Source organism: Streptomyces sp. NPDC059454 (assembly GCF_042749965.1).
Classification (GTDB): domain Bacteria; phylum Actinomycetota; class Actinomycetes; order Streptomycetales; family Streptomycetaceae; genus Streptomyces.
Genome location: NZ_JBHYVC010000047.1, coordinates 1 through 57288 on the forward strand (window position 1 = coordinate 1; position 57288 = coordinate 57288).

Annotated in this window: 49 protein-coding genes (1 of these 49 only partly in view); 27 read left to right on the forward strand and 22 right to left on the reverse strand. The window is 71.9% G+C overall.

Features of this window, described 5'->3' with window-relative positions:
- Positions 1–91: 91 nt before the first annotated feature.
- On the reverse strand, positions 92–400 hold the full coding sequence (locus ACFXAE_RS26110) for a hypothetical protein (protein ID WP_384719046.1): 309 nt from the start codon (positions 398–400) through the stop codon (positions 92–94).
- A 579-nt stretch (positions 401–979) separates the two neighbouring features.
- Here ACFXAE_RS26110 and ACFXAE_RS26115 point away from each other — a divergent pair.
- From ACFXAE_RS26115 to ACFXAE_RS26130, 4 genes are all read left to right on the forward strand, one after another.
- The gene (locus tag ACFXAE_RS26115; RefSeq protein ID WP_384719048.1) at positions 980–1603 is read left to right on the forward strand and encodes a GntR family transcriptional regulator; all 624 of its coding nucleotides are present in this window, start codon (positions 980–982) and stop codon (positions 1601–1603) included.
- A 277-nt stretch (positions 1604–1880) separates the two neighbouring features.
- Positions 1881–4583: a pyruvate dehydrogenase (acetyl-transferring), homodimeric type gene (gene aceE / locus ACFXAE_RS26120; RefSeq protein WP_384719050.1), complete on the forward strand. Its 2703-nt coding sequence runs from the start codon at positions 1881–1883 to the stop codon at positions 4581–4583.
- A gap of 61 nt (positions 4584–4644) precedes the next feature.
- Positions 4645–5619, forward strand: a complete 975-nt coding sequence (locus ACFXAE_RS26125) for a helix-turn-helix transcriptional regulator (RefSeq protein WP_384719052.1) — start codon at positions 4645–4647, stop codon at positions 5617–5619.
- Between the two features lie 189 nt (positions 5620–5808).
- Positions 5809–6327 (forward strand): DUF4240 domain-containing protein, encoded by a 519-nt coding sequence (locus tag ACFXAE_RS26130; RefSeq protein WP_384719142.1) that lies wholly within the window; start codon positions 5809–5811, stop codon positions 6325–6327.
- A gap of 13 nt (positions 6328–6340) precedes the next feature.
- Here the strand turns inward: ACFXAE_RS26130 and ACFXAE_RS26135 are convergent, their stop codons facing one another.
- Together ACFXAE_RS26135 and ACFXAE_RS26140 are read right to left on the reverse strand one after the other, a co-directional pair.
- A complete protein-coding gene (locus ACFXAE_RS26135) occupies positions 6341–6517 on the reverse strand; it encodes a hypothetical protein (protein WP_217136717.1) in 177 nt (58 codons plus the stop codon).
- Positions 6514–7341 carry a peptidoglycan recognition protein gene (locus tag ACFXAE_RS26140; protein WP_384719144.1) on the reverse strand — a complete coding sequence of 276 codons (828 nt, stop codon included), beginning with the start codon at positions 7339–7341 and terminating at the stop codon, positions 6514–6516. Before ACFXAE_RS26140 ends, ACFXAE_RS26135 begins: the two co-directional genes overlap by 4 nt.
- Before the next feature lie 399 nt (positions 7342–7740).
- Between ACFXAE_RS26140 and ACFXAE_RS26145 the strand changes: the two genes are divergently transcribed.
- Positions 7741–8925, forward strand: coding sequence for a MarP family serine protease (locus tag ACFXAE_RS26145; protein WP_384719054.1), 1185 nt, complete (start codon positions 7741–7743; stop codon positions 8923–8925).
- A gap of 51 nt (positions 8926–8976) precedes the next feature.
- Here the strand turns inward: ACFXAE_RS26145 and ACFXAE_RS26150 are convergent, their stop codons facing one another.
- On the reverse strand, positions 8977–9462 hold the full coding sequence (locus ACFXAE_RS26150; RefSeq protein WP_384719056.1) for a GNAT family N-acetyltransferase: 486 nt from the start codon (positions 9460–9462) through the stop codon (positions 8977–8979).
- A gap of 72 nt (positions 9463–9534) precedes the next feature.
- On the opposite strand from ACFXAE_RS26150, the gene ACFXAE_RS26155 reads away from it, so the two are divergent.
- Together ACFXAE_RS26155 and ACFXAE_RS26160 are read left to right on the forward strand one after the other, a co-directional pair.
- Complete coding sequence (locus tag ACFXAE_RS26155; RefSeq protein WP_384719058.1) at positions 9535–10437, forward strand: TIGR01777 family oxidoreductase; 903 nt, start codon at positions 9535–9537, stop codon at positions 10435–10437.
- Between the two features lie 230 nt (positions 10438–10667).
- Complete coding sequence (locus ACFXAE_RS26160) at positions 10668–12071, forward strand: NAD(P)/FAD-dependent oxidoreductase (protein ID WP_384719060.1); 1404 nt, start codon at positions 10668–10670, stop codon at positions 12069–12071.
- Between the two features lie 320 nt (positions 12072–12391).
- On the opposite strand, the gene ACFXAE_RS26165 is transcribed toward ACFXAE_RS26160, so the two are convergent.
- On the reverse strand, positions 12392–13849 hold the full coding sequence (locus ACFXAE_RS26165; protein WP_384719062.1) for a regulator: 1458 nt from the start codon (positions 13847–13849) through the stop codon (positions 12392–12394).
- A gap of 267 nt (positions 13850–14116) precedes the next feature.
- Here ACFXAE_RS26165 and lipB point away from each other — a divergent pair, with 267 nt between their 5' ends.
- The 4 genes from lipB (at position 14117) to ACFXAE_RS26185 (ending at position 17277) form a co-directional block, all read left to right on the forward strand.
- Positions 14117–14917, forward strand: a complete 801-nt coding sequence (gene lipB / locus ACFXAE_RS26170; RefSeq protein WP_384719064.1) for a lipoyl(octanoyl) transferase LipB — start codon at positions 14117–14119, stop codon at positions 14915–14917.
- Between the two features lie 152 nt (positions 14918–15069).
- Positions 15070–16035, forward strand: a complete 966-nt coding sequence (gene lipA, locus ACFXAE_RS26175) for a lipoyl synthase (RefSeq protein ID WP_384719066.1) — start codon at positions 15070–15072, stop codon at positions 16033–16035.
- 254 nt (positions 16036–16289) lie between these two features.
- A complete protein-coding gene (locus ACFXAE_RS26180; RefSeq protein WP_384719068.1) occupies positions 16290–16535 on the forward strand; it encodes a hypothetical protein in 246 nt (81 codons plus the stop codon).
- A 37-nt stretch (positions 16536–16572) separates the two neighbouring features.
- Entirely contained in the window at positions 16573–17277 is a 705-nt protein-coding gene (locus ACFXAE_RS26185; protein ID WP_384719070.1) for a DUF4191 domain-containing protein, read from the forward strand.
- Between the two features lie 108 nt (positions 17278–17385).
- Here ACFXAE_RS26185 and ACFXAE_RS26190 read toward each other — a convergent pair whose 3' ends face one another.
- Positions 17386–17856 (reverse strand): RDD family protein, encoded by a 471-nt coding sequence (locus tag ACFXAE_RS26190; RefSeq protein WP_384719072.1) that lies wholly within the window; start codon positions 17854–17856, stop codon positions 17386–17388.
- Between the two features lie 210 nt (positions 17857–18066).
- Here ACFXAE_RS26190 and glnA point away from each other — a divergent pair, with 210 nt between their 5' ends.
- Positions 18067–19476 carry a type I glutamate--ammonia ligase gene (glnA, locus tag ACFXAE_RS26195; RefSeq protein WP_384719074.1) on the forward strand — a complete coding sequence of 470 codons (1410 nt, stop codon included), beginning with the start codon at positions 18067–18069 and terminating at the stop codon, positions 19474–19476.
- A gap of 131 nt (positions 19477–19607) precedes the next feature.
- Positions 19608–19865, forward strand: a complete 258-nt coding sequence (locus ACFXAE_RS26200) for a hypothetical protein (protein ID WP_384719076.1) — start codon at positions 19608–19610, stop codon at positions 19863–19865.
- A 6-nt stretch (positions 19866–19871) separates the two neighbouring features.
- On the opposite strand, the gene ACFXAE_RS26205 is transcribed toward ACFXAE_RS26200, so the two are convergent.
- The 6 genes from ACFXAE_RS26205 to ACFXAE_RS26230 all read right to left on the reverse strand — a co-directional run bounded on the left by ACFXAE_RS26205 (position 19872) and on the right by ACFXAE_RS26230 (position 26262).
- Positions 19872–22376 carry an FtsX-like permease family protein gene (locus ACFXAE_RS26205; protein WP_384719078.1) on the reverse strand — a complete coding sequence of 835 codons (2505 nt, stop codon included), beginning with the start codon at positions 22374–22376 and terminating at the stop codon, positions 19872–19874.
- Between the two features lie 68 nt (positions 22377–22444).
- Positions 22445–23167: an ABC transporter ATP-binding protein gene (locus ACFXAE_RS26210; protein WP_384719146.1), complete on the reverse strand. Its 723-nt coding sequence runs from the start codon at positions 23165–23167 to the stop codon at positions 22445–22447.
- A gap of 86 nt (positions 23168–23253) precedes the next feature.
- On the reverse strand, positions 23254–23685 hold the full coding sequence (locus tag ACFXAE_RS26215; protein WP_384719080.1) for a hypothetical protein: 432 nt from the start codon (positions 23683–23685) through the stop codon (positions 23254–23256).
- A 170-nt stretch (positions 23686–23855) separates the two neighbouring features.
- Complete coding sequence (locus tag ACFXAE_RS26220) at positions 23856–24530, reverse strand: response regulator (protein ID WP_384719082.1); 675 nt, start codon at positions 24528–24530, stop codon at positions 23856–23858.
- On the reverse strand, positions 24527–25768 hold the full coding sequence (locus ACFXAE_RS26225; protein WP_384719084.1) for a sensor histidine kinase: 1242 nt from the start codon (positions 25766–25768) through the stop codon (positions 24527–24529). Before ACFXAE_RS26225 ends, ACFXAE_RS26220 begins: the two co-directional genes overlap by 4 nt.
- Before the next feature lie 179 nt (positions 25769–25947).
- A complete protein-coding gene (locus tag ACFXAE_RS26230) occupies positions 25948–26262 on the reverse strand; it encodes a hypothetical protein (RefSeq protein ID WP_384719086.1) in 315 nt (104 codons plus the stop codon).
- 232 nt (positions 26263–26494) lie between these two features.
- Here ACFXAE_RS26230 and ACFXAE_RS26235 point away from each other — a divergent pair, with 232 nt between their 5' ends.
- From ACFXAE_RS26235 to ACFXAE_RS26270, 8 genes are all read left to right on the forward strand, one after another.
- Positions 26495–26854, forward strand: a complete 360-nt coding sequence (locus tag ACFXAE_RS26235; protein ID WP_384719088.1) for an arsenate reductase family protein — start codon at positions 26495–26497, stop codon at positions 26852–26854.
- A gap of 109 nt (positions 26855–26963) precedes the next feature.
- The gene (locus ACFXAE_RS26240; RefSeq protein ID WP_384719090.1) at positions 26964–27629 is read left to right on the forward strand and encodes a hypothetical protein; all 666 of its coding nucleotides are present in this window, start codon (positions 26964–26966) and stop codon (positions 27627–27629) included.
- A gap of 274 nt (positions 27630–27903) precedes the next feature.
- Entirely contained in the window at positions 27904–28932 is a 1029-nt protein-coding gene (gene glnII / locus ACFXAE_RS26245; RefSeq protein WP_384719092.1) for a glutamine synthetase, read from the forward strand.
- A 316-nt stretch (positions 28933–29248) separates the two neighbouring features.
- Entirely contained in the window at positions 29249–29800 is a 552-nt protein-coding gene (locus ACFXAE_RS26250) for a winged helix-turn-helix domain-containing protein (protein WP_384719094.1), read from the forward strand.
- Positions 29801–29872: 72 nt separating this feature from the next.
- Positions 29873–30883 (forward strand): SDR family oxidoreductase, encoded by a 1011-nt coding sequence (locus ACFXAE_RS26255; RefSeq protein WP_384719096.1) that lies wholly within the window; start codon positions 29873–29875, stop codon positions 30881–30883.
- A gap of 68 nt (positions 30884–30951) precedes the next feature.
- Positions 30952–32217, forward strand: a complete 1266-nt coding sequence (locus ACFXAE_RS26260) for a sensor histidine kinase (RefSeq protein ID WP_384719098.1) — start codon at positions 30952–30954, stop codon at positions 32215–32217.
- The gene (locus ACFXAE_RS26265) at positions 32202–32855 is read left to right on the forward strand and encodes a LuxR C-terminal-related transcriptional regulator (protein WP_384719100.1); all 654 of its coding nucleotides are present in this window, start codon (positions 32202–32204) and stop codon (positions 32853–32855) included. Before ACFXAE_RS26260 ends, ACFXAE_RS26265 begins: the two co-directional genes overlap by 16 nt.
- A gap of 216 nt (positions 32856–33071) precedes the next feature.
- On the forward strand, positions 33072–34598 hold the full coding sequence (locus ACFXAE_RS26270; RefSeq protein WP_384719102.1) for a DUF1996 domain-containing protein: 1527 nt from the start codon (positions 33072–33074) through the stop codon (positions 34596–34598).
- 86 nt (positions 34599–34684) lie between these two features.
- Here ACFXAE_RS26270 and ACFXAE_RS26275 read toward each other — a convergent pair whose 3' ends face one another.
- A complete protein-coding gene (locus tag ACFXAE_RS26275) occupies positions 34685–35116 on the reverse strand; it encodes a hypothetical protein (RefSeq protein ID WP_384719104.1) in 432 nt (143 codons plus the stop codon).
- 156 nt (positions 35117–35272) lie between these two features.
- Here ACFXAE_RS26275 and ACFXAE_RS26280 point away from each other — a divergent pair, with 156 nt between their 5' ends.
- Complete coding sequence (locus ACFXAE_RS26280) at positions 35273–37153, forward strand: hypothetical protein (protein ID WP_384719106.1); 1881 nt, start codon at positions 35273–35275, stop codon at positions 37151–37153.
- Positions 37154–37217: 64 nt separating this feature from the next.
- Positions 37218–37913 (forward strand): TetR/AcrR family transcriptional regulator, encoded by a 696-nt coding sequence (locus ACFXAE_RS26285; RefSeq protein ID WP_384719108.1) that lies wholly within the window; start codon positions 37218–37220, stop codon positions 37911–37913.
- Positions 37914–37927: 14 nt separating this feature from the next.
- Here the strand turns inward: ACFXAE_RS26285 and ACFXAE_RS26290 are convergent, their stop codons facing one another.
- From ACFXAE_RS26290 to ACFXAE_RS26320, 7 genes are all read right to left on the reverse strand, one after another.
- Complete coding sequence (locus tag ACFXAE_RS26290) at positions 37928–38284, reverse strand: 5-carboxymethyl-2-hydroxymuconate Delta-isomerase (RefSeq protein ID WP_384719110.1); 357 nt, start codon at positions 38282–38284, stop codon at positions 37928–37930.
- Between the two features lie 56 nt (positions 38285–38340).
- The gene (pulA, locus tag ACFXAE_RS26295) at positions 38341–43752 is read right to left on the reverse strand and encodes a pullulanase-type alpha-1,6-glucosidase (protein WP_384719112.1); all 5412 of its coding nucleotides are present in this window, start codon (positions 43750–43752) and stop codon (positions 38341–38343) included.
- Positions 43753–43957: 205 nt separating this feature from the next.
- Positions 43958–45331, reverse strand: a complete 1374-nt coding sequence (locus ACFXAE_RS26300; protein ID WP_384719114.1) for an alpha-amylase family protein — start codon at positions 45329–45331, stop codon at positions 43958–43960.
- Positions 45332–45497: 166 nt separating this feature from the next.
- The gene (locus tag ACFXAE_RS26305; RefSeq protein WP_384719116.1) at positions 45498–47192 is read right to left on the reverse strand and encodes a glycoside hydrolase family 13 protein; all 1695 of its coding nucleotides are present in this window, start codon (positions 47190–47192) and stop codon (positions 45498–45500) included.
- Positions 47193–47325: 133 nt separating this feature from the next.
- A complete protein-coding gene (locus ACFXAE_RS26310) occupies positions 47326–48237 on the reverse strand; it encodes a sugar ABC transporter permease (protein ID WP_384719118.1) in 912 nt (303 codons plus the stop codon).
- Positions 48238–48250: 13 nt separating this feature from the next.
- Positions 48251–49255 (reverse strand): carbohydrate ABC transporter permease, encoded by a 1005-nt coding sequence (locus ACFXAE_RS26315; RefSeq protein WP_384719120.1) that lies wholly within the window; start codon positions 49253–49255, stop codon positions 48251–48253.
- 97 nt (positions 49256–49352) lie between these two features.
- Positions 49353–50624: an extracellular solute-binding protein gene (locus ACFXAE_RS26320; protein WP_384719122.1), complete on the reverse strand. Its 1272-nt coding sequence runs from the start codon at positions 50622–50624 to the stop codon at positions 49353–49355.
- A 430-nt stretch (positions 50625–51054) separates the two neighbouring features.
- On the opposite strand from ACFXAE_RS26320, the gene ACFXAE_RS26325 reads away from it, so the two are divergent.
- Both ACFXAE_RS26325 and ACFXAE_RS26330 read left to right on the forward strand, forming a co-directional pair.
- Positions 51055–52101 (forward strand): LacI family DNA-binding transcriptional regulator, encoded by a 1047-nt coding sequence (locus ACFXAE_RS26325; protein ID WP_384719124.1) that lies wholly within the window; start codon positions 51055–51057, stop codon positions 52099–52101.
- 118 nt (positions 52102–52219) lie between these two features.
- Positions 52220–53089 carry a phosphatase PAP2 family protein gene (locus tag ACFXAE_RS26330; protein WP_384719126.1) on the forward strand — a complete coding sequence of 290 codons (870 nt, stop codon included), beginning with the start codon at positions 52220–52222 and terminating at the stop codon, positions 53087–53089.
- 8 nt (positions 53090–53097) lie between these two features.
- On the opposite strand, the gene ACFXAE_RS26335 is transcribed toward ACFXAE_RS26330, so the two are convergent.
- A complete protein-coding gene (locus ACFXAE_RS26335) occupies positions 53098–56097 on the reverse strand; it encodes a bifunctional [glutamine synthetase] adenylyltransferase/[glutamine synthetase]-adenylyl-L-tyrosine phosphorylase (RefSeq protein ID WP_384719128.1) in 3000 nt (999 codons plus the stop codon).
- A gap of 154 nt (positions 56098–56251) precedes the next feature.
- On the opposite strand from ACFXAE_RS26335, the gene ACFXAE_RS26340 reads away from it, so the two are divergent.
- Both ACFXAE_RS26340 and ACFXAE_RS26345 read left to right on the forward strand, forming a co-directional pair.
- Positions 56252–56761 (forward strand): pyridoxamine 5'-phosphate oxidase family protein, encoded by a 510-nt coding sequence (locus ACFXAE_RS26340; RefSeq protein ID WP_384719130.1) that lies wholly within the window; start codon positions 56252–56254, stop codon positions 56759–56761.
- Between the two features lie 36 nt (positions 56762–56797).
- Positions 56798–57238, forward strand: coding sequence for a VOC family protein (locus tag ACFXAE_RS26345; protein ID WP_384719132.1), 441 nt, complete (start codon positions 56798–56800; stop codon positions 57236–57238).
- Positions 57239–57245: 7 nt separating this feature from the next.
- Here ACFXAE_RS26345 and ACFXAE_RS26350 read toward each other — a convergent pair whose 3' ends face one another.
- On the reverse strand, positions 57246–57288 hold the final stretch of the coding sequence (locus ACFXAE_RS26350; protein WP_384719134.1) for a hypothetical protein. The gene runs 158 nt beyond the window's last position; only the last 43 of its 201 coding nucleotides appear in the window; its start codon lies off the right edge, out of view; its stop codon occupies positions 57246–57248.

The window sequence follows — 57288 nt, forward strand, 5'->3', positions numbered from 1 at the left end:
GCCTCCCCCGACTCCGTGGGGGCCCCCGCCCGGAGACTCCGGGCGGGGGCACCGACGTATGCGGCAGAGGACCGCGTCGGTCAGCGGGGGATCACGCCGGCGGCTGCGGGTTGACCGCAGTCCACGGGGACGTGCACACCAGCTGGTTCCCGGGGACGCTGCAGAACGTCTCGACCACCGTGCCGGTGGTGGTGATCACCTGGACGTTCAGCGTGTTCCCCTGTTCGCTCACCGTGACGGTGCAGCCGTTCGTCGGGGCGTTCTGGTTGTCCGACAGGTTCGACCACGTGTACGCGCCCGGGCCCGGCTGGAGGTTCCGCGTGCCGACCGAGATCTCTCGGTCGGGGTTGATGACGCCGGTGTACTGCTGCGAGCCGCGGTTGTAGCTGTCGATGCTCACGCACGGCCCGGCGGGCCCGGGAGGACCGGAAGGTCCGGGGGGCCCGGGAGGACCGGAAGGTCCGGGGGGCCCGGGAGGACCGGAAGGTCCGGGGGGCCCGGGGGGCCCGGGAGGCCCGGGCGGACCAGGGGGCCCCTGCTCGCCCTTGCAGAGGTGGTGATGGCTGTAGTCGCACTTGCCGGGGTCGTAGGCGTCCCGGCTGGGGCCGGGTGTCGCCGAGACCCCGGACGGCGAGACGCCGACCAGTGTCGTGGCGAAAACCATCGCGCCACCCAGTCGAAGAGCATGCCGTCGGGCGAAGGCCCGGGGGCGCGAGGGTCTGGACCGTTTGACTCGCATCATCGTCGCTTGTGTCCCGTCTGACTCAAGGGAAGTTGCACGATCATTTTGATACGGACAAATCACCCACAGCACAGGAGATACGCCATCTGATCCGAAAATCGCATGAAACCACCCGCCCGGCGCAGAGAGAGCGGCGTGTAAGTCTTGTCTCACCTGCGCGAAAGCATCAGCGAGCGCCCCTCAACCACGGCGGACCGGCCTTATTGTCTAAGCGTCAAACGCCTCTAAGGAGCCCTCATGACAGCGCCCGTCGTCCACTCGCTGCGCGAACAGATCCGCGAGCACATCCTCGAGGGGATCATCAGTGGACGCTGGCAGCCGGGCGAGCGGATCGTGGAGCGGCGGATCGCGACCGAGCTGGAGGTCAGCCAGACGCCGGTGCGGGAGGCGCTGCGCGAGCTGGAGTCGCTGCGCCTGATCGAGTCGGCGCCGAACAAGGGCGTACGGGTGCGCAACCTGACGGCCGCCGACCTGGAGGAGAGCTACCCGGTCCGGGCCGGCCTGGAGGCGATCGCGGCGGAGCTGGCGGCGGAGCGGCTGGCACGGGACTGCTCGGCACTGGAGCCGCACGTCGCCGCCCTGTACGAGGCCGACCGCACGGTCGACGGAACGGGTCAGGTGCGGCACACGGTCGCCTTCCACCGCGAGCTGGTCCGCGCGGCCGGCAACTCGGTGCTGCTGCACACCTGGGAGGGTCTGGGCATCGAGGTCTTCACCGCGCTGTCCATCCGCTGGCTGGGCACGGTCCAGCAGTCGTACGCCGAGGAGCACGAGGAACTGGTAGCCGCGTTCCACAGGCGGGACCCGCGCATCGCGGAGCTCGTGAAGGCGCACGTCCTGGGGTGCGCGCCGCGGCCCTGACCCGGCTCCCACCCGAGCGGACCCTCGCTCACACACCCGCCCACCTGGAAAAACGCGGCGAAGAAGCGTCACCGAGTGCCACTCTCCAAGGCACCGCGTGCCTACTTTCTCGTTATCAAGAGATTATCGCTCTCAACCCTTTGATCGATCATCGATCAGGGGGTTACAGTCACCCGGGGCTCGCACCCGAGCCCTCCGCCCTGTCCTGCCAAAGACCAAGGGCACCCCCGAACCCTTACCGATGAGGGAACCCCCTTCGACTGAGGAAGGCGGCGACATGACCGACCCCAACGCCATCCAGCCGAGCGAGCTCGACCAGCTCCCGGACCGCGACCCCGAGGAGACCGCCGAGTGGCAGGCCTCCCTGGACGCCGTCACCGAGGCGGCCGGGCCGCACCGTGCCGCGTACCTGATGCGCCGCACGCTGGAGCGTGCCGAGGGAGCCGGCCTCGCGCTGCCGAAGCTCCTCGAGACGGACTACGTCAACACCATCCCCACCGCCGCCGAGCCCGCCGTGGACGGCGACGAGGCGCTGGAGCAGCGCATCACCGCCTGGAACCGCTGGAACGCGGCGGCCATGGTGACCCGCGGCAGCAAGTACGGCGTCGGCGGCCACATCGCCACCTTCGCCTCCGCGGCCTGGCTCTACGAGACCGGCTTCAACCACTTCTTCCACGGCAAGGAGCGTGACGGCTCCGGCGACCAGCTCTACATCCAGGGCCACGCCTCCCCCGGCATCTACGCCCGTGCCTTCCTCGACGGCCGGATCAGCGAGCAGCAGCTCGACAACTTCCGCCGTGAGGCGGGCGGCAACGGCCTGCCGTCGTACCCGCACCCGCGCCGTCTGCCCTGGCTGTGGGAGTTCCCCACCGTCTCCATGGGCCTCGGCCCGATCTCCGCGATCTACCAGGCGCGCTTCAACCGCTACCTGACCAGCCGCGGCATCAAGGACGTCTCCGACTCCCACGTGTGGGCGTTCCTCGGCGACGGCGAGATGGACGAGCCCGAGTCGACGACCGCGCTCACCCTCGCCTCCCGCGAGCAGCTGGACAACCTGACCTTCGTCGTCAACTGCAACCTGCAGCGCCTCGACGGTCCGGTCCGCGCCAACTTCAAGATCGTGCAGGAGCTGGAGGCCCAGTTCCGCGGCGCCGGCTGGAACGTCATCAAGACCCTGTGGGGCACGGCGTGGGACGAGCTGTTCCGGCTCGACACCACCGGCGCGCTGGTCCGCCGGCTCCGCGAGGTGCCGGACGCGCAGGTGCAGACGTACCAGACGCGGAACGCCGCCTACATCCGCGAGGACTTCTTCGGCAAGGACCCGGCGCTCGCCGAGATGGCGAAGCTGCTGAGCGACGACAAGATCCTCGAGTGCTTCCACCTCTCGCGCGGCGGCCACGAGTCCCGCAAGGTGTACGCCGCCTACAAGGCCGCGCTCGCCCACAAGGGCGCGCCGACCGTGATCCTGGCGCAGACCGTCAAGGGCCACACCCTCGGTGAGGGCTTCGCCTCCAAGAACGCCAACCACCAGATGAAGAAGCTGACGGTGGACGAGTTCAAGGCGATGCGCGACCGGCTGGAGCTGCCGGTCTCGGACGCGCAGTTCGTCGACGGTGTGGTTCCCTACGTCCACCCGGGCGCCGACTCCCCCGAGGTCCGCTACCTCCAGGAGCGCCGCGCGGCGCTCGGCGGTCCGGCCCCGGCCCGCCGCGTCCACCCGGTGGCGCCGCTGCCGCAGCCCGCCGACAAGGCGTTCGCCGCCTTCGACAAGGGCTCAGGATCGCAGAACGTGGCCACCACCATGGCCTTCGTCCGCCTGGTCAAGGACCTGGTCCGCGACAAGGAGACCGGTAAGCGCTGGGTGCCGATCGTCCCCGACGAGGCGCGCACCTTCGGCATGGAGAGCCTCTTCCCGTCCCTCGGCATCTACTCGCCGATGGGCCAGACGTACGAGCCGGTCGACCGCGACCAGCTGATGTACTACAAGGAAGCCAAGAACGGGCAGATCTTCAACGAGGGCATCACCGAGGCCGGCGCCATGGCCGAGTTCGTCGCCGCCTCGACGTCGTACGCGACGCACGGCGAGACGATGATCCCGTTCTACATCTACTACTCGATGTTCGGCTGGCAGCGCACCGGCGACCAGATGTGGCAGCTCGGCGACCAGATGGGCCGCGGCTTCCTGGTCGGCGCCACGGCGGGCCGTACGACGCTGACGGGCGAGGGCCTGCAGCACGCCGACGGCCACTCCCCGGTCATCGCGGCGACCAACCCGGCGGCGCTGACGTACGACCCGGCGTTCGCGTACGAGATCGGCGTCATCGTCAAGGAGGGTCTGCGCCGGATGTTCGGCGAGGCCCTGCCCGACGAGGACCAGGACGTCTTCTACTACCTGACGGTCTACAACGAGCCGCTGCCGCAGCCCGCCAAGCCGTCGGCCGCCGGCATCGACGAGGGCATCGTCAAGGGCCTGTACCGCTTCAACACGGCGGAGTCCGCGGGCCTGTCCCCGGCCGCGAACGCGCCGCGCATCCAGCTGCTCGGCTCCGGTACGGCGATCCACTGGGCGCTGAAGGCGCAGCAGCTGCTCTCCGAGGAGTGGGGTGTCGCGGCCGACGTGTGGTCCGCCACCTCGTGGACCGAGCTGCGCCGGGACGCCATGGAGGCGGACGAGGCGCTGCTGCGGGGCGAGGAGCGGGTGCCGTTCGTCCGGCAGGCGCTGCAGGGCGCCGAGGGCCCGGTGCTGGCGGTCTCCGACTACATGCGCCAGGTCCCGGACCAGATCGCGCAGTGGGTCGAGCAGGACTACTCGTCGCTGGGCGCCGACGGCTTCGGTCTGTCGGACACCCGTGACGCGGCCCGCCGCCACTTCGGCGTGGACGCCGAGTCCATCGTCGTCGCGGCCCTGGCCCAGCTCGCCCGGCGCGGCGAGGTCCAGGCGACGGCCGTGAAGGAAGCCCGCGAGAAGTACGGCCTGTAAGGCTCGGATCACGACAGGAGGCCCCCGCCCACTCGGCGGGGGCTTCTTGCATGATGGGCCCATGCGTGCTGCCCGGTTGATCAAGATGGTGCTGCTGCTCCAGTCCCGGCCTTCCATGACCGCCGCAGAGCTGGCGCGGGAGCTGGAGGTGTCGGAGCGGACGGTCACCCGGGACGCGCAGGCGCTGTCGGAGGCCGGGGTGCCGGTGTACGCGGACCGGGGGAGGGTCGGGGGCTACCGGCTGGTCGGCGGGTACCGGACGCGGCTGACGGGGCTGGCGCGCGGCGAGGCGGAGGCGCTGTTCCTGTCCGGGGTGCCGGGGGCGCTGCGTGAGATGGGCCTGGAGGACGCGGCCTCGGCGGCCCGGCTGAAGGTGTCGGCCGCCCTGCTGCCCTCCCTCCGGGACGCCTCCCGCACGGCGGCGCAGCGCTTCCATCTGGACGCCCCGAACTGGTTCCGCGAGCCGGTCACGCCCGAGCTGCTGCCGGCGGTCGCGGACGCGGTGTGGGACGACCGGCGGATCGCCGCCCGCTACCGGCGCGGCGAGAACGATGTGGAACGGGAGCTGGAGCCGTACGGGCTCGTCCTCAAGGCGGGCGTCTGGTACCTGTGCGCGCGGGTCTCCGCGCACGGGTCCTTCCGGGTGTACCGGATCGACCGGTTCACGGCGGTGGAGGCGGGCGGGGAACGCTTCGAGCGCTCGGCGGACTTCGATCTGCCCGCGTTCTGGGAGGAGCGGGCGGAGCAGTTCGCACGCTCGATCCTGCGCGCGGAGGTCGTGGTGCGGCTGTCGGCGGAGGGCGCGCGCCGGCTGCCGCACACCGTGGACCCGCCGACCGCGCGGGAGGCGCTGGCGCGGGCGGGCGAGCCGGACGACGAGGGGCGGGTGACGGTGACCCTGCCGGTGGAGTCCGAGGAGGTCGCCCGTACGCAGCTGACGGCGCTGGGGGCGGAGGTGGAGGTGCTGGCGCCCGCGACCCTGCGGGAGCGGTTCGCGGCGGAGGCCGTGCGGCTGGCGGAGCTGTACCGGCGGTGAAAGGCGAGGCCCCTTCCGCCCCCTGTGCTCTTTTCGCCCCCGCGGCCCCTTCCCGTCCCGTCCCCGGGGGCTTCGCCCCCGGACCCCCTTCGCGCGGTTCCCCGCGCCCCTGCGGGACGCGCCCCTTCCCGGCCGGTGCGCGTACTGCGGGTGCGTCCGCGGACCGCAGGGCCGATGCTTGACCTCGTGATGGACGAGACGGAGTTCTGGGAGTTGGTGGACGCCGCCCGTGAGGACGCCGGGGGTGATCCGGAGGAGCAGGCCGACCTGCTGGTGGAGCGGCTGCTGCGGCTGGACCCGGAGGCGGTCCTGGACTTCGCCCGTCACTTCGAGTCCCGCTACCACCGCGCCTACCACTGGGATCTGTGGGGCGCCGCGTGGCTGCTGCTGGGCGGGGCGAGCGACGACGCCTTCGACTACTTCCGGTGCTGGCTGATCGGCCAGGGCCGGGAGGTGTTCGAGGGGGCGCTGCACGACCCCGACGCGCTGGCCGGTCTGCTGGACGACTTCGACGAGGAGATCGACGGCGACGGCGAGGAGCTCGGCTACGCGGCGGACGAGGCGTACGAGCAGCTCACCGGCACGGTGGCGCCCGACCTCGAGCTGCCTTCGGCCCCCGCGGAGCCGGAGGGCACGCCGCTCGACTTCGAGAACGAGGCCCTGCTCGCCGAACGCTACCCGCGGCTGTGGGAGCGGTTCGGGAGCTGAGCGCCCTGCCGGTTCAAAGGCGCCGGTGGGGAGTCGGCGCGTGCCGCAGGGGGGCGGCGTTGGCCTGCATGAGGGCGGAGGCGGTGTGGGCCGCCGGGCCCAGGACGACGGCGGCGGCGGCGCACAGGGCCGTCCAGGGGCGGCGCAGCGCGTCCGCCCAGGTGGTACTTCGGTCGGGCGTGTCGTTCATGGGACCTGCTCTTCGTTCCGTGTGTCGTTGTTGTTCCGTACAGCGGTCCGGGTGTCGTCGGGCACGGTGTCCTCGGGCACGGTGTCCTCGGGCACGGTGTCCTCGGTCTCGCGTCCCTGGAGCCGGGCCGCCAGGGTCCTGATCTCCGGGAGGCGGGCCCTGAGGGCGGCGCCCGGGCAGTCGGTCATGTAGCCGTCGCTGTGGCCGGCGACCGCGGGCAGGGTGGCGGTGGTGCCGGCCGCGTAGCGGCTGCCGCCGTTGCTGGAGACCAGCCGGACGTCGGCGCGCGGGTCGGTGCCGGACGTGCCGAGTTTCCAGGCGGTCACGGCGGCGATCGCGCGCAGCATCTCCGGCGGCACCGGAACGCCCTCGGTGAAGGTGCCCAGGGCGGCGACCCCGGTGGTGCGGTGGTTGAAGCCCTGGGTGTGGGCGCCGGTGACGGGGCGGTCGGTGCCGCCCGCGCGGCCCTCGTAGACGGTGCCGCAGCGGTCGACGACGAAGTTGTAGCCGAGGTCGTCCCAGTCGCGGGCGCCGGTCTGGCCGTCGTACAGGCCCCGGATGATGCCGGGGGCGTCCGCGCAGTCGTAGTCGTTGGGCGAGTCGGTGTGGTGGACGAAGACGGCGACGACCTCGTCGTCGTAGCGCGGCGGCGGCTGTTCCCGCGCGGTGTCGCCCAGCCAGGCGGAGCGGGGTACGACGGTCGGCGCCGGCGCCTGATGGGCGGCCGTGACCCGCGCGGCGGCCCGGGCGGCGGAGTCCTCGGCGGCGTGCTCGACGCCGTAGGCGCACAGCACCAGGGCGACGGCGGCGGCCACGCCCGGCAGGCAGCCGAGCGGCGCCGTGACGGCCCGTGGCAGGCGCGGGGCGCCGGGCCCGCCGGGTATCCGGGGCCGGGGGGGGCCCCCGCCGGCCCGCCCGCGGGGGGCGGCGGTGAGGGCCGGGGGCTGGGGGGGGGCGCGGGCCCCCCGGGGTAGCCGGGGGGCCCGGCGCCTCCGCGCTCCGCGCGGTCTCCTGGGGACACGCATGGTCCCACTGTGGGCCGGTCCGCCCGGGTCCGCGATCCGTGCTGCTCCACCCGGTGGAACCATCGCCTCGGTCCGCGGCGTTTTCCCCGGTACACGCGCGCGTGGCCGCATTCCCGCGGCCGTCGCGCGCGGGGCTGATCACCGGGCCCCTCCCCCACGTATTGGTGGGCCGGTGGTCCCGAGAGAAAGGCGGCGCGCGTGGACCTGCTCGACATCCTGCTGTTGCTGGTCGTCCTGGCCTACGCGGCGTCCGGTTACCGGCGCGGGCTGCTGGCGGGCTGTGTCTCGCTGGCCGGTTTCGTGGGCGGTGCGGTCGTCGGCGTGTGGATCCTGCCGTGGGTGATGGACCTGGTGACGCCGGGGACGACCCGGGCGACGGTGACGGCCGTGTTCACGGTGCTGCTGCCGGCCGTGACGGGCCACGAGCTGGCGGGGCGGCTGGCGCTCAGGCTGCGGCGGGAGCTGGACCGGGGCCCGCTGCGGGTGGCGGACGGGGCCGGCGGGGCGGTGGCCAACTCGGTGGCCGTGCTGATCGTGGCGTGGGTGGTGGCGAGCGTGCTGGGCGCGTCCTCCTCCCCGCTGGTGACGTCGGCGATCCGGGACTCGCGGCTGCTGGGCGCGGTGCAGGACACCATGCCGGACACCACCCCGGGCTGGTTCTCGCGGGCCACGTCGGCGCTGACCGAGGCGGGTTTCCCGCAGGTCTTCAACCCGTTCGAGAACGAGTCGACCGCCGAGGTCGCCGCGCCCACCGGCGACAGCGTCACCGCGGCCGCCACCCGGGCCGCGCAGCGCGGCACGGTGAAGGTCGAGGGCGTCGCGGGCACCCAGGGCCGCGAGGGCAGCGGCTTCGTGTACGCGACGGAGCACGTGATGACCAACGCCCATGTGGTGGCCGGCATCGACGAGCCGACCGTGCGCGTGGGCGGGGTGGGACGGGCGTACGAGGCGCGGGTGGTGCTCTTCGACCCGCAGAAGGACGTGGCCGTGCTGTACGTGCCGGAGCTGCGGGCGCCCGTCCTGGAGTTCGACGACGACGCCGGGCGGGGTGACGCGGCGGTCGTCGCGGGCTACCCGCAGGACGGCGACCTCAACCTGCAGGCGGCGACGGTCGCCGGCCGGCTCCAGGCCCGGGGACAGAACATCTACAACGACGCGGCGGTCACCCGCGAGATCTACTCGATCCGTTCGACCGTCCGCCCCGGCAACTCCGGCGGCCCGCTGCTGACCACGGACGGCCGGGTGTACGGCGTGGTGTTCGCGCGTTCCACCTCGGACGCGGAGACCGGCTACGTGCTGACGGCGGACGAGGTGGCGGACGACGCCGGGCGCGCGGCGGACGCGACGGCGCCGGTGGACACCGGGGAGCCGGTGACGTCGTAGGCCTCGTGAGTCCCGTAGGCCTCGTATGCCCCGTGGACCTCACAGGCCTCGTCAGACCAGCGACCGCCCCATCATGACGTCGTCGACGTACTCGCCCCCGACGAAGAACTCCTCCGGCTGCACGCCCTCCACGACGAAGCCCTCGGACTCGTACAGCGTGCGGGCGGCGGTGTTGTGGCCGAGCACGCGCAGGGTGATCCGGCGGGCGCCGCGCTCCCGTGCCTCCGCGACGGCGGCCCGCACCAGGGCCCGGCCCACGCCCAGGCCACGTGCCTCCTCGGCGACGGCGAGGCCGCGGATCTGCCGTACGTGCGCGTTGGCGGCGAGTTCGGTGGCGAAGCCGAGGCGGACGTACCCCACGATCCGGCCCCCGTACTCGGCGACGAGGTGCTCCCGGGGCCCGGACCGCTCGCCGAAGAACGAGTCGTGCGCCGGCCGCGGGACGACGGCGTGCACGGTGGACCAGGTCTCCCGGTCGAGGCGGGCCAGCTCCTCCTCGTCACCGGAACGGGCGATGCGTATGGACGGCTCGGGCATGAGGACCACTGTACGGCCGGGTCCTGGCGCCCCGGCCGTGCGTTTCGAGCCGTACGGGGCAGGATGGACGCCATGGAACGTTCCCGAATCGCGGTGGCCGGTGCGTCCGGGCTCATCGGTGGCGCGCTGGCTCGGTCCCTGGCGGCGGACGGGCACGAGGTGGTCCGGCTGGTGCGGGGCACGCCCCGGGCGGCGGACGAGGTCCGGTGGGACCCGGAGCGCGGGTCGGTGGACGCGGCCGGCCTCGCCGGGTGCGACGCGGTGGTCAATCTGGCCGGGGCCGGGGTCGGCGCCCGGCGCTGGACGGCGGCCTACAAGGCACGGATCAGGACCAGCCGGGTCGGTGGCACCACCGCGCTCGCCGAGGCCGTCGCCGGGCTGCCCGAGGACGTACGGCCCCGGGTGTTCCTCAACGGCAGCGCGATCGGCTACTACGGCGAGACCGGTGACCGGACGGTGGACGAGAGCGCGCCGCCGGGCGAGGGCTTCCTGCCGGAGCTGTGCGTCGAGTGGGAGGCGGCCGCGGCGCCGGCGCGGGAGGCGGGCGTGCGGACGGTGTTCGCGCGCACCGGTCTTGTGGTGGCGCGCGGGGGCGGGGCGTGGGGCAGGCTCTTCCCGCTGTTCCGGGCCGGGCTGGGCGGGCGGCTGGGTGACGGGCGCCAGTACTGGTCGTTCGTCGCGCTGCACGACGAGGTGGCCGCGCTGCGCCATCTGCTGGACGCCGACGGGCTGTCCGGGCCGTTCAACCTGACCGCCCCGCACCCGGTGACCAACCGTGAGATCACCGGGGCGATGGCGCGCGTGCTGCACCGGCCGGCGGTGTTCGCGGTGCCGGCACCGGTGCTGCGGACGGTGCTCGGGGAGATGGCCGGGGACGTCCTCGGCAGCGCCCGGGTGCTGCCGGCGCGGCTGCTGGAGTCCGGCTTCCGGTTCGCGTTCCCCCGGATCGAGGGGGCGGTCCGGGCGGCGCTGTGAGCGCGCCCGTGCGACCGCGGCCCGCCCGGAACCGGTCCGGCTCCGATCCCTCTGCGACCACAACGCGCCCGTCCGGCGTGCGCATGCGACCGTCGTGCGCCCGTGCTCTGTCCATGCGCGACTGACCAGGTGCCCGGCCACGGCCCTAACCTCGACCCGAACTCGGGTATCCCTGGGGCCTGTTGAGGGCATGACGTCTCCAGCGCCCGCGCAACCTCGAGGAGGGGCACGTGCTTGAGCCCACGTACCAGGCGGACGTCGTCGTCGTGGGAGCCGGGGTCGCCGGACTCTCCGCGGCGCGACGACTGACCAGCGCAGGAGTCACCACCCTGGTCCTGGAGGCCGCCCATGAGGTGGGCGGCCGGATGGCGACCGAGAAGGTCGACGGCTTCCGGCTCGACCGGATCGGACGGCTGCTGTCCACGGCGTATCCCGAACTACGGCCGGCCGCGGGCCTCGACGGGCTGGTGCTGCGGCCCTTCGCGCCCGGCGTCCTGCTGCACAGCGACGGACGGCACCATCGTGCGGGCGTGCAGCCGGGCGCGAAGGGGGCGCGGAGCGCGAGAGGCGCACTCCATGCCGTGCGCGCCCTGGCGAGCGCCCCACGGCCGGGAGGCGGGCCCAGGAGGCCGGTGGCGGTGCCCGGTCGGCAGGTGTCCGTGCCCCGCAGCCGCACCGGCGCCCCACTGGGCACGGCGGTCGACCAGGCCCGTCTGGGCGCCGCGTTCAGCAGGCTCGCGGGCACGCCGGTGGAACGGCTGCTGGCCCGGCCCGAGACCACGGCGGCCGAGGCGCTGCCGGCCCGGGGCCTGCCCGCCCGGACCATCGACGGCTTTCTGCGCCCCCTGCTCGCCGCCCTGCTGTGCGATCCGGATCTCACCACGTCCAGCCGGTGCGCGGATCTGGCGCTGCGGGCGTTCGCGAGCGGGCGGCTGTGTGTGCCGGAGGGCGGTGCCGAGGCGCTGCCGCGGCAGCTGGCGCGGACGCTGCCGCCGGGCACGGTGCACACGGGGGTGCGGGTCACCTCCGTGTCGACGACCTCGGTGACCACCGCGGAACACGGGGAGTTCCGGTGCGGCGCGGTGCTGATCGCGACCGGGGCGCGGGCCGCCGCCGAGCTGCTGCCCGGACTGCGGGTGCCGGACTTCCACCCCGTGACGGTGGTGCACCACAGCACCGACGAGGCCCCGGGGACCGGTGCCTCGCTGCTGCTCGACGCCGAGCGGGGCGGGCCGGTGGCGCACACGGCGGTCGTCAGCCACGTCGACCCGTCCCGGGCCCCGGCCGGACGCACGCTGGTCGGCTCGACGGTCCTGGGGCCGCCCGCACCGGGGATCGACACGGCCGTACGCATGCACCTGGCCCGGCTGTACGGCGTGTCGACGGCGCGCTGGGAGACGCTGGGCGTGCACCACACCGCGGAAGCGGTGCCGGCGATGCGGCCGCCGCACGATCTGCGGCGGCCGGTGCGGTTGCTGGCGGGGCTGTACGTGTGCGGCGACCACCGGGACACCGGGACGGTGCAGGGGGCGCTGCACTCGGCGCACCGGGCGGCGGCGGCGATCCTGACGGATCTGGGGGCGAACCGTCCCCTGCACGCGGCGGAGCCCGCGCCCACGGCTCGGGTGGCCTGAGGCTCGCGCCGGAGTGAGCCGGGGGTGGGCCTGCGCCCCGGCGCCGTACCGGTGCCCCGTGCTGGAGTGGGCCGGGGGGTGGTTGCGCGGCCCGGCGCTTGCGGGGTGCCGTCGCGCCCACCCGTGCCGCCCAGCGGCACGACTGCCCGCGGGCACACGGACACGCGGGTACGTGAACACGCGTGGCACACGGACGCGCGGGTACGTGGACACGCGTGGCACACGGACGCGCGGGTACGTGGACACGCGTGGCACGCGGACACGCGTGGCACGCGGGCACACGGGGCAGCACGAGGCACGCGGGCTCGGGCCCCGGGGCGTCAGCCGTATGCCGCGATCCTGTCGCGGTACGTGCGCACCGGAGCCGCGTCCCGGTACGGCTCCAGCCTCCGTTCGAAGTCCCGGACGTACTCGACGGCCCGCACCGACCGCATCTCCGCCGCCTGACCGGCCGCCTCGGCGGCCAGCTGGCACGCCTGGTCCAGCTCCCCCAGGCCGAGCCGGGCGGTCGCCAGCACCATCCGGCAGAAGAGCCGGCTCCGGGCGTACCCCGGCGCCCGCAGCTGCAGCGACCGCTCCGCGTGCTGCGCGGCGGCCCGGAACTGCTGCAGATCCCGGTGGCAGTGCCCGAACTCGTCGGCGAGCTGCGCCTCGTCGAAGAAGCGTGCCCAGTACGGAACCTCGTCACCGGGCCGCGCGCCCTCCAGCGCCCGCTCCGCGCGCACCAGCGCCGCCGTACAGGCCCGCACCTCCCCCAGCACCCCGTGCCCCCGTGCCTCGGCCGCGTGCAGCAGCGCCTGCACCACCGAAGGCCCTGACCCACCCGCCCCCTGCTGGGCGACCCGCGCCAGCTGCACGGCCTCCCGCCCGTGCCCGAGGTAGACGGCCTGCCGGCTCATGGTGACCAGGACGTACGCACCGTAGGACCGGTCCCCGGCCGCCTGTGCCAGCCGGAGCGCCTGCACGAAGTACCGCTGGGCGAGCCCGTGCGCGGCGATGTCGTACGACGTCCAGCCGGCCAGCCGGGTCAGATCCGCGGCGGCCGCGAACAGCCGGCGGCCGGTCTGCTCGCCGTACGTGCCGCGCAGCATCGGCTCGCACTCGTGCTCCAGGTACCGCACGAGAGCCTGGCGGGCGTGCCCTCCGCCGTACGCGTCGTCGAGCGTGCGGAACAGCTCACCGACCGAACGCAGCGCCGCGATGTCACCGCCGGTGACCCGGTGCCCCGGACCTCGTTCGGCCGCGGTCCGGCGGCGCGCGAGCAGTTCGGCCGGCCGGACCGGCGGCCGGCCGCCCTGTGCCGGAACCCGTACCGGCGGCTCCGCCCGGGCCACCCTCTCGTCGGCGCGTCCGATCAGCCAGTCCCGGCTCGGCACGACCAGCCCCGCCGAGGTGAAGGCGATCTTCCGCAGCTCGGCGTGGCTGCCGGAGTCCTTGCGCCACAGCCCGCTGACGATGTCGACGGCCTCTTCGGGGGTGGCGGCGAACTCCAGCCCCGCGTAGACCGGCGCGCAGGCGTCCAGTCCCAGGTCCTGCGCGGTCAGGCGGCGGCCCAGACGCCGGGTGAAGACCTCGGCGATCAGCGCCGGTGTGGTGCCCCTCGGCTGCTGCCCGCGCAGCCAGCGGGTGACGGACGTCTTGTCGTATCTCAGGTCGAGCCCGTGTTCGAGACCGAGCTGGTCCACGCGACGGGCGAGTCCCGCGTTGGAGAACCCCGCTTCTGCGATGAGCGCGGCGAGCTGTCGGTTGGGGGTGCGCTGCGCGGGTCGTTCCGTCATCTGTGGTGCGGTCTCCTGCCTTCCGGCTGAGCGAGGTGCCCGGATCGCCTGTGAGCAGCCCTTATGGCCACACGGACGGCGTGAATGTAGCGGAGAGTGAACACCCGATCGCGGGCTTCGCCCGGCATTCATCCGATCGTGTGAGGATTGCCCGGAAGCTGACGACCGCCCCCCGGCCGGACGGCTGCCGATCGGCACCCGCTCGAACGGTCGTACAGTGGCGTGGGCGCGTTTCGTGCCTGACGACCTTCTAGGGAGGCGCTTGCCGTGAGCGAGTTGCGGTTCGTGCGGATGGGCTTCGGGGCCGAGGCCGTGGACTACCGGCTGGCCTGGGACGAACAGCGCCGGGTGCACGCGGCACGGTTCGCCGACGAGGTGCCCGACACCGTGATCCTCCTGGAACACCCCCCGGTCTACACGGCCGGCCGCCGCACCGAGGACAGTGAGCGCCCCCTCGACGGCACCCCGGTCATCGACGTGGACCGCGGCGGCAAGATCACCTGGCACGGCCCCGGCCAGCTCGTGGGCTACCCGATCCAGAAGCTGCCCCGCCCGGTGGACGTGGTCGCGCACGTCCGCCGCCTGGAGGAGGCCCTGATCCGCACCTGCGCGGAGTTCGGCCTGGAGACCACCCGGGTCGAGGGCCGCAGCGGGGTGTGGGTGCTGGGCGACCCGGTGGAACAGCGCCCCGCGCTCGGCGGGCTCTCCCTGGACTTCGACCCGAGGCTGGACGACGACGAGTTCGACCCCCGCCTCGACGGCCCGGAGTACGCGCCCTCCAACGCCGGCCAGCGCCGCGAGGACCGCAAGATCGCCGCGATCGGCATCCGCGTGGCCAAGGGCGTCACGATGCACGGCTTCGCGCTGAACGTGAACCCCGACAACAAGTGGTTCGACAGGATCATCCCGTGCGGCATCCGCGACGCGGGCGTCGCCTCCCTGGCGAACGAGCTGGGCCGCGACATCACGATCGACGAGGTGCTCCCCGTCGTGGAGCGCCACCTCCGGGACATCCTGGAGAACGCGGAACCGAAGCCCCGGGTGATCGAGAAGGCACCAGTGGCATAAAACCGCCGCGTCCGGCGTTCCGAGTCACGGCGGCTCAGGCCGGATCGGGGGTTGCGGACGACAGCCGTCAGCAGGCGGACACCCCGCCGGGCATTCAAATCAACGGGCGTACGCTTGAGCACGCCGAAGAATCAATCGCTAGGGAGCCGGTCGTGTCCGCAGTCGCACCCGACGGACGCAAGATGCTGCGCCTGGAGGTCCGCAACAGCCAGACCCCCATCGAGCGCAAGCCCGAGTGGATCAAGACCCGGGCGAAAATGGGCCCCGAGTACTCCAAGATGCAGAACCTCGTCAAGAGCGAGGGGCTGCACACGGTCTGCCAGGAAGCCGGCTGTCCGAACATCTACGAGTGCTGGGAGGACCGCGAGGCGACCTTCCTGATCGGCGGCGACCAGTGCACCCGGCGCTGCGACTTCTGCCAGATCGACACCGGCAGGCCCGAGGCCCTGGACCGTGACGAGCCGCGCCGCGTGGGCGAGTCGGTCGTCACCATGGACCTGAACTACGCCACCATCACCGGCGTCGCCCGCGACGACCTGGAGGACGGCGGCGCCTGGCTGTACGCCGAGACCGTGCGCCAGATCCACGCGCAGACGGCGGGCCGCGCGGACGGCCGCACCAAGGTCGAGCTGCTGGCACCCGACTTCAACGCGGTCCCCGAGCAGCTGGCGGAGGTCTTCTCCTCCCGCCCCGAGGTGTTCGCGCACAACGTCGAGACGGTGCCCCGGATCTTCAAGCGGATCCGCCCCGGCTTCCGCTACGACCGTTCCCTGAAGGTCATCACCGACGCCCGCGACTACGGCCTGGTGACCAAGTCCAACCTGATCCTCGGCATGGGCGAGACCCGCGAGGAGGTCAGCGAGGCGCTGAAGCAGCTGCACGACGCCGGCTGCGAGCTGGTCACCATCACGCAGTACCTGCGGCCCTCCGTGCGCCACCACCCCGTGGAGCGCTGGGTGAAGCCGCACGAGTTCGTGGAGCTGAAGGAGGAGGCCGAGCAGATCGGCTTCTCCGGTGTGATGTCCGGCCCGCTGGTCCGTTCCTCGTACCGCGCCGGCCGCCTTTACCGGATGGCCGTCGAGAAGCGCGGCGCCTACGTGGCCTCGCAGGCCGTCTGAGCCCCGCAGCAGCCCGGACCGAGCGCGTGTGAATTCACGCACAAGGCCCTACCCACCAGTAGTGGCCGAGACGACGCGGTCCCGACCGTCCTCGCAGATGAGGGCACAGGTCGGGGCCGCGTCGGCGTTCCGGACCCCCCACCGAGGCTTCATGCCTGTTTGACCGGTCGGTCACGTCCTGGTAACACCAGTCAGTGAGCCTGGAATCACAGCACGTACACCCCTGTCCGCCGGTACCGAGGGAGACCTCCGCCATGCAGGCCGCGCCCGTCCGCGCCACCGCCATCCCGTCCTTCACCACCGCACTGCGCGCCGTCGAGTCGCTGCTGATGAGCGGCGGCCAGCGCACCGCCCGCCGCAACGCCTGGACCTCGGTACTGGAGGACCGCCGCCGCGCCAAGGACCGGGTCGAGGCAGAGCGCGTCCTCGACCAGACCCCGGGCACCCCGCCCCTGAGCACCCTTCCGTTGAGCACTCCGTCCCTGACGACCCGCCCCTGACCGATCGCCCCCGGCGGGGACACGTAGACTTCATGGCATGGCGAGGAAGGAAACCGCAGCGGACGCTGCGAACCCCGGGCGACTGAAGCAGATCGCCCTGACCTACAAGATGACCCGCAGGGCCGACAAGAAGATCGGTCTTGTACTCGCGGCTGTCGGAATCATCACCTTCGGTGTCTTCCTCGCGATCGGTTTCTTGCTCGGGTACCCCATCTATCTAGGCATCCTGGGCCTCCTGTTCGCCTTCCTCGCGACGGCGATCGTCTTCGGGCGCCGGGCCGAGCGGGCCGCCTTCGGGCAGATGGAGGGACAGCCGGGCGCCGCCGCGGCCGTGCTCGACAACATCGGCCGGGGCTGGACGACGACCCCCGCGGTGGCGATGAACCGCAGCCAGGACGTGGTGCACCGCGCGGTCGGCAAGGCCGGCATCGTGCTGGTCGCCGAGGGCAACCCGAACCGGGTGAAGAGCCTGCTGGCCGCCGAGAAGAAGAAGATGAACCGCATCGTCGCGGACGTCCCGGTGCACGACCTGATCGTGGGCACCGGCGAGGGTCAGGTGGAGCTGAAGAAGGTCCGCACGACCATGCTCAAGCTGCCCCGCGTGCTCACCGGCCCGCAGGTCACCGCGACCAACGACCGGCTGCGCGCCCTGGGCGACCTGATGAGCAACATGCCGCTGCCGAAGGGCCCGATGCCCAAGGGCATGAGACTGCCGAAGGGCGGCGGACCGAGGGGCCGCTGACCCACCCTTTCCTCCACGACGACGGGGCGCCGGAATCACTTCCGGCGCCCCGTCGTCGTATCCCGCCGTACCTCGTCGTATCCCGCCGTGGCCCGTCGGGAGCGGGTGTCAGATCCGCACCTCGACCGTGCGGGCCAGCCGGTCGTGCAGGCCGCGGCCGTCGCGGTCCCAGACGAGCGCGGGGACGGCGAGGCACAGCAGCGCTGAGCGCACCAGCCCGCGCAGCGGCTGGATCCGGCCGGTGCCGAGGGCGACCACCCGCAGCCCGAACAGGCGCTTGCCGGGCGTGAAGCCGACCGTGCCGACGGTGAGGACGCTCAGCACGAGGAACACCAGCAGCGCCCAGTTGCCGGTCGCCTGTCCGTCGTAGCCGTCGGTGATCAGACCGTATGCGATCAGGACGCACAGGCCCCAGTCCACGGCGAGGGCGCCGAGCCTGCGGCCGGGGCGTGCGATCGAGCCCGGTCCGTCCTCCGGCAGCCCCAGCTGCTCACCCCGGTAGCCGAACTCGGCACCGGCGTCCTCCAGGGCCGCGCGGGGCCCGGAGAGCCATGATCCGATTGCTTGCCTGTTGTCCACCCGTCCACGGTACTGCGCCCGGATATGACCACAGGACGGCGGGGTGCGCCGGGGCTACCGTGGGAGAGGAGCCGGTTAACTTGTGCGAAACAAATGGGTCACGCCCGAGAAATGACCCGTCCCTAGGGTCGAGGGGAGCGTGTGCCGGTCGCACCGGCCACACGAACGATCTACCACCCCGGCGGGACGGTCGGGAGTAGGAGGAGCTGGATGTTCCAGAACGCCGACGACGCCAAGAAGTACCTCGCGGACGAGGACGTCAAGTTCATCGACGTCCGGTTCTGCGACCTCCCGGGTGTGATGCAGCACGTCACGATCCCTGCCGAGGCGTTCGACCCGGACGAGGAGCTGGCGTTCGACGGATCGTCGATCCGCGGCTTCCAGGCCATCCACGAGTCCGACATGTCGCTGCGCGCGGACCTGTCGACCGCCCGGGTCGACCCGTTCCGCCGCGACAAGACGCTGAACATCAACTTCTTCATCCACGACCCGATCACGGGCGAGCAGTACTCCCGCGACCCGCGCAACGTGGCCAAGAAGGCCGAGGCGTACCTGGCCTCCACCGGGATCGCGGACACCGCGTACTTCGGCCCCGAGGCCGAGTTCTACGTCTTCGACAGCGTGCGTTTCAAGACGTCCGAGAACGAGTCCTTCTACCACATCGACTCCGAGGCGGGCGCCTGGAACACCGGTGCGCTGGAGGACAACCGCGGTTACAAGGTCCGCTACAAGGGCGGCTACTTCCCGGTCCCGCCGGTCGACCACTTCGCCGACCTGCGCGCCGAGATGTCCCTGGAGCTGGCCAAGGCCGGCCTGAAGGTCGAGCGCCAGCACCACGAGGTGGGCACCGCCGGCCAGGCCGAGATCAACTACAGGTTCAACACGCTGCTCGCCGCCGCGGACGACCTGCAGCTCTTCAAGTACATCGTGAAGAACGTCGCCTGGCGCAACGGCAAGACCGCGACCTTCATGCCGAAGCCGATCTTCGGTGACAACGGCTCGGGCATGCACGTCCACCAGTCGCTGTGGGCGGGCGGCGAGCCGCTCTTCTACGACGAGCAGGGCTACGCCGGCCTGTCGGACACCGCCCGCTACTACATCGGCGGCATCCTCAAGCACGCGCCGTCGCTGCTGGCCTTCACCAACCCGACGGTGAACTCGTACCACCGTCTGGTACCGGGCTTCGAGGCCCCGGTGAACCTGGTGTACTCGCAGCGCAACCGCTCCGCCGCGATGCGCATCCCGATCACCGGCTCCAACCCGAAGGCCAAGCGCGTCGAGTTCCGCGCCCCGGACGCCTCCGGCAACCCGTACCTGGCCTTCTCGGCCCTGCTGCTCGCGGGTCTGGACGGCATCAAGAACAAGATCGAGCCGGCCGAGCCGATCGACAAGGACCTCTACGAGCTGGCCCCCGAGGAGCACGCGGGCGTGGCCCAGGTCCCGACCTCCCTCGGCGCGGTCCTCGACCGCCTCGAGGCCGACCACGAGTTCCTCCTCCAGGGCGACGTCTTCACGCCGGACCTGATCGAGACGTGGATCGACTTCAAGCGCACCAACGAGATCGCCCCGCTCCAGCTCCGCCCGCACCCGCACGAGTTCGAGCTCTACTTCGACGTGTGACCGGCCCACGGCGCCCCCGCCCCTGGTTCCTCCAGGGGCGGGGGCGCCGTCGTGTGTCCGGAAAGCTTTCCTCTCCGTACGCGGAGAGGGATCCTTGATCTGACACCGTTGTTCGAGAGAAAGTCACGGGGATGTCCGAACGGGACGACGAGGCACGGGAGTTCGACCTCAAGTGGGCGGACGGCGCCGAGCACAAGGAGCCGTCGGCGCGGGCCCGGATGCTCGCCGCGCGCTGGAAGGACAACCCGCCAGGACCGGTCCCGTTCCGCGGCGAACCGGAGTACCGGGGATCGTCCGGCCGCTCGTCGTGGGTGTCGACGGCCGTGGTGCTCGGGTGCGTCGTCGCGGTGATCGTGCTGCTCGGCTACCTCGACTTCCGCCCCTACTGATCCCGGCTAGTCGCTCTGGCCGACGGCGACCGTCGGTGAGGTCCGGGAGGCGCGGAGGGCGGGCACCATTCCCGCGGCGGCGGTCACCAGGACGAGGGCGGTGAAGACCACCGCGAGTTCGCCTGCCGGGACGCTGAACGGGGCGCTCGTCTCGGCGACACGGACCACCAGCCAGGAGTACGGCACGCCGAGGGCCAGACCGAGGATCCCGCCCAGTACGCCGTAGAGCGCACATTCCACCGTGACCATGCGGTGCACGGCCGCTCCACTGAGGCCCAGGGCCCGCAACAGCCCGAACTCACGCTTGCGTTCGACGACGGTGAGACTCGCCGTGGTCGCGACTCCGGCGACCGCCACCAGGACGGTCAGGCCCAGGACCATGATCACTGTCGTGGCCATCGTCCGCAGGTCCTCCGAGCCCTCGGCCTGTCCGGCCGAGCTCTCGGCGACGACGCGGCCGTCGCCGCGTTCCGGGCCGGTCAACGTGTCGGTGATGGCCCGCTGTGCGCGTATCCGCCCCTGGGAGCCGTCTTCCGAGGCGTTGGCGGTGACCGTGGTGGGCGCGGCGTCCGCTCCCATACGGGTGAGATCCGCGGCGGGGACGAAGAAGTTCCCTCCGTAGGGTCCGGCTCCGGGCAGGGTCGCCGCCACGGTGAGGTCGACGGGGCGGCCCTCGAACTCCAGCGTCACGCGGTCGCCTGCCCGGACGCCGAGCCGGTGGGCGTGGTCGGCGTCCACGACGACGTGGGCGGGGTCGAGGTGGTCGAGGGAGCCGGTACGGGCGGTCAGGCTCACGCCGGAGCGGACGGTGCCGAGGTCGAGGTCGGAGATCGTCGCGCTGCTGGTGCCCTCGACGACCTCCGCCGTACGGAACGCGCTCACGTCGGCCAGTTCGGGGTGAGAGGCCAGATCGGCGGCCAGCGACCGGTCCAGCGACTCGCTGTCCCCCGCGTACAGGGAGAAGTCGGCGGGTGCCTCCACCGCCTGCCGGTAGCGCTCGTAGGCGTTCAGGGAGGCGAGGCAGGTCAGGGTCGAGCCGACCAGGCAGACGCCGAGGGCCACGACGACCGAGACCGAGGCCGCCCTGCCCGGCGCGCCCCCGACGCCCGCGACCGCGAGGCGGCCGGCCGCACCGGTGCGGCGCAGTGGCACGGCGACGGCCGACAGCACCGGCCGGACCAGACGGGGGCCGAGGGCGACCAGGGCCAGGAAGGCCAGTCCGCCCGAGAGCACCACGACGGTCAGCGCCGCGAACCGGTCGTACTCCGTGTCGCCCGGCTGGGGCAGCCCGTCGTACTGCTGCCGGGCGAGGAGCGCGGCGCCCGCCGCGCACAGCAGGCCCAGCAGGGTCCGGCCGACACCACTCACCGCGTCCTCTCCGGACGCCGCGCTGCGCAGGGCTTGCAGCGGGGAGACCCGTGAGGCGCTCAGGGACGGGGCCAGGACCGCCAGGACCGCCAGGAGGCCGGTGCCGAGAACCGTGAGGACGGCCTCCGTCGGCGGGAGGTGGGAGGGGACGGACAGGTCGTGCCCGAACCGCCCGGCGACCGGGGGGACGAGCCGCCCGCAGCCCCAGGCCGCCAGCACACCGGTCGCGCCGGCCAGCAGGCCGACCACCGCTCCTTCGACGACGAGCGCGGCGGCGAGCCGTCGCGGGGTCGCCCCGATGGCGCGCAGCAGCGCCAGCTGGCGTACGCGCCGTGCGAAGACGATGCGGAAGGTGGAGGTCGCGACGAGAACGGCCGCGCCGACGGCGACGGCGAGGAAGACGGTGACCAGCTCCAGGGTGTCCTTCGCCTCCGCCACCGCCTCGTCGGCCTCCTGGTCCCGCGCCTCGTCCCCGGGCCGTACCTGCGCTCCGGCCACCGCCTGCCGGATCCGCTCCGTCAGCTCCGTCAGCTCCGCGGACGCGGAACCGGACGCGGAGGACGCGGTGTCGGTGCGGATGTCGATGCGGGTATAGCCCGACACGCCGAGCAGTTCCCCGAGTCGGGGGCCGGGGGCGTACCCGGTGGGCTCCGTGTCGTTCGTGGCGGTGCTGCGGACGATGCCGCTGACCTCGACCGTCACCCGTCGGGTGCCGTCGCCGTCGGGTTCGGGCTGCAGCAGGGTGAGCGACGCCCCCGGAGCGAGGTCGTACTCCCGCGCGGCCCGCGTGTTGACGGCGAGCCGGCCCGGGCCGGAGGGGTACGTGCCTTTGACCAGCCGGACTTCCGCCAGGGCGCCGGTGCCCGGGTCCGCGGACAGAGCGAGGTAGCGTTCGACGGCGCTGCCGCCCAGCGGGCTGCCGCCGTCCATCCGGCCGACGGCCTCGGTGACCCCGGGCGTCTTCCGGATCTCCCGGAGGCGGGCCTCGCCGATCTCCTCCCCGTCGCCGGGCGTGACCACCAGCGACACCGCTTCGGGGGTGCCGCGGAACTTCTCGACGACGGTCGCGGTGATGATCTGCTGGGCCATCACGGCCCCGAAGACGACGAACGCCGCGATCAGCAGCGACAGTCCGGTCGCCATGAACCGTCCGGGCCGTCTCAGGAGCTCCGCCACCTGGGAGCCCAGAACGGTCGCGCGCCACGGGGTCCTCATCGCCGCCGCCCCCTGACGTCGGTGGCGAGTGCGGCGGCCCGTCCGGAGGGGGCCGCGTGTCCGGAGGGGGCCGCGTGCTCGTCCTTCACGACGCGTCCGTCCGCGAGGGTCAGCACCCGGTCCGCGTACCGGGCGGCCGCGGGGTCGTGGGTGACCATCACGACCGTCTGGCCGAGGTCGTCGACGGACCGGCGCAGCATGGTGAGGACTTCGGCGCCGGCCCGGGAGTCGAGGTTGCCGGTGGGTTCGTCGGCGAAGACCACGGCCGGCCGGGCCACCAGCGCCCGGGCCACGGCGACCCGCTGCTGCTGGCCCCCGGACAGTTCGGCGGGGCGGTGCGACACCCGGTGGGCGATGCCGAGGACTTCGCAGAGGTGGTCCACCAGCTCGCGGTCCGGGCGCCCGCCGGACATGGTGACGGGCAGCACGATGTTCTCGTAGGCCGTCAGCTGCGGCAGCAGGTTGAACGACTGGAAGACGAACCCGATCCGCTTCCGGCGCACCCGGGTCAGCTGCCGGTCGGACAGTCCGGTGATCTCCGTTCCGTCCAGGACGATGCTGCCGGAGGTGACGGTGTCGAGTCCGGCGGCGCAGTGCATCAGGGTCGACTTCCCCGACCCGGAGGGACCGACGACGGCGGTGAACCGGGCGCGACGGATGCCGACGGACACCTCGTCGAGGGCCCGCACCTCGGCGGTGCCCTGACGGTAGGTCTTCACCAGGGCGGTGGCGGTGATGACGTCGTCCGGCGCGTGGCCGCGGGCGGCGGTGTGGACAGCCATGGGGACGGTTCTCGCAATCCGGGTCAGGAGCCGAGCGGCGGCATGGAGAGGGTGACGCCGGAGTCCGAGCAGTGTCCCCGCGCGTCTTCCTGGAGGTTCTTCACGTCCTTCGCGGACGGCGCTTCGGGGGACTTCTTGGCGGTCTCGACCGCCCACCCCTCGTACCGGGAGATCTTGGCTCCGAGGTAGCCGTCCTTCATCTGCGCGCGGCGCTCGTCGCCGGTTTCCCTCCACCACCGCTCCGCGTCCGGCACGGGGCCGGTGGAGATCTCCTCGGCCTCGGTGATGATGCGCTGCGCCAGCCGGCAGTCCTCGGCGGAGGCCTGGCTGAGCTCGTCGCGGTCCTGCCACCAGTACCCCGCCCCGGCGGCCAGGGCCGCGACGATCACGGCCGTGGCCGCGCCGATGACGAGACGGTTCCGCTTGCGGTTCTGCGTGGTGGGCGTGGTGTTCATCGAATCCTCCGGTGTCTTCTCGGCCGCGTTCGGCGACAGTGAGAAGTCTGGAGTTCGGCGGCCCGCCGGACATCGGCCACGCATCCGAGATCGGACGCGGCGGATCTGGCACGCCGGGCGGGGTGGTTCCCGCGCCCCGGGGGGCAGAACCCGGGGGCGCTTCTGCACCCTCAGGGGGAGGGACGGACCAGCCCGGACTCATAGGCGAACACGACGGCCTGGGCGCGGTCCCGCAGGTGCAGTTTGGCCATGAGGTTGCCCAGGTGCGTCTTCACCGTGGCCCCCGCGACGTACAGCTCCGCCGCGATCTCGGCGTTGGACAGCCCTCGGGCGACCAGGGCGAGCACGTCCCGCTCGCGCGCGGTGAGGACGTCCAGCCGTTCGGCCTGTCCGTTCGCCGGTGCCAGCCGGTCCGAGACCCGGTCGAGGAGCAGCCGGGTGATGCGCGGCGCCACCACCGACTCCCCCGCGGCCAGGACCCGGATGGCGTTCACCACCTCCGTGGCGGGGGCGTTCTTCAGCAGGAAGCCGCCGGCTCCGGCGCGCAGCGCCGCGAACGCGTCCTCGTCGTTGTCGAAGGTGGTCAGCACCAGTACCCCGGGCGGGTCGTCCCGCCGCATCAGCTGCTCCGTGGCCTGGATGCCGTCCATGACGGGCATGCGGATGTCCATGATGACGACGTCCGCCTCGACCTTGTGCAGCAGGTCGAGGGCCTCCGCCCCGTTCTCCGCCTCACCGACGACCTCGATGTCGTCCTGACCGGCCAGCACCATGGAGAATCCGGCCCGGATCAGCGGCTGGTCGTCCACCACGGCCACCCGGATCGGCCTGTCTGCCTGCGTCATCGCTTCGTCCTTGTCGGAATCGAGGCACGTACGTGCCATCCGCTGCCGAGCCGGGGGCCGGCCTCGAAGCTGCCCCCGGCGAGTTCCACCCGCTCCCGCATCCCCACGAGCCCGTTCCCTCCGGAGCCCCCGACGCCGCGGCCGGCGAGGGTGCCCGCTCCGTCGTCGACCACGCTGATCAGCAGTGTGTCCTGCTCCTCGTGGAGCCGGATGTCGACCCCGGCCCCGGCTCCGGCGTGGCGGAGCACGTTCGTGAGGCACTCCTGGACGATGCGGAAGGCCGTCATCTCCTCCGCCGGCGACAGCCGTCCTTCGCCGGCCTCGACCGACACGTCCACGGTCAGTCCGGCGGCCCGTGCGCGTTCGGCGACGACCTCGATCTCGTCGAGGGTGACCAGGCGCCGTGGCGGGCCGCCGTCGGCGGAGTCGGCGGAGTCCGGGTTTCCCTCGCGCAGCACCCGGACGATGCGGTGCATGTCGTCGATGGCGTCCCGGCCCGTGGCGGCGATCGTCTTCAGCGCGGACTGGGCCATGTCCGGCGACTTCCGCAGCACGGCCTCGGCGCCGTCTGCCTGAAGGATCATCACGGCCAGGCTGTGCGCCACCACGTCGTGCAGTTCACGGGCGATGTCGGCCCGCTCCCGGGCCGCGGCCAGCCGGACGCGCTGCTCCTGTTCCCGCTGGACGTGCAAGGCGCGGTCCGCCTGGCTCTCGGCGTAGAGCCGCCGCGTGTGCAGGGAGAAGGCCGTCAGCCAGACCGTCAGCGTCAGTCCCCAGAAGGTCAGCAACACCTCGAGATCGACGAACGGCTCGATCCCCAGGGGCGGCATCCCCACCGTTCCGGCCAACGTGGCCAGCAGCACCGTGGCGCCCGCGAGATACGGCATCCAGATGGTCCGGGAATGGTGGACGACCGAGATCATGGCGAACAGCACGGCCACGTTGTACGCGGCGGGCGACGACGCCAGCGGGACGTCGGGCCGGTCGTCCAGGACGAACTGGACGACGGTCAACGCCAGGACGGCCGCCATCACCGTGCCGGGGAACCGTCTGCGGGCCAGCAGGCACAGTGCCATCAGGAAGCCCAGGACCAGGTCGTAGTCCTCGCTGTACTGGTTCGCCGCCATCAAGACGCCCAGCGCCATGGCGATGTCGCAGGCCCGGGCGAAGGCGCGGCCGTACCGGCCGGACAGCGTCATCCAGGACGACGGGACCGGGACCGTCCTCTCCTCAGCCAACCGTCGGACCTTTCTCCTCCGGCAGGGGCGCGACCGTGCGGCCTGCCGACACAAGTGCCGCCGGACCGCGGCGACTTCGGGGTGAGGGCGGCGCCCTCACCCGCCCATACTGCCTCAGCGCGCGGCACAGCGGTGCCGGGCGCCTCACGCACGGAGGTCGCCCGGCACCGGTTGTGAACTCAGCGGTTGTAGCGCATGAACGCGCGCACCATGTGGCACGTGGTGTCCGACGGCGGGTGGACGCCGATCAGTGCCGCCGTGGTGCGGATCTTCTCGTTGCGGGCCTGGCCCGGCAGGTAGACGCCGGAGTCGAGCAGGGCGATGGCGAGCCGCATCGCCTTGAGCCGGCGGTTGTGCGTGACGTACCACTCGCGCGGGCGGCCCGCCGGCAGGGCACGCTTCTCCACCGGGGCGCAGGGCAGTTCGAGCAGCACGGGACGCTTCGCGGTGGACTGGGTGGGCAGGGGCTTCGGCTTCAGTGCGGCAGCGGGCACGGGCATCCTCCTGTCGCGGTCGGGGCGGCCCGCCGGGATCCCCGACGACCCCGGCACCACCCTCGAACACTGCCTCCAGTCTACTGCCCCCCACTGACAATCGGCAGACCCGAAGAAGCCAATAAATGCCCTGGTCGGCACGGGTTTTGACATACCGTCACACCGGTCCCGCGAGACACGCGCACGAGGTCGGGGAATTCGAACAACGGCATGGCGGCGTACCGTGGGCGGCATGGAGATCTGGATCAATCCCGCCTGTTCCAAGTGCCGTAGCGCCATCAACCTGCTCGACGCCGAGGGGGCCGAGTACACCGTGCGGCGGTACCTGGAGGACGTGCCGAGCGAGGACGAGATCCGGGCGGTGCTGGAGCGGCTCGGGCTGGAGCCGTGGGACATCACCCGGACCCAGGAGGCCGTCGCGACGGAGCTGGGGATCGAGGAGTGGGCGCGGGACGCCGGTACGCGGGACCGCTGGATCGCGGCGCTCGCCTCGCATCCCAAGCTGATCCAGCGGCCGATCATCACGGCGGACGACGGTACGGCGGTCGTGGGCCGCACGGAGGACGCCGTACGGGACGCCCTCTCCCGCTGACGACCGTGTGACGCAGGCCACTTCGGCGAGTTGACCCGGCCGCTGAGCAACTCCGTTCGGTATCTCGTACATAGCGCCGTACGCTCCCCTACCTCTTCAGGAGGCGCGCATGTCGCGCAGGAGAACTCTCGGCCCGAAGAAGAAGCTCGCGCTGTTGCTGAGCGCCGCGACGGTGGCGGGAGGCGGGGCCTTCGTCATGGCGACCACGTCGAACGCCGCGCCGCCGCCGACCACCAAGTCGGCGGCGGACTCGACCGTCTGTCAGGGGCTCGCCACCGCGCTCGGCAACAACCAGGAGTTCATCGAGGGCCAGCGGGCCGCCCCCGACGCGCAGTCCGGGGCGCGGATCGCCAACCGCGAGGCGGTCATCGCCCAGATCCGGCGCCAGCAGGAGGCGTCCGGGTGCACGGTGGGGGAGTCGGCTCAGGACTCCCAGGCCGCGCAGCCGGAGCAGCCCGCGCCCTCGCAGCCCGCCCCCTCGCAGCCGGCCGCGGGTGACCAGGGCGGACAAGCCGGCCAGGCCTCCGGCGAGCAGGTGTGCGACGGGTCGACCGTCACCCTCTCCGGCGAGGACGGCGCCCCGGCCGCGTCCAGCAACCAGTTCCCGGCCGGTACGAAACTGAAGGTCACCAACCTGGACAACGACAAGTCCACGACGGTGGAGGTCACCTCGGTGTCCGGCAGCTGCGTGCTGCTCAACAACGCGGCCTTCGAGCAGGTCCGCGAGGCCGGCAAGTTCCTGATCCGCCGGGCGGTGATCGAGAAGGTGGGGTGAGGTCCGGGTTCGTCGCGGATTCCCAGGGCCCGCCGCTCCCCCACCGGGGCGGCGGGCCCGCCCGTGTTCCCCCCGCTTGCAGGCCGCGCCTCCTCGCGCCCACTCACACCGTGCGGCGGGACACAGCAGTGTCAGGTAACACGGGGTTCACATTCGGGCAATGGCCGGGAAATCGCCTGTTGACAGGCTGCGTGGCATCGACGGCGGCGCCCCAGTGCCGCAGCGCCGCAGCACCCGCACAAGCGCCCAGACCCACCCCCGAAGGATGTGGACCGTGAGCTTCAAGGCCGAGTACATCTGGATCGACGGCACCGAGCCGACCGCCAAGCTGCGGTCCAAGACGAAGATCCTGGCCGACGACGCCAAGGGCGCGGAGCTGCCGATCTGGGGCTTCGACGGTTCCTCCACCAACCAGGCCAAGGGTCACAACTCCGACCGCGTCCTCAAGCCGGTCTTCGTCTGCCCGGACCCCATCCGCGGCGGCGACGACGTCCTGGTGCTGTGCGAGGTCCTGAACACGGACATGACGCCGCACGAGACCAACACCCGTGCCGCGCTGGCCGAGGTCGCCGGGAAGTTCACCGCGCAGGAACCGGTCTTCGGCATCGAGCAGGAGTACACCTTCTTCAAGGGCGCCCGCCCGCTCGGCTTCCCCGAGGGCGGCTTCCCGGCCGCGCAGGGCGGCTACTACTGCGGTGTCGGCTCGGACGAGATCTTCGGCCGCGACGTCGTCGAGGCGCACCTGGAGAACTGCCTGAAGGCGGGCCTCGGCATCTCCGGCATCAACGCCGAGGTCATGCCCGGCCAGTGGGAGTTCCAGGTCGGCCCGCTGGCCCCGCTGGAGGTCTCCGACCAGCTGTGGGTGGCCCGCTGGCTGCTCTACCGCACGGCCGAGGACTTCGAGGTCTCCGCCACCCTCGACCCCAAGCCGGTCAAGGGCGACTGGAACGGCGCGGGCGCGCACACCAACTTCTCCACCAAGGCGATGCGCGAGGGGTACGACGCGATCATCACCGCGTGCGAGTCGCTCGGTGAGGGCTCCAAGCCGCTGGACCACGTGAAGAACTACGGCGCCGGCATCGACGACCGTCTCACCGGTCTGCACGAGACCGCCCCGTGGAACGAGTACTCCTACGGCGTCTCGGACCGCGGCGCCTCGGTCCGCATCCCGTGGCAGGTCGAGAAGGACGGCAAGGGCTACATCGAGGACCGCCGTCCGAACGCCAACGTCGACCCGTACGTGGTGACCCGTCTGCTGGTCGACACGTGCTGCACCGCGCTGGAGAAGGCCGGCCAGGTCTGACCCGTACCTCAGCCGCGAGGGGCGTCCACCGCCGGGTGGGCGCCCCTTCGCGTTGTCCGAGCGGTGAGAGGGGGCTCCTGCCGGCCGTGGGTGTCTGCTTCAATGGACGCATGGCCGGCTTCCGCAGATACGACGCGACGGGTCGCCGTGACCTCGAGCCGTTCTGGCCCTCCCGTCAGCACCACGACTTCGACCGGGTGTGTTGTCGCGCGACGAACGCGCCGGCCCTCTGAAACCCGGACTTCTCCCGGCCTTCGGCCGCCGCGCACCGCGTACGTCTTCGACGAACTCCTTCGCGCGAAAGAGCTGACGACTCATGGCGACCACCCGTTCCCTGCCCTCCGCGTCCCCTGCCGCTTCCGCTCACCCCCGGCTGCGTGCCGTCGACCGGGACGAGGTGGTGACCGTCGCGGATCTGCTGCCGCCGGGCGCCACCTGGCTGCCCGCGCCGCAGCACGCCCTGCCCGTCCTGCCCGGCCGCCCGCCGATGGTCGGCTACCTGGTGCTGGTCCCCGCCGACCAGCAGCCGCCGTTCCCGGTCGCGGTGGCGGAGCCGGCCGGGCAGCCCGGCGGCGATCCACTCATCCACGTCGACACCGCGCAGCGCACCGCCCACGTCGACGGACGGCAACTCGAGCTCACCTACCTGGAGTTCGAGCTGCTCGCCCATCTCGTGGCGCACCCGGGCCGGGTGCACACCCGGGACCACCTGGTCGGCACGGTGTGGGGCTACGGCCATGTCGGCGACGGCCGTACCGTCGACGTCCACATCGCCCGGCTGCGCCGCAAACTGGGCGCCGGACACCGGGACACGATCCGCACCGTACGCCGGGTCGGCTACAAGTACGTTCCGCCGACCGGGCGCTGAGCCGTCTGCGGCCGGTCTGCCGACAGCAGATTCCCGTTCCCTTGTGCCGCCCCGCCGGGCAGAGTCACCGGTATGAGACTTCTGATGCTGGGTGGTACGGAGTTCGCGGGCCGGGCCGTCGTCGAGGCGGCCCTCGGGCGGGGCTGGGAGGTGACCGTCTTCCACCGGGGACGGCACGAGGCCCCGAAGGGCGCGCGGACGCTGCTGGGCGACCGCACCGCGCCCGGCGGTCAGGCCGCGCTCGCCGAGGACCCCGGCGAGTGGGACGTCGTCGTCGACACCTGGTCGGCCGCACCGCGCGCGGTGCGGGACGCGGCGCGGCTGCTGCGGGGCCGCGCCGGGCGGTACGTGTACGTGTCGAGCTGCTCGGTGTACGACTGGGCCCCGCCCGCCGGGTACACCGAGCAGGCGCCCGTGGTGGAGGGCGCCCGCGCCGACGCGGACCGCACGGACTACGCGCGGGACAAGCGGGGCGGTGAGCTGGCCGCCGTGGACGCCTTCGGCGCGGACCGGTCGCTGCTGGTGCGGGCGGGGCTGATCCTCGGGCCGTACGAGAACGTGGGCCGGCTGCCCTGGTGGCTGAACCGGATGGCGCGCGGCGGCCCGGTCCTCGCGCCCGGCCCGCGTGACCTGCCGCTCCAGTACGTCGACGTCCGCGACCTCGCGGAGTGGATCCTCGGGGCGGCACAGCGGGAGCTGAGCGGGCCGTACAACCTGATGTCGCCGCAGGGGCACACCACGACGGGCGAGCTGCTGGAGGCGTGCGCCGGAGTGACCGGGGGCACGGCCGAACTGCGGTGGACCGCTCCGGAGGTGATCCTCGAGGCGGGGATCGAGCCGTGGACGCAGCTGCCGGTGTGGGTGCCGCCGGGCAGCGACCTGCACGACGCGCTGCACTCGGCGGACGTCTCCCGGGCGGTCGCCGCGGGGCTGCGCTGCCGTCCGGTCGCCGAGACCGTGGCCGACACCTGGGCCTGGCTGCGGGACATCGGCGGCACCGCGCCCCAGCGCCCGGACCGGACCGGCAAGGGGCTCGATCCAAAGGTGGAGGCGAAGGTGCTGGGGACCACCGGAGAGGTGTAGGTGACACCACCCCGCGGCCGGGTGCCCGGCCCAGTGCCCCACCCGTCCCGCCCCGCCAGACTTGTGCCATGACCACCGACACGAAGAACGGCCAGGGACGGACCAAGGGACGGGGCATCGCGCTCGCCGCGATACGGGGGCTGGCGCTCGCCCTGGTGGCGCTGCCGGGGGCGGTGCTGTGCTTCGTGCTGTCCGCCGTGTCCATCGCGCTGATACCGATCGGCGTCGGCATCGTCACCACCCCGTACGTGCTGAGGGGGGTGCGGGCGTTCGCGAACTGGCGGCGGGTGCTGGCGGCCGAGTGGGGCGGGGTGCGGATCCCGCCGTCGTACCGGCCGGTGCCGAAGGACGCCAACCCGTGGGGGCGGACGTTCGGGATGCTGGGCGACCCGGCGACCTGGCGGGATCTGCGGTGGCTGCCCGTCGACATGACCGCCGGTTTCGTCACCGCGCTGCTGCCGTTCGCGCTGCTGGTCTACCCGCTGGAGGGCATGGCCATCGCCGTCGGGCTGTGGCGGGTGCTGCCCGACGGGTACTGGTACGGCTTCGTGCGGGTCACGGACCAGACGTCCGCGCTCGGCGCCGGCGTGCTCGCCCTGGCCCTGCTGTTCTTCGCGCACTTCGTCACCCCGCGCCTGCTGCATGTCCACTTCCTGCTCACCCGGGCCGTCCTCGGCTCGCCCCAGGGGGAGCTGACCGAGCGGGTGCGGGTGCTGACCGAGACCCGGCGGGACGCCGTGGACACCTCCGCCGCCGAACTGCGGCGCATCGAGCGGGATCTGCACGACGGGGCGCAGGCGCGGCTGGTCGCCATGGGCATGGACCTCGGGACGATCGAGGCGCTGATCGAGAAGGACCCGGCGAAGGCGCGTGAGCTGCTGACGCACGCCCGGCAGTCCTCCGCCGAGGCGCTGACCGAGCTGCGGGAGCTGGTGCGCGGCATCCATCCGCCGGTGCTGGCCGAGCGCGGGCTCGGTGACGCGGTGCGGGCGCTGGCACTGCGGCTGCCGGTGGCCACGGAGGTGACCGTGGAGCTGCCCGGACGGGCCGAGGCGCCGGTGGAGTCGGCCGCGTACTTCGCGGTGAGCGAGGTGCTCACCAACGCGGTGAAGCACTCCGGCGCGGACCGGATCTGGGTCGACCTGCATCACGCCGGCGGTCATCTGCGGGTGACGGTCACGGACAACGGCAAGGGCGGCGCGGTGACCGGGGCCGGTTCGGGACTGACCGGAGTGGAGCGGCGACTGGGTACATTCGACGGCGTCCTGGCCGTCAGCAGCCCCGCCGGCGGCCCCACCATGGTCACCATGGAGATGCCTTGCGCGTTGTCCTAGCCGAAGACCTGTTCCTGCTGCGCGACGGACTCGTCCGGCTCCTGGAAGCACACGACTTCGAGATCGCGGCGGCCGTGGAGTCCGGGCCCGAGCTGGCCCGGGCGCTGGCCGGGCTGGATCCCGACGTCGCCGTGGTCGACGTACGGCTGCCGCCGACGCACACCGACGAGGGGCTGCAGTGCGCGCTTCAGGCCCGCCGCAGGCGGCCGGGGCTGCCGGTGCTGGTGCTCTCGCAGCACGTGGAGCAGTTGTACGCGCGGGAGTTGCTGGCGGACGGCAGCGGTGGAGTGGGCTATCTGCTGAAGGACCGGGTGTTCGACGCGGAGCAGTTCGTGGACGCGGTACGGCGGGTGGCGCAGGGAGGTACGGCGATGGACCCACAGGTGATCCAGCAGCTGCTGGCGCGGCAGTCGGGCGACGACCGGCCGCTGGCGCGGCTGACGCCCCGGGAGCGGGAGGTGCTGGAGCTGATGGCGCAGGGTCGGACCAACGCGGCGATCGCGGCCCGGCTGGTGGTGACGGAACGGGCGATCGCGAAGCACACCGCGAACATCTTCGCCAAACTGGGCCTTGAGGTCTCGGACGACGACAACCGGCGCGTGCTGGCGGTTCTCGCGTATCTCGACCACGGCCGGTGAAACCGGACCCGCCTCTTCACCCCGGGTGGGCGACCAACAACTCCCGGTGCTCCATGGGCTGTTGAAACCAGTGTGGCCGTACTGACCTCCCATCGATTTCCGAGACGGGTGAACACCCGCGGGGCGGCTCCCGTACTCAAGGGAGCCGCTTCACTCCTGCCGGGCCGCTCGACGCCCCGCAAAGGTGCCCCCGTAAGGAAGGTCAAGAGGATTTCCATGGGACGCAACACAAGAAAACGCCGTATGCCGCTGGCCACCAAAGTGACAGCCGGGGCGGCGGCCCTGGCGCTCGGTGGGGGCGGGCTGGTCTGGGCGAACTTCTACGCCTCGGCACACGAGGACGGAGGCCACAACCGGACGAAGTCGAGGGGGGCACAGGTCGCCACGATCAACTGCCCCGACGTCGGCCAGAAGCTGACAAAGGTGCCGAGGAAGGCGCGCAGGGGCGTGGCGAGGGAACTGGCCCTGCTGGACCGGCAGATCACGGACGCCTACACGCGTCTCGCGGAGACGCGCCAGGCCCAGGCGGGAGATGCCGGCTACGTCGACAACGCCATCCTCGGACCGCTGAAGTCCAAGCGGACGGCCACCCTGGACCGTATCGGCATCAACATCAACCGCGCGGGCGGCACGGCACCGCGCGGCCTCGGCCGGTTCGCGCAGTGCCAGGGCGTTCCCGTCGAACAGCCGGACGGCAACGACGGCGACGGCCAGGACCAGGGTGACGGCGGCCAGGACCAGGGTGAAGGCGGCCAGGACAACGGCCAGGACCAGGGTGACGGCGGTCAGGACCAGGGCAACGGCGGTCAGGCCGACAACGGCCCCGTGGCGGACGACTTCATCGACATCGAGGACGTCCAGCCGAACTCCCGCAACCTGCCCAACGGCCTGGCCGCGAACGGCGACGGCGGTTCGACGGGCAGCTTCACCACCGAGTGCGGCACCAACGAGAACGCGCTCCGCAACTCGGACAACGTGATCGTCGCTCCCGGTGTCAGCAACGGCGCCCAGCACCAGCACGACTACGTCGGCAACCAGGCCAACACCGCCTTCGCGAGCGACGAGGACCTGGCGAACGGCGAGACGACCTGCCAGAACCAGGGCGACCGGTCGACGTACTTCTGGCCGGTCCTGCGGATCCAGGACGGCACGCAGGACATCGACCAGGACCAGCCGGGCGGCGGGCAGGACGGCAACGTCGGCAAGATCGTCGCGCCCACCGACGTGGAGCTGAAGTTCGTCGGCAACCGGACGAGCGACGTCGTCGCCATGCCGACGGCCCTGCGCATCATCACCGGTGACGCGAAGGCATTCACCAACGGCCTGAACAACGCCAACACCGCTTGGAGCTGCACCGGCTTCGAGGACCGGCAGGTGACGGACAAGTACCCGGTCTGCCCCGAGGGCAGCAGCGTGGTCCGGACGTCCGCCTTCCAGAGCTGCTGGGACGGCCAGAACATCGACAGCGCCAACCACCGCACGCACGTCGACTTCGTCGAGGCGGACGGCACCTGCTCGAACGGCTTCCAGGCCATCCCCCAGCTCCAGGTCCGCCTGGTCTACGACAACATCCCGGCCCCGCGGATCGAGAACGGGCAGGTCGTGAACCCGTTCGCGGTGGACTCCTTCCCGGAGCAGCTGCACAAGCCGATCACCGACCACAACGACTTCATCAACTTCTTCGACGAGGACCTGATGAACGAGATGGTCGAGTGCATCAACAGCGGCCAGGACTGCCAGTAGTCCGGTAGCGGGAAGAGGCCGGCGGTGGGATCCCCCACCGCCGGCCTCTTCGTTCCCCCCGAAGGTTCCGCCCGCAGCCGCCGGGGTCAGCCGTGGTGACCGCCCTGGTTGTGGCTGCCGCCGGGGTTCATGTGCTCGGAGCCTTCCTCCATGGTCCCGCCGAGCGTGCTCCGCAGGGCCGTGACGGTCCGCTCCTCGCCGACGGCCACCCACTTGCGGCCGACGAGGTAGTAACCGCCGTAGTCCTTGGCCGTGTTGAGCCACTCACGCTGGCCGCGGTCGGTGGAGAAGGTGGCGAGGACGTACTTCTCGTCGCCCTTCTCGCACAGCGCCTGGCGGATGGTGTCGGCGTCGGTCTGCATGTTCGGCTCGCACTTCGCCTCGGCGGCCAGATGCTCCAGGCTGCCGGTCGCGGTGGGTGGCACGCCGGCCTTCCCGTCACCGCCGGTTCCGCAGCCCGCCAGCGCCAGGGCCGCCACCGCGCCGGTCAGCGCGAGCATCGGTCGGGTCACCCTCATGTGTTCCTCCGGTTCCTGACGGCGACATCGTGACGGCGACACGCCGCACGGAGCCCCGCCCGGGGCCCTCGACCATCGATACGGCCACGATGCCTCCGGCGCTCAACGACCGCGCGGATCAGGTGACCATCCGCCGGTTCGCTCGTTGCGCTGAACGTGCAGTCACAGGATGTCGGCCCGCCCTCCCCCGCGGCCGGTCCGGTCGTGGGTGTCGAGCAGGCCGAGGCCGCGCTCGTCGAGCACTACCCGCGGCTCGTCCGGCTCGCCTACCTGGTGCTGCCGTCCGGCAGGGGCCGGAGCAGGCGGGTACTCGCCGCGCACGCCCTGGTCCAGCGGGCACTGCCCCGGGGCCGCGCCCCCGCGCCGTCGATCCCCGCCCAGCGGGCCGGCCGTGACGGCGACCCCGGGTACGCGCTGATCCGCCTCCAGGTGCTGCGTGCGGCGCTGAGGCGCGGGGCGCGGCTGCCGCCGCCGCTTCCGCAGGTGTGGGGGCTGAAGTTGTTCCCGCGCCCGGGCGGTGTCGACGAACTCGCGCTGGACCAGCGGCTGTCCGCGCTGTCCGGACCGGCCCGCGCCGCCCACGCCCTGCGCGGCCTGGAACGGCTCCCGGACGGGGACGTGCGTGAGGTGCTCACGGCGGCGGGCGTCGCCGACGTGGACGCCGCGCTGGAGGAGGCCGACACGATCCCCGACCCGTACCGGCTGCTCCACTCCCCCGAGTTCGATCCCTGCGCGCTGCAGGTCCGGCCGACCGACCTGCTGCGCCGCCGCCGGCGCCTGAAGGCCACGCTGGTCGCCGGGGCGGCGCTGGCGGTGTGCGGGACGCTGCTCGGGCTGCCGGGCGACGGCTGGGGCCCGGACGGCGCCGCCGCACCCCCGTACGCGCAGAACCCGGCCGCGCGGGCCGCACTGGACCCGGGGAAGCTGACCCGGGTCCCCCCCACCGCGTGGCAGACCTCCGCGCGCACCGACTTCTCCGTGTGGCCGGCGCGCGGCGATCGTACCGGCGACCGGGCCCTGCTGCGCCGCGCCCTCGCCGTCTGGGCCCGGCCCGGGAAGAGCGTCCAGGTGTCGGCGACCCCGGGCACCCCGACCGGCGGCCCCGCCGGACCGCCCCGGCTGCTGTACGCGGGGACGGTCGACACCGCGCGCGTGGTGGTCCTGTACGACGGTCTGCGCCTCGCCAGGTACGCCGAGCCGAAGGACGGCACGCGGGGCGCCGTCCTCGACTTCGCCCGCGTCGACGGCGCCGGGCGGGCCGGGTCGGGCGCGGTGGTGCTGAGCCGGACCGACGGCAACGTCCGCTACCTGCTGGCCCCCTGGGTGCGTGCGGCCGGCGAGCGGGACCTGCGCGAGCCCGGCTCGGGCGTGCTGCCCCTCCCCCTCACCGACGGGGTGACCTCGCCGCTGGCCAGCTCCGCCCTGCGGCCGGGGCCGTGCACCTCCTGGAACGTGCTGCACCTGACCGACGGCACCGGCACCCGGCTGGTGACCGACCTCGGCGAGCTGGTCCCGGCCCGCCTCACCGCCGGACGGCCGGGCGCGACACGTGAGGCCTCCGGTGCCGAGGCGCTGCGCACCTGGGCGCCGTACGCCTGCTCGCTGGGCGCGGTGCGCTCGGCGGGGGTGCGGAGCGTGAACGCCTGGGCGTTCGCCGAGCAGCCGCTGCCCGGCGCGGGAGGTGTGGCGGAGTGGGTGTGCACCCGTGCGGAGACCTGGCGGGGCGGCGGGGCCCGGGTGCTGGCGCAGTTCCACACGCCGGGCGGGCGGTTCGGGGTGGTGGCGGCGAAGGCCGAGTCCGTGCCGGCCTGCGGGGAGCGGGAGCCGCGCGTGCTCGCCGGGGTGCTGTGGAAGTCCGGGGCGGGCGCCTGGTACCTGCTGGCCGCCGGCAGTCGCGACACGGCGTCGCTCAGGGCGACGGGCGGCGTCGAGGCGTCGGCCCGGGGCAGTCTGCTGACCGTCCGCGCGCGGAAGGGTGCCCGGGCGGAGCTCAGGGGCAGGCTGGAGGACGGGCGGTCGATCAGCGGACTGCGCTAGCCGGATGAACACCGCGGTCCGGGCCGGACCGTTCGAGGCCGGAATCGATCGGTAAGGTGTTCGCATGACTACCGGGACACGGCGCAGAATGGGAGTGGAGGAGCGGCGGCAGCAGTTGATCGGCGTGGCCCTCGAACTGTTCAGCCGGCGTTCCCCCGACGAGGTCTCCATCGACGAGATAGCGGCGCGGGCGGGCATCTCCCGCCCGCTGGTCTATCACTACTTCCCCGGCAAACTCAGCCTGTACGAGGCCGCGTTGAGGCGCGCGGCGGATGATCTGGCGTCCCGGTTCGTGGAGCCGCACGAGGGTCCGCTGGGGTCGCGGCTGCGGCGGGTGATGGCCCGCTTCTTCGACTTCGTCGACGAGCACGGGCCCGGTTTCGCCGCCCTGATGCGCGGCGGCCCGGCGGTCGGCTCCTCCACCACCAACGCGCTGATCGACTCCGTACGGCAGGCCGCGTATGACCAGATGTTGTCGCACATGGGCGTGATGGGACCGGCGCCGGCGCGGCTGGAACTGGTCGTGAGGTCCTGGATCTCCCTCGTCGAGTCGACGGCGCTGATCTGGCTGGACGGGCGGCGCGTACCGCGCGAGGAGCTGGAGGCCCAGCTGGTGCAGGACTTCGCCGCGCTGGCCGCCGTCGCCGCCGCCCGTGACGAGGAACTGGCCGCGCTGCTCCGTGGCCTGATCAAGGACGAGCCGGGCGACGGGCCGTTCACCGACCTCGCCACCCGGCTGATCTCGCTGGCCGCTTCCTAGCGGTCCGGAAGTCCTTACTCCTCGAACTTCCGGTAGGACGCGTCGAGTTCGCGCACCTCGGCGGAGGCGTGCAGCATCAGGCCCCCGGCCGGCTTCACGTACTGCCGCAGCAGTTCCAGGACGGCCTCGGTGAGCCGGGCCTTGGTCTCGTCGCTGCGGCCGGCCAGCAGGCCGATGTGCACGTGCACGAGGGCGTGCCCGTCGGTGTCGGGGCCGACCACGACGTCCTCGGTCCGCCGGAACCGTGTCTTGCACGCCGGCGGCTTGGCGGCCGCGATCTCCACGACGGCGGTGTGCAGGTCCCGCGCGAAGGCGGGCCGGTCGAAGCCGTCCGCCAGTCGCTCGGAGTAGTCGACGGTGATCTGCGGCATGAGCCCTCCTGTTCCTGGTCAGGAGGGCTCACACTAGCCGCAGGCCCCTTCCGGGGTCAGCCGGCCGTGGTGAACACGGCGACCGTGCGCGCCGGAACGGTGAACGTGCCGGACCCCTTCGCGTACGCCGAGGTCTTCACGACCGCGTCCCCGCCGGCCGACTGCGCCGGGTGCAGCCGGTAGCCGGTCCCGGCGAGCGCGGCGACCCGCTGCTCCTGCTTCCGGGGCGTGGCGTTGAAGACCACGACCAGGTCACCGAGGGCCATCGTGATCACACCGGGCGTCTCGTCCTTCCCGGACAGCGGGAAGGAGAGCCGGGACTGTACCTGGGCGGCCGTGTCGAGGGAGAAGGCCTTCTCCGTCGTACGGATGGCCAGCAGGTCCTGGTAGGCGGCCGAGGTGCCCTCGATCTGCGGGCAGCCGACCTTGATCGCACCCAGCAGGGGCTGGGCGTAGGGCCACTTGGCCTCGTTGTCGGCGGCCGGCGGCAGACCGCGGCCGAAGCCGTTGCCGTCCGCGCAGTTCCAGTGGATGGCGTTGAACCAGTCGCCGCTGTCGTAGGAGTTGCGGTCCAGGGACTTGGAGCGCAGCAGGTCGGTGCCCGCCTGTGAGAGGGCCGGGCCCTGCGAGAGGGTGGCCGTCGCCATGGCGAGGACCTGCATCCGGGCCCGGTCGTCGGCGGACGTGTCCTTCGGCAGCTTGAAGGCGAGCGCGTCGAACAGCGACTCGTTGTCGTGCGCGTCCGCGTAGGCGAGGGCGTCACCGGGCGCGTCCGCGTAGCCGGCGGGGGCGCCGTTGTAGTCGACCTGGGAGCCCTTGACCTCCTTGCCGCTGGTGTCGGTGAAGGTGTAGTCGGCGAGGTTGCCGCTCAGGCCCACCTTGATCAGGTCCTGGTAGTGCAGGAGGCGGGCCTTCTGCTCGGCCTCGGTGCCGTTGCCCGTCGAGGAGTTGGGGTCGGTGTGGAGACCGGAGGCGAAGCCCTGCACTCCGGGGTCCTCGTCGAAGGGGCCGCCGCCGCGCACGGCGTCGCGGGCCCGGTCGGAGAAGGTGGCGATGCCGGTGCCGGCCATGTTCTTCTGCGTGGCCTGGACGAAGCGTGCGTCGTCGGCGATCTCGCCGAAGTTCCAGCCCTCGCCGTACAGGATGATCTTCTTGCCGTCGACGCCGTCCTTCGCGGGGGTCAGCGCGTCGAGGGCCTCGCGGACGGCGAGGATGTTGGCCTTCGGGTGGTGGCCCATGAGGTCGAAGCGGAAGCCGTCGACCTTGTACTCCTTGGCCCAGGTGACGACCGAGTCGACGACCAGCTTGCCCATCATGGCGTTCTCGGTGGCCGTGCCCGCGCAGCAGGTGCTGTTGGCGACCGAGCCGTCGGCGAGGAGCCGCTGGTAGTAGCCGGGCACGATCCGGTCCAGGACGGAGGTCCCGGCCTGGCCGCTCGCGGCGGTGTGGTTGTAGACCACGTCCATCACGACGCGGAGGCCGTCCTCGTTGAGCGCCTTCACCATCTTCCGGAACTCGACCGTGCGGGCGGTGCCGTCCGGGTCGGTGGCGTAGGAGCCTTCGGGGACCGTGTAGTGGTACGGGTCGTAGCCCCAGTTGTAGGCGTCCTTGGCGGCGGCCTTCGCCACGCACTCCTGCTGCTTGTCGGAGTCGGCCGGGTAGGAGGCGAGGTCGCAGTCGACGGTCGCCCGGTCGGACTTCCTCTCGGGGACGGTGGCGATGTCGAACGCGGGCAGCAGGTGCACGTACGAGGTGCCGGCCTCCGCCAGCTCGCGCAGGTGCCTGCTGCCGTCGCTGTCCTCGTCGGTGAAGGCGAGGTAGGTGCCGGGGTTCTCGGCCGTGCGGTCCGCCACGGAGAAGTCGCGGACGTGCAGCTCCTGGATCTGGGCGTCCTTCAGCGGCACGGCCTTCGGCTTGTCCAGGCCGGACCAGCCCTTGGGCGCGAGGCTCCGGTCGTCGAGGTCGACGACGAGGCTGCGCTCGGAGTCGGTGGTCAGGGCGACCGAGTAGGGGTCGGTGACCTTGTTGGTGACGATCTCGCGGGTGCTGGGCGCCCACACCTTCACCGCGTACCGGTAGGGCTTGCCCTTCCAGGAGCTCGGGCCGGTGACGGACCAGACGCCGGTGGCGTCGTCGCGGCGCATCCGGACGGTGCGGTCGCCGATCTCCAGGGAGACGTTCCGCGCGGTCGGCGCCCACACGGAGAGGGTGGGCCGACCGTGGCGGAAGGTCGGGCCGAGGTCCGCCTTCGTGGCGCCGGCGGCGTAGAGGTCGTCCAGGACGCCCGCGGTCTGCACGCCGGTCGCGGCGAGCACGGCGCCGTTGGCGGCGCGCTGGGAGGCGATCACCTGGCCGCGCAGGGCCTCGCGCACCCGGTCCCGGTCACGCGGGTCGACGGACCAGGCGGTGCCGTCCTTCAGGTGCGGGAACTTCGCCTTCTGGGCGTCGGTGAGCGTCGCCCTCGTCAGCCGCAGCCAGCGCGCGTCGTCGCTGGTCAGCGTCCCGTCCTGCACCTTGATGGAACCGGTGCGGGAGGCGAGGAGCTGGGTGGAGGCGGCGGCCTCGGAGCCGTCCCAGACAACGGTGTCCCGGTCGATCCAGACCGCCTTGGAGGTGGCCGGGTCGAGGGCGGCCGCCGAGCCGGCCGGCTGCGGCAGCAGGTATTTCTCCTGGCCGCTCAACAGCCACACCTCATGGCCGTCGGCCTTGAGATCCAGCGACCGGTCGGTGGGCAGGTCCTTCTCGTCGCCCTTGTGGAGGATGTAGCTGAGGCTGGTGGCACCCTCGGTGAGCGGCACCTCGAAGACAGCGCCATAGGCATCAGTCTTCACCGGTTCCAGGGGGTTCGACCAGTCGGTGGGGTTCGCGGCGCCGGTCCAGGTGTGCAGGCCCCAGCCGTCGTAGTTCCCGTCGGCGCGCTGGTAGTGGAGCACGGCCTTGGTGGTGTCCTGGGCCGGGTAGTCGGGCCGCTCGGTGGTGACGGTCTCCTTGCCCTGCTCGATCCAGATCTCACCGGTCCTGGTGAGGTCGATCGTGCGGTCGGTGGAGACGTCCTTGTCGCCGTCCTTGTCGATGACGAGGAAACCGAGGTCGGACGCGCCGGGCTTGAGCTTGACGTAGGCGAAGGCGCCGTAGGCGTCGCGGCCGGTGAAGGGGTGGCTGTCCGGCCACTCGGTGGCCTCGCCGTCCGCCAGGTCGCCCCAGGCGTACAGGCCCCAGTCGTCGTAGTCGCCGTCCGTGCGCTTGTAGTGGACGACCGCGTAGTCGCGGGAGGCGGCGGTGGGCGGCTCCTCGACGGGCGGGGTGCCGGTGGTGGAGGCGGCCAGGGCGCTCGCGGTGCGGCCGGCCGAGTCGACCACGACCGCCTTGTAGCGCAGGGCGGTGCCGGCGGGGACGTCCTCGCCGATGGTGTGGGTGACCTGGTAGGGGGCGTGGTCGGCGGAGCCGAGGGTCCGCCACGTGCCGTCGCCGGTCTGGGCGGCGAAGACGACCCGGTTGAGCTGTCCGCCCTCGACGTCGGCGGTGAGCTCGACGGTGCCGGTGGCGCCGGTGTCCGGGGCCTTGAGCGTGATCGTGGGCTTCGCGGCGGGCTTCGCGAGCGGGCCGGAGGCCTTGAGGACGATCGCCGAGCCCGCCGGGACGGTGACGGTGATCTTCTTGTCGGCGTCGCTGGTGACGGTGGCGTCGGTGCCGTGGAGGCCCTTGTACGTCATCCGCGCGGAGCCGGTCGCGAAGGTGGCCTTCTTCGCCTCGCCGGCGTTGTTGAAGGCGACGACGTACTCGGTGGTGTCCTTCTCCGTGCCGGTGCGGGAGAAGGCGTAGACGCCCGCGCCGTCGGCCGCGTACCGCTCCTGCTGGATGCCGTCGGTCAGGGCCGGGTGGGCCTTGCGGAGCTTGGCGAGAGCACTGATCTGCTCGTAGAGCGGTGCTCGCGTGTCGTAGGCGTCCTCGGCGTGGGTGCGGTCGGTGCCGATCAGGTCGTCGTCGAGGTAGTCGGCCGTACGGGAGGCGAACAGGGTCTGGCGGGCGTCCTTGTCGCCGCCGGCGCCGGTGAAGCCCTGCTCGTCGCCGTAGTAGACGACCGGGTTGCCCCGGCTGAGGAACATCAGCTCGTTGGCGAGCATGTCCTTCTTCAGCAGCTCGGCGTCGGACGCCTGCGGGTCGTCCTGCTTCAGGAACGTCCCGATGCGGCCCATGTCGTGGTTGCCGAGGAAGGTGACCTGCTCGTAGGCGTTGGCCCTGTCGGTGGCGTACTTGTGGTCGTCGCCGAAGACGGAGGCCAGCTTCTTCGCGCTGCCGCCCTGCGAGGCGTACTGCCGGGCCGCCTCCTGGAACGGGAAGTCGAGCGTGGCGTCGAGGCGGCCCTGGGTGACGTACGGGGCGGTGACGTCCGTGTCGGCGGAGTACACCTCGCCGAACATGAAGAAGTCGTCCCGGCCCTTCTTCGCCGCGTAGGCGTCGAGCGCGGTGGCCCACTGGGTCCAGAACTCCATGTTGACGTGCTTCACGGTGTCGATCCGGAAGCCGTCGATGTCGAAGTCCCTCACCCACCGCTGGTAGATCTTCTCCATGCCGTCGACGACCTCGGGACGCTCGGTCCACAGGTCGTCGAGCCCGGAGAAGTCGCCGTACTCGCTGGACTCCCCGGCGAAGGTGGAGTCGCCCCGGTTGTGGTACATCTCCGGGTCGTTGAGCCAGGACGGGACCTTGAGGTCCTCCTTCGCGGCGGGCACGGCCGGGGTGCGCGGGAAGGAGCCGGAGCCGACGCGCGGGAACCCGCGCGAGCCGTCGGCGTAGTCGGCGTCGTCGAAGGGCTCGCCGTCCTTCGTCAGGTACGGGAAGGCGCCCTTCGAGAGATAGCCGTAGGACTTCTCCTCGTAGTCGACGACGTCGGCGGTGTGGTTGGTGATGACGTCGAAGAAGACCTTCATGCCCTTGTCGTGGGCCTTGTCGATGAGGGTCTCGAGGTCCTCGTTGGTGCCGAAGTGCGGGTCGACCCGGGTGAAGTCGGTGATCCAGTAGCCGTGGTAACCGGCGGAGGCGTTCTCCCCCGTCCCCTGCACGGGCTGGTTCTTGAAGAGGGGCGCCATCCAGATGGCGGTGGTGCCGAGCCCCTTGATGTAGTCGAGCTTCTTCGTCAGGCCCTTGAGGTCGCCGCCCTGGTAGAACCCCTTGTCGGTGGGGTCGTACCCGGTGGCGAGGCGCGATCCGGTGAGCCCGCCGCGGTCGTTCTTGGTGTCCCCGTTGGCGAACCGGTCCGGCAGGACGAAGTAGAACTGCTCGCGGGTCAGATCGTGCCGCGCGGGCGACGCGGCGAGCTTCGCGTCCGAGGGCGGCGCGGGCGGGGCGGCGGCACCGGCGGCGACCGGCTGCACCAGGGTGGCGGCGAGCGCGGCCACGGTGACGGCGGCGACGCGTCCGCCTCGTGCGGTGCGGCGCCCCGGGGGCGCGGGCCATCTGGGTATCAAGGCGTGAACTCCTTGCGCTTACGGCTCATTGGGTCCGACCCCACGCCACGGCGACGGCCTGTTTCGGCCACGTCACCGGAGCGTCGGCGTGACCGTATCCCCGTTGAAAGCTTTACAGCAAGGGTTGTGAAAGTAACGGTAAGGACTTGCATGCGGACGCGGGCCGCGCCGCCGCCCCGTGAACGGCGGCGCGGCCCGCGCGCGTTCAGCAGGACGACTTGCCGGCGTACACCGCGAGGGCCGTGTGGGAGCCCAGGGTGGCGGTCAGCTGCCCGGAACCGTTCACCGTCACCGCGGTGTTGTTCTGGACGTTGCAGTACGTGCCCGCGGGGAGGGAGGTCTGGTAGGTGCGGGTCAGGCTGCTCGACTCGTGGTTGACGGCCACGAAACCCTTGCTGCCCCGGCCGAAGGCGATGGCGTCATTGCCGTTGTCCCACCAGTTGGTGACCGCCTGGCCGCGGGTGGCGTTGCGGAAGGCGACCATGGACTTGATCTCCGGCCAGTTGTGCTGGCACTTCCAGCCGTTCTGCCAGCAGGCGTCGACCCGCCCGCCGTTCGGCGGTCCGGCGTCGTGGTCGGAGAACTCGTACCCGGAGTTGATGTCCGGGGCGCCGTAGGGCCAGGCCAGCATGAAGACGTTGGCCAGGGTGTAGGTGGCGCCGTCCTTGTAGGACAGCGTGCTGCCGTTGCGCTCGGTGTCGTGGTTGTCGACGAAGACGCCGGAGACGGAGCTGTTCATGTAGCCCCAGCCCTCGCCGTAGTTCTTGAGGTAGGCGAGGTTCTCGTTGTTGAAGACCCGCTTGAGGTCGTAGGCGTAGCGGAACTCCTGGACGTCGCCGTTGCCGGTGTACTCGGTGGGCTGGACGGCCTCACCCGCGCCGTGGATGACCTCCTGCTTCCAGTACACGCCCGGGTTGCTCAGGCGGGACTTGATGTTGGCCAGGTCGGCGGCCGGCATGTGCTTGGCCGCGTCGATCCGGAACCCGTCGACGCCCAGCGAGAGCAGGTCGTTCATGTACGTGGCGATGGCCCCGCGGACGTAGTCCTCGCCGGTGTCCAGGTCGGCGAGGCCGACGAGTTCGCAGTTCTGGACGTTCCCGCGGTCGCCGTAGTTGCTGATCTGCGCGGTGCAGTTGTCGAAGTCGTACGAGGAGTACAACCCGGGGTAGTTGTATTTCGTGTACGACGAGCCGCCGGTGCCGGTGCCGTTGCCGGCGGACATGTGGTTGATGACCGTGTCGGCGACGACCTTCACGCCGGCCGCGTGACACGTGTCGACCATGTTCTTGAACGCGGCGCGGTCACCGAGCCGCCCGGCGATCTTGTAGCTCACCGGCTGGTACGACGTCCACCACTGCGCGCCCTGTATGTGCTCGGCGGGCGGGGAGACCTGGACGTATCCGTATCCGGCGGGGCCGAGGGCGGTGGTGCACTCACGGGCGACCGAGGCGAAGTTCCACTCGAAGAGAACGGCCGTGACGTCCTTGCCGCCGGGCGGGGACGCCTCCGCCCCGGTAGGGGCCATGACAACCGAGGCGGCCGCGAGGGCGACCACCCCGGAGAGGGTTCTGCGTGCCATGTGGGGTTTCCTTCTTCATCGAAGGGTGTGGGGATACCGCTGAAGCAGGCTGAAGCTTCTTGCAGAAAACTTCAGCAACCTTGCGGCAACGCAGATGTTAGAGGCCCGCCACCCGAAAGGGCAGCGGGCCGTACCGACTTGAACGAAAAAAGTTGCGAGCCGAACCTCAGCCCCTGGTCCACCACACGGTGGTGTCGGCGGGCAGCTTCGCCTCGCCGGCCGTCTCCTCCACCTCACCGCTGGAGAGCAGCACCCGCCCGTACGCCGGGGTCGTCACCGACTCCCCCGTGGTGTTGGCGACGCACACGAAGTCGCCGCGCCGGAAGGCGAGGACGCCCTCGGGTGCCCGCAGCCACTCCACCGCGTCGCCGGCGCCCAGGTCCGCCCGGTCCCGGCGCACGGCGAGCGCGGACCGGTACAGCTCCAGGGTCGAACCGGGCGCGCCGGTCTGCGCCTCGATGCTCAGCTCGCCCCAGCCCGCCGGCTGCGGCAGCCAGCTGCCGCCGTCGCCGAAGCCGTACGAGGAGCCCTCGCGGGTCCACGGGATCGGCACCCGGCAGCCGTCGCGGAAGCCGTCCTGGCCGGCGCCCCGGAAGTAGGCCGGGTCCTGGCGCACCTCGTCGGGCAGGTCGACGACGTCCGGCAGGCCGAGCTCCTCGCCCTGGTAGACGTATGCCGAACCGGGCAGCGCCAGCATCAGCAGCGTCGCCGCGCGCGCCCGGCGCAGGCCCAGTTCGCGGTCGCCGGCCAGGCGGATCTGGGTGCCGAGGCCCGCCGGGTTGGCGAAGCGGGTGGCGTGCCGGGTGACGTCGTGGTTGGACAGCACCCAGGTGGCGGGGGCGCCGACCGGGCGCATGGCGTCCAGGGTGCGGTCGATGACCCCGCGCAGCTCCTCGGCGTCCCAGTGGGTGCCCAGGTACTGGAAGTTGAAGGCCTGGTGCAGTTCGTCGGGGCGGACGTAGTTCGCGGTGCGCTCGACGGTCGGGGTCCACGCCTCGGCGACGAAGATGCGCTCGCCGCTGTACTCGTCGAGGATGAGCCGCCACTGGCGGTAGATGTCGTGGACGCCGTCCTGGTCGAAGAACGGCATGACATCGTTGCCCAGCAGCTTCAGTTGCTCGTGGTTTCCCAGGTCGGGAAGGCCTTCTGCCTTCACCATGCCGTGGGCGACGTCGATGCGGAAGCCGTCCACGCCCATGTCGAGCCAGAACCGCAGGATGGAGCGGAACTCGTCGCCGACGGCCGGGTGCTCCCAGTTGAAGTCGGGCTGCTCGGGCGCGAACAGGTGCAGGTACCACTCGCCCGGTGTGCCGTCGGGCTCGGTGACGCGGGTCCAGGCCGGGCCGCCGAAGATCGACTCCCAGTCGTTGGGCGGCAGCTCGCCGTTCGCGCCCTTGCCGGGGCGGAAGTGGTAGCGGTCGCGCGAGGGCGAGCCGGGGCCCTCGGCGAGGGCGCGCTTGAACCACTCGTGCTGGTCGGAGGAGTGGTTCGGGACCAGGTCGACGATGATCCTGAGGCCGAGGCCGTGGGCGTCGCGGATCAGCGCGTCGGCGTCCAGGAGGGTGCCGAACATGGGGTCGACGGCGCGGTAGTCGGCGACGTCGTAGCCGGCGTCGGCCTGCGGGGAGGCGTAGAAGGGGCTGAGCCACACGGCGTCCACGCCGAGGTCGCGCAGGTACGGCAGGCGGGAGCGGATGCCTTCCAGGTCGCCCATGCCGTCGCCGTTGCTGTCGGCGAAGCTGCGCGGGTACACCTGGTAGATCACCGCGTCCCGCCACCAGTCGCGGCGCCGGGCGACGGTGGCGACGGCCGCGTCGGTCGTGGGGGTCGGGGCCGGGGCGGCGGAGTGCTGCTGGCTCATGTCGTCCTTGATACGAGGTTCGGTCAGGGAGGCGGCTGGAGACGAGGCGGCCGCGGTGCCGGCGGGGTCGGATGGACACCGCGGCCGCCTACCCGCGCGCGCCAGGCGCGCGGGAGTCGCTGACGCGAAGGGGTCAGCCCTTCGTGCCGCCGGCGGTGAGGCCGGCCACCAGGTTCTTCTGCACGAGGTAGAAGAACGCGGAGACCGGTATCGCGATCAGGACCGCGGTGGCGGCCATGAGGTTGCGCTGTGCGTCGTGCTCGCTGACGAAGCTCTGCAGACCGACGGCGAGGGTGTACTTCTCGTCGTCGAGCATGAACGTCGTGGCGAAGGCGACCTCGCCGAACGCGGTGATGAAGCTGTAGAACGCGGCGACCGCGAGCCCCGGCTTGGAGAGCGGCAGGATCAGCCGCGCGAACGTGCCGAAGGGGGTCAGCCCGTCGACCCGTCCCGCCTCGTCGATCTCGAACGGGATGGTGTCGAAGTAGCCCTTCATCAGCCAGGCGCAGTACGGCACCGCCGTCGAGCAGTAGACGAGGACGAGTCCGAGGTAGCTGTCGACGAGCTGCAGGTCCGAGAGGATCTGGTACATCGGGACCATCAGGACGGCCACCGGGAACATCTGGGTGACCAGCAGCACCCACATGAACTTCCGGTAGCCGGGGAAGCGCATGCGGGAGACCGCGTAGCCGGTGGTGGCGGCGACGAGGACGCCGATGACCGTGGTGCCGAGCGAGACGATCAGCGAGCTCTTCAGCCAGTCGAAGAAGTTCGTGTTCTGCAGGACGAACGTGTAGTTGTCGAGCGTCATCTTGCCCCAGATGCCGCCGGGGCGCAGATAGTCGTCCTTGTCGGGACCGAGGGAGAGGAAGACCAGCCAGGCGACCGGGAACAACGCGATCAGACTGGCGACGATCAGGATGCCGTGCGAGGTGAGGCGGCCCAGCGGGCCGCTCTCGCCGCGCCGGCGCGCCGTGCGCGGCGGGAGCGGTCCGTCGGCAGGCCGGTCCGCCGGAGCAGTGGTGGTGACGGTGGATGTGCTCATGGGGACTCCTGCCTCAGATCGCGAGCTGCTGCTCATTGCGGTTCAGCCAGCGGCGGTAGAAGGAGGTGAAGACGACCAGGATGGCCAGCAGCAGCATGCCGTAGGCCGCGGACTCGGCGAACTCGCGCGGCTGCTGCCCGAAGCCCAGGTAGTAGGACCAGGTGACGAGGATCTGGGCGTCCGGGGCGGTGTTGCCGAACAGCAGGAAGATGATCGCGAACTGGTTGAAGGTCCAGATGACGCCGAGCAGGACCACGGTGGAGCTGACCGAGCGCAGGCCGGGCAGGGTGACGTGGCGGAACCGCTGCCAGGCGCTCGCGCCGTCCATCTCGGCCGCCTCGTACAGGCTGGCGTCGATGGACTGCAGTCCGCCGAGCAGGGAGATCATCATGAACGGCACACCGCACCAGGTGTTGACCATGATCGCGGCGAACCGCTGCCAGAAGGTGTCCTCCAGCCACGCCGGCGAGGGCAGGCCGAGGGAGTCCAGGGCGGTGTTGACGATGCCGGCGTCGGCGAGCATGAAGCGCCAGCCGAAGACGGTGACGAAGGTCGGCACGGCCCACGGCAGGATGAGGACCAGCCGGTAGAAGGTGCGGCCGCTCAGCTTCTGGTTGAGCAGCAGGGCCAGGCCCAGGCCGATGCCGTAGTGCAGGGTGACACAGGCCGCCGTCCACACGATCGTCCAGACGAACTTGGACCAGAAGCGGTCGTAGGCCGTCTCGCCCCACAGGATGTCGGCGTAGTTGTCGATGCCGATGAACCTGTAGGTGGCCTCGATCTCGTTGACGCCGATGGTGCGGGCCGAGTTCAGGCTGTCGGCGTCGGTGAGGGTGAGGTAGAAGCCGTAGGCCAGGGGGTACAGCACGATGACGCCGAGCACCAGCGCCACCGGCGCGATCATGGCGTAGGCGTACCAGTACTTCTGGTATCCGCGCTTCAGGCGGCTGCCCGGCCCGGGGCGGGGCGCGCGGTCACCGCGGCGCTTGCCGGTCGCGCGGTCGATGGCGACTGTCATGGTTCGGCACCTTCTGGATGATCAAGGGGGACGGCACACAGGCCGGCGGCCGCCGGACCCTCCCCTCCTGGAAGCGGGTCCGGCGGCCACACGGGCATTACTTGCTGAAGTCCGGCACCAGCTTGGCGATCGCGGTCTCCGCGTCGCCCAGGCCCTTGTCCAGGGACTCCTTGCCGCTCGCGATCTGCGGCAGCTCGTCGTCCAGCGGACCCCACAGCGAGCTGTACTCGGGCAGGGCCGGGCGCGGCTGGGCGGCGGCGAGGACCGTCTGGTAGCCGGCGATGCCCGGGTCGGCCTTGACCTGGTCGGTGTAGGCGTCGTCGCGCGTGGGCAGCGTGGAGTTCTTCAGCGCGATGGTCTCCTGCGCCTTGGCCGAGGTCATGAACTTCACGAACTTCAGCGCGGCCTGCTGCTTGTCCTCGGTGGAACCGGCGTAGACGGAGAGGTTGTGGCCGCCGGTCGGGGCGCCCGCCTTGCCGGTGGAACCGGCCGGGACGGTGGCGATGCCGAGGTTGTTCTTGTCCTTGAAGGCGGAACCCTTGTAGAAGTTGGTGATCTCCCACGGGCCCTGGATGATCGAGGCGACCTTGCCGTTGACGAACGCGTCCTGGATGTGGGCGTAGGCGTCGGCGGTGACGTCGGCCTTGTGCAGGCCCTTGCCGTCGAAGAGGTCCAGCCAGGTGCCGTACGCCTTCTCGGCCTCGGCCGACTTCACGGTGACCTTCTTGGCGTCGGCGTCGACCATGTCGGTGCCCTCGCCGTACAGGAACGGCTGGGCGTAGTAGCCGGCGGTGGAGCCCCAGTAGCCGTCGACGCCGGTCTTGTCCTTGACGGTGGCGGCGGCCTTCTTCAGGTCGTCCCAGGTCTTGGGGGCCTCGACGCCGGCCTTCGCGAACAGTTCCTTGTTGTAGACGAAGGCGAGGGTGTCCGTGGTGAAGGGGACGCCGTAGGTCTTGCCCTCGTACTTGGCCTGCTCGATCAGGTTGGGCTTGAACTCGTCCTGCTCGGCGAGGGCCTCGGTGCCGTCCAGCGGCAGGAAGAAGCCCTTCTTGGCGAAGGCGGGGGTCCAGCCGACCTCGGAGCGCAGCACGTCGGGGGCGCCCTTGGAACCGGCGGCGGTGTCGAACTTGTTCTGCGCCTGGTCGAAGGGGACGTTGACGAACTCGACCTTGATGTCCTTGTTGGCGGCCTCGAACTCCTTGACCAGGGCCTGGTACGTCGGCGCCTCGTTGGTCGCGTTGGAGGTGTCCCACCAGGTGATGGTGACCGGGCCGCCGGCCGAGTCGCCGCTGTCGCTGTCTCCGCCGCAGGCCGTCGCCGCGAGGGCGAGGGACGCCACCAGCGCGGTGGCCGCTATGCCACGCCGCATGAGTTCTCCTTGAGGGTGAAAGCCCGTGAGTGCAGGTGCGGCCCCGTCTGCCGTCCTGCTGACTTGCCGACTGCGCCGTTGCGGCCGCCGGGCGACGTGAACGTAACAGCGATGGAACCGTTTCGAAAGACCTTGCAGAAAAGTTTTGCAAGCGACGCCGAGAGTTACCCCGCCGTGACCTGTCCTCGACTGCTCGGCAACCCGGGTTTCCGCCTGTACGACAGGGGTTCGGACTGTTGTGCAAGACTCTGCAAGTACTTGCCATCCGTTGCCGCCGGGGGAATCATCCGTTGCGGACCGGACGCCGACCACGACGTGAGGGACCGCGATGACCCAGCAGCCCGCAGCGGGCCGTTCGACGGCGCGCACCGCGCGCACCAGGCGTCCGATCGGTGTGCAAGGGGAGAACCGGCGGCTACAGTCCAGTCCTGTGACCACACGCCTTGCCGATATCGCTGCTCAGGCGGGGGTGAGCGAGGCCACCGTCAGCCGCGTCCTCAACGGCAAGCCGGGCGTCGCCGCCACCACCCGCCAGTCCGTGCTCGCCGCCCTCGACGTCCTCGGCTACGAGCGTCCGGTGCGGCTGCGGCAGCGCAGCGAGGGCCTGGTCGGGCTGATCACCCCGGAGCTGGAGAACCCGATCTTCCCGGCGCTGGCCCAGGTCATCGGGCAGGCGCTGACCCGCCAGGGTTACACGCCGGTGCTCGCCACCCAGACCCCGGGCGGGTCGACGGAGGACGAGCTGACGGAGATGCTCGTGGACCGCGGCGTGGCCGGCATCATCTACGTCTCCGGGCTGCACGCCGACACCACCGCCGACACGCAGCGCTACGAGCGGCTGCGGGCGCAGGGCGTGCCGTTCGTGCTCGTGGACGGTTTCTCGCCGAAGGTGCAGGCGCCGTTCATCTCCCCCGACGACCGGGCCGCGATGGCGCTCGCCGTCACCCACCTCGCCTCCCTCGGCCACACCCGCATCGGCCTCGCGCTCGGGCCGAAGCGGTTCGTGCCGGTGCAGCGCAAGATCGAGGGCTTCGTGCGCACCGTGCAGGAGCAACTGGGGCTGAGCGCCGAGACGGTCGAGACCGAGCTGGTCCAGCACTCGCTGTACACGCTGGAGGGCGGCCAGGCCGCCGCCACCGCGCTGATGGACCGCGACTGCACGGCGGTGGTGTGCGCGAGCGACATGATGGCCCTGGGCGCGATACGGGCGGCCCGGCAGCGCGGTCTGGACGTGCCGAAGGACATCTCGGTGGTCGGCTTCGACGATTCCCCGCTGATCGCCTTCACCGATCCGCCGCTGACCACGGTCCGCAAGCCGGTTCCGGCGATGGGCCAGGCCGCGGTGCGCACGCTGCTGGAGGAGATCGGCGGAACGCCCGCGCCGCACAGTGAGTTCGTGTTCATGCCGGAACTGGTGGTGCGCGGTTCGACCGCTTCGGCCCCTGGGGACCGGAATCGTCCCCAGGGTGGAGGGTAGGACTTCCGGCGCACTGCCACAGGAGGAGGGAGCGGGCCTGCCCTCGGGGGAGCGCATGCGGGCCGGGCCCGACCGGGGGATGATCTGAGAAGAGGTCTTTTCTGGCAGACTCTGGCCCATGGGTGACACGACGGTGACAACGCTGGAAGGCCGGGAAGAGGCCGCAGCGCATCCCGTCGCGGACAAGACGGGGTCAGGTCGCCTGCGTCGTCTGCGCGCCCCCCGCCGGCCCCGGCTGTGGTTCGAGATCCTGCTGATCGCGGTGAGTTACTGGACGTACTCGCTCGTCCGCAACGCCGTGCCGGAACAGCGGTCCGAGGCGCTGCGCAACGCCGACTGGGTCTGGCGGCTCGAGCGGCAACTGGGTCTCGCCGTCGAGGAGTCCGTCAACCACGCCGTGAACTCGGTGACTTGGCTCATCGTCGGCATGAACTACTACTACGCCACCCTGCACTTCGTGGTGACGTTGGGTGTCCTGGTGTGGCTCTACCGTGGTCATCCCGGCCGTTACGCGGCGGCCCGCCTGGTCCTCTTCACCACCACGGGCATCGCCCTCGTCGGCTACTACCTGTATCCGCTCGCCCCGCCCCGGCTGATGAACGGCCAGGACTTCATCGACACCGTCCTGGTCCACCAGACGTGGGGTTCGATGGCCTCCGGCGACCTGAAGAACATGTCGAACCAGTACGCCGCGATGCCGTCGATGCACATCGGCTGGTCGGTGTGGTGCGGTCTGACGATCTTCGCGCTGGCCACCGTCCCGTGGGTGCGGGTGCTGGGCCTGGTGTACCCGGCGGCCACGCTGGTGGTCATCGTCGCCACCGCCAACCACTTCTGGCTGGACGCGGTGGGCGGCGTCCTCTGTCTGGCCTTCGGCTACTGCATCGCCGCGGTCTGGTACGGCCGGCAGCCGTACACCCTGCCGAGGCAGGTGGGCGAACGGGAGGAACGGGGGCCGGACCGGATTCCGGTGCCGAAACAGGGATGACCCGGGGGTCACGACCCCCCGTAGAACAGCTCCTCCACCACGCCCCGCGCCCGCCGTGCCGTGCGCCGGTACGCGTCGAGCATGTCGCCGGCGTGACCGGGGCCGTAGCCCAGGTAGCGGCCGACGGCGCCCAGCTCCCGGGGCACGGTGGGGAAGGTGTCCCCGGCCCGGCCCCGGACCAGCATCACCGCGTTGCGCACGCGGGTGGCGAGCACCCAGGCCTCGTCGAGGGTGGAGGCGTCCTCCTCGGAGATCAGCCCGGCCGCGCGGGCGGCGGCCAGCGCCTGCCGCGTGCGGGTCGTGCGCAGGCCCGGCTCCTTCGCGCCGTGCCGCAGCTGGAGCAGCTGCACGGTCCACTCCACGTCGGACAGCCCGCCCGGCCCGAGCTTGGCGTGCAGTTTGGGGTCGGCGCCGCGCGGCAGCCGCTCGGACTCCATACGGGCCTTCAGCCGGCGGATCTCACGGACGGCCTCCTCGTCGAGCCCGGCGGCCGGGTAGCGCAGCGGGTCGATCAGCTCGGTGAAGCGGCGGCCCAGGTCCTCGTCCCCGGCGACGTGCTCGGCGCGCAGCAGCGCGTGCCGTTCCCACACCAGCGACCAGCGGCGGTAGTACGCCTCGTACGACTTGAGGGTGCGCACCAGCGGGCCGGACTTGCCCTCCGGGCGCAGGTCGGCGTCGACGATCAGGGGCGGGTCGGCGCTGGGGACCTGGAGCAGGCGGCGCATCTCGGCGACCACCTTGTTCGCGGCCTCGGCGGCCTCCCGCTCGTCCACGCCGTCGCGTGGTTCGTGCACGAACAGGACGTCCGCGTCGGAGCCGTAGCCCAGCTCGTGTCCGCCGAAGCGGCCCATGCCGATGACGGCGAACCGGGTGGGGAGCGTGTCGCCCCACCCCTCGCGGACCACCGCGCGGAGCGTGCCGGCGAGGGTGGCGGCCGTCAGGTCGGACACCGCGCCGCCCACCAGGTCCACCAGGGCGCCCTGGTCGGCCTCGGCGGGCTGCGACTCGGTGCCGTAGGAGCCGACGATGTCGGCGGCGGACGTACGGAACAGCTCGCGGCGGCGCACCCCGCGGGCGGCGGTGACGCCCTGGACGGCGTTGTCGGCGCGGCGGACGGCGGCGAGGATCTCCTGCTCCAGCGGGGCGCGGGGGCGCGGCCGGAGTCCCCCGCCGCCGTCGCCGAGCAGCGCCACCGCCTCGGGGGCGCGCATCAGCAGGTCGGGGGCGAGCCGGCCGGCGGACAGCACGCGGGCCAGGTTCTCGGCGGCGGCGCCCTCGTCGCGCAGCAGCCGCAGGTACCAGGGTGTCTTGCCGAGCGCGTCGGAGACCTTGCGGAAGGTGAGCAGACCGGCGTCCGGGTCGGCGGAGTCCGCGAACCAGCCGAGCAGCACGGGCAGCAGGGTGCGCTGGATGGCGGCCTTGCGGGTGACACCGGACGCCAGCGCCTCCAGGTGGCGCAGCGCGGCGGCCGGATCGGCGTACCCGAGCGCGATCAGCCGCTCCCGCGCGGCCTCGGCGCTGAGCCGGGCCTCGCCCGGGGCGAGTGCGGCGACGGCGTCCAGCAGCGGCCGGTAGAACAGCTTCTCGTGCAGCCGCCGTACGACGGAGGCGTGCCGCTTCCACTCCCGGGTCAGGGTGGCGACCGGGTCGGTGCGCAGGTCCAGGGAGCGGCCCAGGCGGCGCAGGTCGGCCTCGTCCTCGGGGACGAGGTGGGTGCGGCGCAGCCGGTGGAGCTGGATGCGGTGCTCCAGGGAGCGCAGGAAGCGGTAGGCGTCGTCGAGCTGGGCGGCGTCCGCGCGGCCGACGTAGCCGCCGGCGGCGAGGGCCTTCAGCGCGTCGAGGGTGGTGCCGCTGCGCAGCGAGCCGTCGGCGCGCCCGTGCACCAGTTGCAGCAGCTGCACCGCGAACTCGACGTCCCGCAGACCCCCCGGGCCCAGTTTCAGCTGCCGGTCGACCTCGGCGGCGGGGATGTTCTCCACCACCCGGCGGCGCATCTTCTGCACGTCGGCGACGAAGTTCTCCCGCTCCGCGGCCCCCCACACCAGCGGCTGGAGCGCGGCGACGTACTCCTCGCCGAGCGCGAGGTCGCCGGCGACCGGGCGGGCCTTGAGCAGCGCCTGGAACTCCCAGGTCTTGGCCCAGCGCTGGTAGTAGGCGAGGTGGGAGGCGAGGGTGCGCACGAGCGGCCCGTTGCGGCCCTCGGGGCGCAGATTGGCGTCGACGGGCCAGATGGAGCCCTCGACGGTGGTCTCCGAGCAGATCCGCATCAGGTGCGAGGCGAGCCGGGTCGCGGCGCGCAGCGCCTTGTCCTCGTCGGCGCCGTTCACCGCCTCGCCGACGAAGATGACGTCGACGTCGGAGACGTAGTTCAGCTCGTGTCCGCCGCACTTGCCCATCGCGATCACCGCGAGCCGGCACAGGGCGGCGTCCTCGGGCGCGGCGGCCACGGCGAGGCCGAGGGCGGCGCGCAGGGTGGCGGTGGCGAGGTCGGCGAGCTCGGCGGCGGTCTGGGCGACCTCGATGGTGCCGCAGACGTCACGGGCGGCGATGGACAGCAGACAGCGCCGGTAGGCGACGCGGAGCGAGACCGGGTCGGTGGCTTCGGCGAGGCCCCGCTCGAACTCCTCGATGCCGGGGTGCAGGTCGCGCGGCTCGTAGGTGACGAGGGCCTGCCAGTCGCCCGGGTGCCGGGCCAGATGGTCGGCGAGCGCCTCGGACGCGCCGAGCACCCCGAGCAGCCGGTCCCGCAGCGGCTTGGCGGCTATCAGCGTGTCCAGCAGTTCCTGGCGGGCGGTGACCCCGCTCTGCGCCTCCAGCAGCCGCACAAGGCCCCGCAGCGCGAGGTCGGGATCGGCGGTGGCACCGAGGGCGTCCAGCAGCACGGGGTCGTCGCGCACGAGCGTGAGTCCGGCGCTGTCGAGCAGCCGCTCGGCGGCGGACGGATCGGTGAAGCCGTGCCGCAGCAGCCGCGTGAAGGTACTGCTCCTGCGCCCCGGCGCCGACGTCATCCCCGGCCTCCCTCGTGCCTCGGATCAAGGTCGTACGGCCATGAGCCTATCCGGAGTACGGACCTGCGGCCCCGGGGCGGCCTGCGATGAGTTCCGGGAGCGGACGGGGTCTGATGGAGGACGGCACGTACGGCCGACCGGCGATGGAGGTCCCATGAGCGACACCCCCGAGACCCGCCTCGACCCGCGCTACAGCGACCCGGCGGCCGGGGCCCCGCCCTGGTCCGGGACGGAGCTGCTGCTCAGCGAGGCGGAGCTGTTCTGGATCTCCACGGTCCGCCCCGACGGCCGCCCCCATGTCACCCCGCTCCCTGCCGTCTGGTCGGCCGGCGCCCTGCACTTCTGCACCGGCCCGGACGAACGCAAGGCCCGCAACCTGGCGGAGAACCCGCACGTCGTACTGACGACCGGCACCAACACCTGGAACGAGGGCTACGACGTGGTGGTGGAGGGCGAGGCGGTACGGGTCACCGACGACGCGCGGCTGCGCGAGCTGGCGGCGGCGTGGGAGGCGAAGTACGGCGGCTTCTGGCACTTCGAGGTCCGGGACGGGTACTTCCATCACGGTCCGGGACACGCCGTCGTGTTTTCGGTGGCGCCGCGGACCGTTTTCGGCTTCGGTAAGGGGGAGCCGTTCAGCCAGACCCGGTGGCGGTTCGCCTGACGCGGAGCCGACTGTCGACGAAGGAGCCGGAATTCCATGGACATGACCCTCGAAGTGATCCCGCTGCCGGTGAGCGACATCGACCGGGCCAGGGACTTCTACCGGGACAAGGTGGGCTTCCACGTCGACATCGACCAGGAGGTCATGCCGGGCATGCGCATCGTCCAGCTGACCCCGCCCGGCTCGGGCTGTTCGATCGCCCTCGGCAGCAGCCTCTGGGAGATGACCCCCGGACCCACTCCGGCCCCGGGCTCCTACCAAGGACTCCAGCTCTGCGTGGCCGACATCGAGGCGGCCCACGCGGAACTGGTCGAGCGGGGCCTGGAGGTCTCCGAACCGGTCCGGTACGCCGACTCCGACGGCGCCACCTTCATGTACTTCACGGACCCGGACGGCAACGGCTGGGCGGTCCAGGAGTACCGGCGGCGGGCGACGGAACCGCTGCACAAGGCGCTGGGGGACCTGGCGGGGGCGTAGGGCGCCGTCACCGGTCAGCGGCCGGCGGGAAGGATCCGGAAGCAGGGGTG

Coding starts and splice junctions, on each gene's coding strand:
- ACFXAE_RS26115 (WP_384719048.1), top strand. CDS start 980: ATGACAGCGCCCGTCGTCCACTCGCTGCGCGAACAGATCCGCGAGCAC.
- aceE (WP_384719050.1), top strand. CDS start 1,881: ATGACCGACCCCAACGCCATCCAGCCGAGCGAGCTCGACCAGCTCCCG.
- ACFXAE_RS26125 (WP_384719052.1), top strand. CDS start 4,645: ATGCGTGCTGCCCGGTTGATCAAGATGGTGCTGCTGCTCCAGTCCCGG.
- ACFXAE_RS26130 (WP_384719142.1), top strand. CDS start 5,809: ATGGACGAGACGGAGTTCTGGGAGTTGGTGGACGCCGCCCGTGAGGAC.
- ACFXAE_RS26135 (WP_217136717.1), bottom strand. CDS start 6,517: ATGAACGACACGCCCGACCGAAGTACCACCTGGGCGGACGCGCTGCGC.
- ACFXAE_RS26150 (WP_384719056.1), bottom strand. CDS start 9,462: ATGCCCGAGCCGTCCATACGCATCGCCCGTTCCGGTGACGAGGAGGAG.
- ACFXAE_RS26155 (WP_384719058.1), top strand. CDS start 9,535: ATGGAACGTTCCCGAATCGCGGTGGCCGGTGCGTCCGGGCTCATCGGT.
- ACFXAE_RS26165 (WP_384719062.1), bottom strand. CDS start 13,849: ATGACGGAACGACCCGCGCAGCGCACCCCCAACCGACAGCTCGCCGCG.
- ACFXAE_RS26180 (WP_384719068.1), top strand. CDS start 16,290: ATGCAGGCCGCGCCCGTCCGCGCCACCGCCATCCCGTCCTTCACCACC.
- ACFXAE_RS26185 (WP_384719070.1), top strand. CDS start 16,573: ATGGCGAGGAAGGAAACCGCAGCGGACGCTGCGAACCCCGGGCGACTG.
- glnA (WP_384719074.1), top strand. CDS start 18,067: ATGTTCCAGAACGCCGACGACGCCAAGAAGTACCTCGCGGACGAGGAC.
- ACFXAE_RS26200 (WP_384719076.1), top strand. CDS start 19,608: ATGTCCGAACGGGACGACGAGGCACGGGAGTTCGACCTCAAGTGGGCG.
- ACFXAE_RS26205 (WP_384719078.1), bottom strand. CDS start 22,376: ATGGCGACCGGACTGTCGCTGCTGATCGCGGCGTTCGTCGTCTTCGGG.
- ACFXAE_RS26215 (WP_384719080.1), bottom strand. CDS start 23,685: ATGAACACCACGCCCACCACGCAGAACCGCAAGCGGAACCGTCTCGTC.
- ACFXAE_RS26220 (WP_384719082.1), bottom strand. CDS start 24,530: ATGACGCAGGCAGACAGGCCGATCCGGGTGGCCGTGGTGGACGACCAG.
- ACFXAE_RS26235 (WP_384719088.1), top strand. CDS start 26,495: ATGGAGATCTGGATCAATCCCGCCTGTTCCAAGTGCCGTAGCGCCATC.
- ACFXAE_RS26240 (WP_384719090.1), top strand. CDS start 26,964: ATGTCGCGCAGGAGAACTCTCGGCCCGAAGAAGAAGCTCGCGCTGTTG.
- ACFXAE_RS26250 (WP_384719094.1), top strand. CDS start 29,249: ATGGCGACCACCCGTTCCCTGCCCTCCGCGTCCCCTGCCGCTTCCGCT.
- ACFXAE_RS26255 (WP_384719096.1), top strand. CDS start 29,873: ATGAGACTTCTGATGCTGGGTGGTACGGAGTTCGCGGGCCGGGCCGTC.
- ACFXAE_RS26260 (WP_384719098.1), top strand. CDS start 30,952: ATGACCACCGACACGAAGAACGGCCAGGGACGGACCAAGGGACGGGGC.
- ACFXAE_RS26270 (WP_384719102.1), top strand. CDS start 33,072: ATGGGACGCAACACAAGAAAACGCCGTATGCCGCTGGCCACCAAAGTG.
- ACFXAE_RS26275 (WP_384719104.1), bottom strand. CDS start 35,116: ATGAGGGTGACCCGACCGATGCTCGCGCTGACCGGCGCGGTGGCGGCC.
- ACFXAE_RS26285 (WP_384719108.1), top strand. CDS start 37,218: ATGACTACCGGGACACGGCGCAGAATGGGAGTGGAGGAGCGGCGGCAG.
- ACFXAE_RS26290 (WP_384719110.1), bottom strand. CDS start 38,284: ATGCCGCAGATCACCGTCGACTACTCCGAGCGACTGGCGGACGGCTTC.
- ACFXAE_RS26300 (WP_384719114.1), bottom strand. CDS start 45,331: ATGGCACGCAGAACCCTCTCCGGGGTGGTCGCCCTCGCGGCCGCCTCG.
- ACFXAE_RS26305 (WP_384719116.1), bottom strand. CDS start 47,192: ATGAGCCAGCAGCACTCCGCCGCCCCGGCCCCGACCCCCACGACCGAC.
- ACFXAE_RS26310 (WP_384719118.1), bottom strand. CDS start 48,237: ATGAGCACATCCACCGTCACCACCACTGCTCCGGCGGACCGGCCTGCC.
- ACFXAE_RS26315 (WP_384719120.1), bottom strand. CDS start 49,255: ATGACAGTCGCCATCGACCGCGCGACCGGCAAGCGCCGCGGTGACCGC.
- ACFXAE_RS26320 (WP_384719122.1), bottom strand. CDS start 50,624: ATGCGGCGTGGCATAGCGGCCACCGCGCTGGTGGCGTCCCTCGCCCTC.
- ACFXAE_RS26330 (WP_384719126.1), top strand. CDS start 52,220: ATGGGTGACACGACGGTGACAACGCTGGAAGGCCGGGAAGAGGCCGCA.
- ACFXAE_RS26335 (WP_384719128.1), bottom strand. CDS start 56,097: ATGACGTCGGCGCCGGGGCGCAGGAGCAGTACCTTCACGCGGCTGCTG.
- ACFXAE_RS26340 (WP_384719130.1), top strand. CDS start 56,252: ATGAGCGACACCCCCGAGACCCGCCTCGACCCGCGCTACAGCGACCCG.
- ACFXAE_RS26345 (WP_384719132.1), top strand. CDS start 56,798: ATGGACATGACCCTCGAAGTGATCCCGCTGCCGGTGAGCGACATCGAC.